Genomic DNA, 56,669 nt, shown 5'->3' with positions numbered 1-56,669 from the left:
AGTACGTCTTCCTCTGCACCAATGCGCTGCTGCTGCGCAAGAAGATCGAGAAGTTCACGCCCTCCCCGTACTTCGCCTTCGCCGTGCACATCGACGGCCTGCGCGAGCGCCACGACGAATCGGTGGCGAAGGAAGGCGTCTTCGACGAGGCGGTCGCGGCCATCAAGGAGGCCAAGAGGCGTGGATTCCGGGTGACCACGAACTCCACCTTCTTCAACACCGACACCCCGCAGACGGTCATCGAGGTCCTCAACTTCCTCAATGACGACCTGCAGGTGGACGAGATGATGATCTCGCCCGCCTATGCCTACGAAAAGGCACCGGACCAGGAGCACTTCCTGGGCGTCGACCAGACCCGCGAACTCTTCAGGAAGGCGTTCGCGGGCGGCAACCGGCGGCGCTGGCGGCTCAACCACTCCCCGCTCTTCCTGGACTTCCTGGAAGGAAAGGCCGATTTCCCCTGCACGGCCTGGGCCATTCCGAATTACTCCCTCTTCGGCTGGCAGCGCCCCTGCTATCTGATGAGCGACGGCTATGTGCCGACGTACCGGGAGCTCGTGGAAGAGACCGACTGGAGCAAGTACGGCCGCGGAAAGGACCCGCGCTGCGCGAACTGCATGGCGCACTGCGGCTACGAGCCCACCGCCGTCCTCGCCACCATGGGCTCCCTCAAGGAATCCCTGCGGGCCGCCCGGGAGACGGTCGGAGGCAACCGGGACAGGTCGGCATGAGCCCGGCGGAAGGGGGGCGGGGCGGCGGGTTCGACCTCGGCGCCCTGTTGGCCGCGCGCGGGGCGGAGCGGTACGAGCTGCACGCCCGCCACCTCAACCACCAACTGCCCCGGATGCTCCGCACCATCGGCTTCGACAAGGTCTACGAGCGGGCCGAGGGGTCCCACTTCTGGGACGCCGAGGGCAACGACTACCTCGACATGCTGGCCGGCTTCGGGGTGATGGGCCTGGGCCGCCACCACCCCGTCGTCCGGCGGGCGCTGCACGACGTGCTGGACGCCCAGCTCGCCGATCTCACCCGCTTCGACTGCCAGCCGCTGCCCGGGCTGCTGGCCGAGAAGCTCCTCTCGTACAGCCCCCACCTGGACCGGGTCTTCTTCGGCAACAGCGGCACCGAGGCGGTCGAGACGGCCCTGAAGTTCGCCCGGTACGCCACGGGGCGCCCCAGGATCCTCTACTGCGACCACGCCTTCCACGGGCTGACCACCGGCTCGCTGTCGGTGAACGGCGAGGGCGGCTTCCGGGACGGCTTCGCACCGCTGCTGCCCGACACCCGGGTGGCGCTGGGCGACCTGGCCGCCCTGGAGCGGGAGCTGAAGCGCGGCGACGTCGCCGCCTTCGTCGTCGAGCCGATCCAGGGCAAGGGGGTCCTCGCGGCCCCGCCCGGATTCCTGCTCGCCGCGCAGGAGCTGCTGCACCGCCACAAGGCGCTGCTGATCGCGGACGAGGTGCAGACCGGTCTGGGACGTACCGGGGACTTCTACGCGTACCAGCACGAGCCGGGTGTGGAGCCCGACCTGGTGTGCGTGGCCAAGGCGCTGTCGGGCGGCTACGTGCCGGTCGGCGCGACCCTGGGCAAGGACTGGATCTTCAAGAAGGTCTACTCGTCCATGGACCGGGTGCTCGTGCACTCCGCGAGCTTCGGTTCCAACGCGCAGGCGATGGCGGCCGGGCTGGCGGTGCTGTCCGTCATGGAGGACGAAGGGCTCGCGGCCCGCGCCCGGGCGACCGGCGACCTGCTGCGCGGGCGGCTCGCGGCCCTGGTGGACGAGTACGAGCTGCTGCACGAGGTGCGCGGGCGCGGCCTGATGATCGGCATCGAGTTCGGGCGGCCCTCCTCGCTGGGGCTGCGCAGCCGCTGGACCGTGCTCCAGGCGGCCCGCAAGGGCCTCTTCGCGCAGATGGTCGTGGTGCCCCTGCTGCAGAAGCACCGGATCCTGACCCAGGTCTCCGGGGACCACCTGGAGGTGATCAAGCTGATTCCGCCGCTGGTCCTGGACGAGCAGGACGTGGACCGGTTCGTCGCCGCCTTCCGCGAGGTGATGGACGAGGCGCACGGCGGGTCGGGTCTGATGTGGGACTTCGGCAGGACGCTGGTGAAGCAGGCCGTCGCGGCGCGCTGACGACCTGCGTCCCCCCGGCCCGAGGCCGGCCCCGGTCCGGGTCCCGGGCGTCGGCCCCTCGTCCCGGGGCCCTCGTCCCGGGTCCCGGGCGTCGGCCCTCGTCCCGGGTCCCTCGTCCCGGATCAGACCAACAGCCGGTCCCGGAGCCGGTCGAGGGTCTCGGGCTTCAGCCCGAGGCCCTCCGCCAGGTAGCGGTCCACCCCGCCCCAGACCTCGTCGATGGTGTCGAAGGCGGCGACCAGGTACTCGGCGCGGGCGTCGAAGAGGGGCGCGAGCAGCTCCATCACCTCGGGCGAGCGGGCCTCGGCCGACTCGGAGCTGCGGCGCACCCGGTAGCGGCGGTGCGGGGCGTTGGACTCCAGGTAGTCCGCCACGATCGCCTCGCGCTCGACGCCGACCGCGAGCAGGGTGACGGCGACGGAGAGGCCGGCCCGGTCCTTGCCGGCCGCGCAGTGCAGCAGGGCGGGGACGCTGTCCTCGGCGATGGCGTGGACGACCCGGCTGTGCTCGGCGGTGCGGGTCCGGATGATCCCGCGGTAGGAGTTCGCCATCCGGGCGGCGGCCTTGCCGTCACCGAGGATCGAGCGGAGCTGGTCGAGGTCGCCGTCGCGGACGAGCCGCCAGAACTCCCGCCCGTCCGCCGGGTCCGAGAGCGGGATGTTGACGTTCCGCACGCCGGGCAGTTCGACGTCCGGGCCCTCCAGGGCGTGATCGGCGCCGTTGCGGAAGTCGAAGATGGTGTGGAGGCCGAGCGAAGCGAGGAACTCTGCATCGGTTTCGGTGGCATGTGCGAGATGTCCGCTTCGGAAGAGTCGTCCCGTCCCGACCCTTCGTCCATCAGAAGTCGGCAATCCGCCCACATCGCGGAAATTGCGCACTCCGGTCAGCTCCGGCTCCTGTATCTGCTGGGTCACGGGAACTCCTCCGCCTTCTCTTGGGGCGTCTGTCCGAATTGAGCCGTTTGGCGCCAACTTGCCATATCCGGAGGCGAGATCGGGCACCGCCCCGTGAGCCAGATCATACGGTGACCGTGAGTGCCTGATCGTCAAAGCCGAATGGCCCGGTGGGGGCGGCTGTTGGCGGAGCGGAATGGACGGAGGGTGACCGGAATTCCGGCGGTCCCTCATGTCTGTGAATCCGTCAGGGAATTCGCGGCTTGTTCGGCGTGCCCGCAAGGGATTACCTTCGCGATCGATCCGGGTGGATCGCCGAATCCTGCCGCCGCCCGGAAACCGCAACCGAACCATTTCGCGCGGCAGGAGCGGGGGAACCAGGTAAGCCGCTGTACCGGAGATCTTTTCTCCGATATGGCTCGGGGTGAAGTCGTTCATGTCCCGTACATGTACGGCCGGACATCTCCAGTCCGAACCCGACAGCTCACCTCGCAGGCGCCGGAGAGGAATGCGTCATGCCTGCAAAGGGTAAGCACCGCCGTCCCAAGTCCCTTTCCATTTCCCGCGGATTCGCGGTCGCAGGCACCGGCGGCGCGGCCCTCGCCCTGCCGCTGATCGGCGCCGCCGGCGCCCACGCGGCCGGCGCCCCTGCGGCGGCCACCGCCGTCGCACCCGCCGTGGCCCCGCAGGTCCCCGCCGCCCTCCAGGCCGCCCCGGCGGCCGCCGTGCAGGCAGCGCCGACCGTCTACACGGTCGTCCCGGGCGACTGCCTCTCCGAGATCGCCGCCGAGCGCAACCTCTCCGGCGGCTGGGAGCGGCTGTACGAGCAGAACCGCGAGGCGGTCGGCAGCGACCCGTCGCTGATCCACCCCGGCCTGAAGCTGACCCTCGGCGGCCGCGCCGAGGCCGCCCCGGTCGACGCCGCCCCCGCCCCGCGCACCGTTCCTGCCCCGCGCACCGCCCCCGAGTCCGCTGCGAAGGCGGCCCCGAAGGCCGAGTCGAAGCGGGCCGGACAGCCCGCCGCCCCGCAGGCGCGGCAGGACTCCGCCCCCGAGGCGCCCGTCGCGCAGCCGGCCGCCTCCGGATTCGTGGCCCCGGTCAGCGGTGGCATCTCCACCCAGTACAAGGTCGCGGGCGCCATGTGGTCCTCCGGCTACCACACCGGCGTCGACTTCATCGCCCCCATGGGCACCACCGTGAAGGCCGTCGGTGCGGGCACCGTGGTCTCCGCCGGCTGGAGCGGCTCGTACGGCAACGAGGTCGTCATCCGGCACGCGGACGGCAAGTACTCCCAGTACGCCCACCTGTCCCAGCTCTCCGTCTCCTCCGGCCAGAGCGTCACCGCCGGCCAGAGCCTCGGCCTCTCCGGCTCCACCGGCAATTCGACCGGCCCGCACCTGCACTTCGAGATCCGCACGAGCCCGTCCTACGGCTCGGACATGGACCCGATCGCCTACCTCCGCTCGAAGGGCGCCAGCCTCTGACGGCAGCCGCCGACGGAGCGCGGACACGCGTGGGGCCGGGACCCGAGGGGGGTCCCGGCCCCACGTGTACTTATTCCTTATCTCCCGCGTGGTACAGATCACGGCCCGTCAACCCCTCATTACGTTGGCGTAGGTTGGTTACGGGAGTGAAGTATGGGTTCTCGTGGCAGCGACGACGACGAAACTCAAGACCATCGGCTCGTACGCGGCGATCGGGGACAGCTTCACCGAGGGCGTGGGGGACCCGGGGCCGGGGGATTCTTTTCTGGGCTGGGCGGACCGGCTCGCCGTGCTCCTGGCCGATCAGCGCGAGGAGCACGACTTCCGGTATGCGAATCTCGCGGTGCGCGGGAAGCTCCTCGACCAGATCGTGGCGGACCAGGTACCGAGAGCCAAGGCCCTCGCCCCGGACCTGGTCACCTTCTGCGCGGGCGGCAACGACATCATCCGGCCCGGCAGCGACCCGGACGACGTGGCGGAACGGTTCGAGGCGGCCGTGGCCGACCTCACCGGGGCCGTCGGCCACGTCATGATCACCACCGGCTTCGACACCCGCGGCGTGCCGGTCCTCAAACACATCCGGGGCAAGGTCGCGACGTACAGCGCGCACGTGCGCGCCATCGCCGACCGCTACGACTGCCCGGTGCTCGACCTGTGGTCGCTGAAGTCCGTACAGGACCGGCGCGCCTGGGACGCCGACCGGCTCCACCTCTCGCCCGAGGGCCACACCCGCGTCGCCCTGCGCGCCGGGCAGGTGCTCGGCCTGCAGGTGCCGACCGACCCCGACCAGCCGTGGCCGCTGCTGCGCCCGCGCGGCTCGGTGGACGTCACCCGGGACAACATCCAGTGGGCCCGCGAGTACCTGGTGCCGTGGATCGGCCGCCGGCTGCGCGGCGAGTCCTCCGGCGACCACGTCGAGGCGAAGCGGCCGGACCTGCTGCCGCTGTAGCCGCAGGACGACGAGGCGGGCGGGAGAGGCAGGCGGAATCCTTCGGGACCGGTGTGCGTTGGGATGGTCGTAGCGATACGACCGCACCGACCCCATCCTCCCTGGAGGCGCTTTGACCGGCTCCCGTCCCCTCCGTCCGCGGCTGCGCGCCCTGCGGCCCGAAGCCTTCGGCGCGGACCCGTCCGGCGCCAGGCTGGAGCGGATCCGCCGCTCGCCGAACTTCGCCGACGGCGTCTTCCAGAACCCGGTCGGAGCCCGGAACAGGCCCTCGGGGTCGATGACCGAGTTCGCGAAGATCTACTTCCACCGCGAACAGCGGCTGCGGCGCAGCCCCGCGGCGGCCATCCCGGTGCACCCGACCACCCTCGCGGACCTGGTGAAGCCGCCCGTCAGCGGTCTGCGCCTGACCTGGATGGGCCACTCCAGCGTGCTGGCGGAGATCGACGGGCACCGGGTGCTGTTCGACCCGGTGTGGGGCGAGCGCTGCTCCCCCTTCCCCTTCGCCGGCCCCAAGCGGCTGCACCCGGTGCCGGTCCCGTTGGCCGCACTGGGCGCGGTGGACGTCGTGGTCATCTCGCACGACCACTACGACCACCTCGACCTGCCGACGATCAAGGCGCTGGCCGGTACGGACACGCTGTTCGCCGTCCCGCTCGGCGTCGGCGCGCACCTGGAGCGCTGGGGCGTGTCGCCCGACCGGCTGCGCGAGCTCGACTGGAACGAGACCACCAAGATCGCCGGGCTGTCCCTCACGGCGACGCCCGCCCGGCACTTCTGCGGCCGCGGCCTGCGCAACCAGCAGCACACCCTGTGGGCCTCCTGGGTGGTCGCGGGCGACGAGCACCGGATCTACCACAGCGGCGACACCGGCTACTTCCCCGGCTTCGCGGAGATCGGCGCCGCGCACGGCCCCTTCGACGCCACGATGATCCAGATCGGCGCCTACTCGGAGTACTGGCCCGACATCCACATGACCCCCGAGGAGGGCATGCGCGCCCACCTCGACCTCCAGGGCGGCACCCCGCACGGCACGATGCTGCCCATCCACTGGGGCACCTTCAACCTGGCCCTGCACCCGTGGGACGAGCCGGGCGAGGGCACGCTGGCCGCCGCCCAGGGGGCCGGAGCGCCCGTCGCGCTGCCGATCCCGGGCCAGCCGTTCGAGCCCGGCGCCGAGGGGGCGCCCGCTGAGCCGTGGTGGCGTCCGTTCGTCGCCGGGACGACGGCGGGCGGGCCCGTGGACGGGCCTGCGGCCGTGCCCTCGCACGAGGCCGGCGGAGCAGCGGCGACAGCGGCCCGCGTGGCGTCGTCGGCAGTCGGCGGGCAGGAGAAGCCGGAGTCCGTCGGGTCGTAGCGGGCGACCTCGAGCACCAGGTACCGGCCGCCCCTCCCGGACCGGGGCGGCCGGCGTCGTACGAGCGCGCGAAGGAGGGGCGCCGCCGGGCGGCCGGAACGGCCTGACCGGCGCATTCGGGCTGCAGTACGAGCGCTCCACCGGGAGCGGGAAGCACCCCCGCGAAGTTCTCCAACTGGCAGTCCGGGGCGGGACAGCGGGGTCTAGCGTGGGTATTCGGTGATCAACACCGGGCCCCGGGAACGCTGGGGGCCGGGCCCCACGTACCGAGGACGCCGATGTCCGGACTCCGCGCCGCCCGCCACGCCCCGTCGAGACACGCCGTCACCGGTCCCGGCCGGCAGTTACGCCCCCAGCTGGTGCGGGCCGCCCTCCTGCCCACGCTGGCGGCGGCGCTCAGCGGCGCGGCAGCGGTGATCTTCACCCTCCAGCTCGGCGGCGGGGCCGGCGACCGCGACGCCCGGCTCTGGCCGGTGCTCACGGGCTGCGCCCTGCTCGCGGCCGGCGCCCTCGCCGCGGCACTGCTCGGAGCGCAGCGTGCGGCCAAGGCCGTACGGGACCGGTGCGAGGCGCTGCGCCGCTCCAGCGTGCGCGGCCGCCAGGAGCTCCGGACGGCCGCCGACCGGCTGGAGCGCGGCGAGGCCCCGCCGCGGCCGGTCCGGGGCGGGCCGAACGCACCGCTCACCGGGGGCGACCCGGCCGGCGTGGACGAGTTCTGGCTGCTCTCCCAGGAACTGCGCGGCGCCCGCGAACAGGCCCACACGACCCTGGTACGGCTGGCCGCACCGGCCGCACCGGCCGCCCCGTCCGACAGCGAGCGCAAGGTCGAGGTCTTCGTCAACCTCGCGCGCCGGCTCCAGTCCCTGGTCCACCGCGAGATCTCGCTGCTGGACGACCTGGAGGACACGGTCGAGGACCCGGACCTGCTCAGGGACCTCTTCCACGTCGACCACCTCGCCACCCGGATCCGCCGCCACGCCGAGAACCTCGCGGTGCTGGGCGGCGCGGCCTCGCGCCGCCAGTGGAGCCGGCCGATCGACCTGAGCGAGGTGCTCCGCTCCTCGGTCGCGGAGGTCGAGCAGTACACGCGGGTCAAGGTCGTGCCGCCGGCGGGCGGAAGCGTACGCGGACACGCCGTCGCCGACGTGGTGCACCTGCTGGCCGAACTCGTCGAGAACGCCACGGTGTTCTCCGCCCCCGACACCGACGTGGTGCTGCGCGCCGAGCGGGTCACCGCCGGCATCGCGGTCGAGGTGGAGGACCGGGGACTGGGCATGCCGGCCGAGGAGCAGCACCGGATGAACGCCCTGCTCGGGGACCCCGACCAGGTCAGCGTCCGGAGCCTGCTCGCGGACGGGCGGATCGGCCTGTACGTCGTCTCGGCGCTGGCCCGGCGGCACGGGATCGCCGTCGAGCTCAAGTCGAACATCTACGGCGGCGTCCTCGCGGTGCTGGTGCTTCCGCAGGAGCTGCTGGGCGCTGCCGAGGCGGCCGACGCGGCCGGGGGCTCGCGGGTGACGCCGCCGCTGGAGCCGGCCCGCATGCCGCTGCCCCGCAGGGCGGGCCCGACCGTCCCCGGCCCCCGCCCCGAACCCGCCCCGACCCCCTGGCCGGACTCCTGGAACGCAACCACCACGGTCACCGGCGGCGCACCGCCGGCCCGGCCGGGGGCTGCGCCCGGCCCCGCCCCGGACGCGTGGCCACCACCCGGCGGCGCGCCGTCGCCCGAGCCCGGGACCTGGGCCGAGCCGGCAGCCGAGGTGCAGGCGGCTGGAGGGCCGTCCGGGCCGGGGTCCGACTCTGCGGCGGATGCCTGGTCCGTGCCGTCAGGCGACCCCGGCACCGGGGCGGATGCGCAACCGGGGAGCGGGCCGTGCCCCGGGGCGGCGGCCGATGCCTGGTCCGCTCCCGGAGGAGGAGCGTCGGGCGGGCCATGGGCGGCAGCCCGGTCCGGGGCCGTGGAGGATGCCCGGCCGGGGGCTCGGGTGGGGGAGTCCGGCGGGCCCGCCGGAGGCGAGCGGCCCGTGCTGCCCCGGCGCAGCGCCCAGCAGCACCTCGCGCCCCAGCTGCGCGAGGCACCCGCCCCGCGGCGCCCTGCGGACGCCGAGCAACCCGTGCACGACCCTGGCCTCATGGCCGCCTTCCAGCGGGGCTTCGGCCTCGCGCAGTCGGAGAACCAGGTATGACCCCCAGCACCCCCAGCACGTTCAGCGACCTCGGCAAGGAGCGCACCCCCATGAGCGGCGAAATGGCAACGAAGACCGGTGGCCGGCTCTCGGATCTCGACTGGCTGCTCAGCGGCCTGGTCCAACGCGTGCCCTACACCCGCAGTGCCGTACTGCTCACCGCCGACGGGCTCGTGACCTGCGTACACGGCATGGACCCCGACAGCGCCGACCACATGGCGGCCCTCGCCTCCGGCCTCTACTCGCTGGGCCGCAGCGCCGGCGCCCGCTTCAGCGAAGGGGCGGAGGTACGGCAGGTCGTCGTCGAGCTCGACACCGCGCTCGTCTTCGTGTCCGCGGCCGGATCCGGGACCTGCCTGGCCGTCCTCGCCGACCGGGAGGCCGACGCCGGCGTCCTCGGCTATGAGATGGCGATGCTGGTCAAGAGCGTCCGCCCGTACCTCGCGGCCGCGCCCCGGCGGCCCGCCGCGAACGTGGAGCGATGAGGGCCCACGGCAGGGGGGCGTACGGGAAAGGGCGGGACACACCGTGGCTCGACGACTCGGCGGGGCGGGTGATGCGGCCGTACACCGCCAGCGGCGGTCGGACCAGACCGGGCATCGCGCTCGACCTGCTGTCGCGGATGACCGCGACCGGCGTGCGCCCGCGTGTGCCGCTCGGCGCCGAGCACACCCTCGCGCTGCGCTTGTGCGCCGGCGCGGCGGCGGTCACCGTCGCCGAGCTGGCGGGCCAGCTGCGGCTCCCCGCCGCGGTGGTCAAGGTGCTGCTGTCCGATCTCATGGATTACGGGGCCGTGATGGCGCAGTCGCCGCGGTTCCCGGGCGGAGGGTCGTTCGCCGCCGATGACCAGTCCCTCCTCCTGGCGGTGCTCGATGGCCTACGCAAACGACTGTGACGCCCCCGTGACGCTGAAGGTGCTGGTCGCGGGGGGTTTCGGGGCGGGGAAGACCACCTTCGTGGGCGCGGTGAGCGAGATCGAGCCGCTGAGCACGGAGGAACTGCTCAGCGACCTCGGCGCCGGCGCCGACCCGCTGCACGGGGTCGAGGCCAAGACCACCACGACCGTCGCGCTCGACTTCGGCCGGATCACCCTGGATGACCGCCACGTGCTCTACCTCTTCGGTACGCCCGGCCAGCACCGTTTCTGGTTCCTGTGGGAGGAGCTGTGCGCGGGCGCGCTCGGCGCCGTGGTGCTCGCGGACACCCGCCGCCTCGCGGACTGCTTCCCGGCCGTTGACTTCTTCGAGCGGCGCGGCATCGGCTTCATCGTCGCCGTCAACGAGTTCGACAGCTGCCACCGCTACACGCCCGAGGAGGTCCGGGACGCGGTGGGACTGGGGCCCGAGGTGCCCGTCGTACGGTGCGACGCGCGCCTGACCGGCTCCGGGACGGTGACGCTGGCCTCCCTGGTCCGTCACCTGCTGTGCACGTCCGCGGCGCGATCGATGTCGACGACATCAACGCCACTGTCAACAGACTCGGGGGAAACGTGATGCTCTACTACGAATCGACCGGACACCTGCTGCTCACGCCTGTGGACCGGGAGGCCCCCGCGCGAACCGTCCGGCTGCGCGAACTGGGGCTGGGGGAGCGGGTGGACACCGAACTGGACGCCTTCGCGCGGCGCGTCGCGGACGTCCTCGACGCCCCGTACACGGGGGTGAACTTCGTCGGCGAGGAACGCCAGTTCTTCGCGGGCCTGCACCGCGCGCCCGACGCTCCCGAGAGCGGCTACCCGGCGCGGGTCCTGGCCCGCGACCACGGCTACTGCCCGCACGTGGTGGTGCGCAGGCGCGCGCTGGTACTGGAGGACGTGCGGGACTTCGCCCGGTTCGCCGGCAACGCCGTAGTGGACGAGAGCGGGGTCCGTTCCTACCTGGGGGCACCGCTGACCGACCGGCGCGGGATCGTCCTGGGCACGGTGTGCGCGGTGGACGTGGTGCCGCGGCGGTGGGGGACGGAGGGGCTCGCCACCGCGAAGGAGCTGGCGGCGGAGCTGGTGGCGCTGCTGCACGAGCGGGAGGACCGGCGCGCGTGAGCACGGTTGTCGGTGGCGGGGGCTACGGTCGTCGGACGAGGATCCACCGGAGCCGGAGGCTGGAGAGGAGTCCCGGGGATGGCCACCACCGTGCAGGACGTCCGCCTGATCGCACTGTCCCTCCCGGACAGCAGCGAGAAACCGGCATGGGGCATGCCGACCTTCCGGGTGGGCGGGAAGATCTTCGCCGCCCTCGCCGACGACGACACCTCGATCGGGGTGAAATGTCCCAAGGAGGAACGGGCCGAGCTGATCGCGGCGGAGCCGGAGAAGTTCTTCATGCGTGCAGGTCACGACGACAACTACGCCTGGATCCGGGTCCGCCTTGCGGCGGTGCAGGACGAGGCCGAGCTGCGCTCGATCCTGACCGACTCCTGGCTCCAGGCGGCCCCGAAACGCCTGGTCGCGGCCCATCCGGAGCTGACGGCAGGCACCGCCTGACCTGATCGTGAACCGGTGACGGAAAGGCGCGCGCGACCACCCACGGAAATGCGGTATCGTTCTCATGCGCGTTCGGCCAGGGGAAACCCCAGGTCAGCGGGCATCGGGACGTGGCGCAGCTTGGTAGCGCACTTGACTGGGGGTCAAGGGGTCGCAGGTTCAAATCCTGTCGTCCCGACCAGCGTTTACGCAGGTCGGAGGCCGTTCTCTCACACATGGGAGGACGGCCTTTCCCATGCCCGGAATGCTGGCGGTCGCAGCACGGTCGCACGCCGGCAACGGTGCCTGGCAGGGGCCGTCCGGCCTCGGTGGAACCGGCCGCTGACCGCCGCCCGGCACCATCTCCAGTGAAGTTGCAGCTCAGGGGCCGTACCAGAGTGATCTGGTACGGCCCCTGAGCGTTGTGCGCGGTGTCAGGCCGCGTTGTGAGGCGTGTCGGGGATCCAGGAGCCGTGGAGGCCGGCGGTGACGCGGTGGGGGAGGTGGATGGTGGCGATGGTGCCCAGGCCGGTGGCGTCGAGGACGAGGAGTTGTGAGGCGTCCTGTTTGAGGTCGGAAACGACGGTGAGGAGGTAGCCGTCGTCTTCGTTGGTGGCGTTGTGGGCGGGGACGTAGACGGCTTCGCTTGGCAGGCGTGCGTCGCCGGTCTGGTGGATGCGGCGGGCGCCGGTGGTGCGGTCGTATTTGACGAGGCCGTAGCCGCCGAGGCCGTTTTCGTCGGGGAAGGCGATGGCGTACTGGTAGCGGTTCTCGGTGCCGAGGTAGTCCTCGTTGAGGGTGGGGAACTCGACGGGGAGGTCGTCGATGATGTGTTCGTCGACGGTGTGGGCGTGCATGTCGATGGTCCAGCGGCGGGTGTAGGAGCGGGAGACGGGTTCGCTGCCGCGGCCGGGGGTGCCTGTCCACCAGTTCCAGGAGAGGTGGAAGCCTTCGCGGTCGACGGTGGGGCCTTCCAGGACGATGCGGCCCTGGCCGTCTTCGTAGGCGTTGGAGACGTGGAGCATGTTGCCGGGTTCGATGGAGTACCAGCGGATGTGGTGGTGTCCGTCGGTGCCGCGGGGCATGACGCCGATGCGGGAGGGCTGTTGGTCGTTCCAGCCGTAGGGGATGCCGGAGTGTTCGGTGGGGTCGAAGGTGACGTTGCCTTCGATGAAGACGATGTGGCGGCGGGTGAGGGCGAAGTCGTGTTTGAGGGCGCCGGTGGCTCCGGGGACTTCGGCGGTGTGGACGAGGGTGCCGGTGGTGTCGGCGACGTGGTAGGTGAGGTAGGGGGGGAAGGGGGAGGAACCGAAGAAGTGGAGTTCTCCGGTGACGGGGTCTTCCTTGGGGTGGGCGGTCATGGCGGTGCGGAGTTTGCCGTCGAAGTCGTGGGGGCCGATGGTGTCGAGTTCGGGGCTGAGTTCGTAGGGGAGGTTGGCTTCGCAGAGGGCGAGGAGGCGGCCGGCGTGTTCGATGATGTGGGTGCCGGCGGTGCTGGCGGCGAGGTCGGGGCCGTGTTCGGTCATGTAGGGGGCGCCGTCGAGGGCGGGGGTGTGGACCCAGCGGTTGCGGTACCACTCGGCTCGTCCGTCTCGCACGCGGATGCCGTGGATCATGCCGCTGCCCTTGAACCAGTGGGTGGGGGTGATGCCGGGTTTGGGGTTGTGGCTGTTGCGCAGGAGCCGGCCGGACAGTTCGGGCGGGATGGTGCCCTCGACAGTGAGGCCGGTGGCGGTGACCTCCTCGGCGACGGGGGTGAAATGGCCGGTCAGGTAAGGCGGCTTCGCGGTCGTCATGACGCGATCTCCTTCATGAGGTGTGCGGGAGGGGAGGCTCCGGGCCCGGTCCCGGTCGGGCGGGTGGGGAGCGGTACGAGGAGGGACGTCGCGGCCCGGACCGCGGCGGACCTGTGCCGGGTGGTGTTCACCGGGCCGTCCGCCGGCCCCGCGTCCTGGCGCGGACGCCGTCCACGGCGAGTTCCCTGAGCCGGCCGCAGGCGATGCTCCGCCCCCGGCCGGGCGCGGAGGCCGGGTGGTTCCCGTCGGCGCCGTGCGCCGGGACACGCGGCGGGAGGGAGGGGCCCCGAGTACGCGACGAGGGTGACCGCGCAGGTGCCCAGCAGGTCGCGCCACCCGGTCCCGCGGCCGGTTGTGGCCCGGCCCGGCCGCGAGCTGGGCGCCCGCGAGCAGGGCATGGACGGCCCCGGCAAGCCTCTGCGCCGGGGCCGCGTACAGGGGTGAGGGCGCGAGCCCGACCGGAACCGGGCCGCGGCGGGTGCCGCGAGTGCCGGCCCCGGCCGGCGGGGCCGGCCCGCCGCCCGGTCCGTCCGTGTGCGTGCTGTGTCCATGGCGCACAGACTCGCGTCGACCGGTGTCCACTCTCCAGGCCCGGCGGGGACGGGGCGTGTCCACTGCTGTCCGCACCTGTCCACCCCGTCCCACCGGGCAGCCGTTCCCTACGGGCGCGGGCCCCGCAGCTCCAGTTCCCACAGGGCTTCGCAGAGCAGGTCCAGGCCCTGGCGCAGATGGCGGCGGTAGGTGCCGTACGGGAGGCCGAGGCGGCGGGCCGCGCCCTCCTGGGTCGGCACACCGGAGAAGTACCCCGTCGTCAGGGCCTCGCGGGCGCGCACCCCGCGCGGGTCACGGGCGAGGTCGTCGACGGTCCGGCGCAGCAGCGTGCGCAGCTCCTCGACGGGATCCCCGAGGTCGGCGGCGAGCCGCGTGCGCATCAGGGCGCAGGCGGCGAAGGCGCTCGGGTCGCGCCAGTGCGCCAGCGCTTCGCGCACGGCCTGGTCGAAGGCGGTGCGCGAGACGGCCGCCGGCCCGGCGGGGACCGGTACCTCGGGGGCCGATATGAAGTGGAAGAGCCACCTCTCCACGGGGACCTCGCGCCAGTCGACGCCGAACACCCCGTAGGTGTGCTCGCCGACCCGGGGGCGCTCCCCGGTGTCGCGCAGGGTGCCCTTGACCCGCTCGGCCCAGGCTTCGGCGTCCTGGAAGACGGCGAAGCCGAAGGCGCGGCCACGGGCCCTGGCCGCCTCCGCCTGGGCCCGTGAGCTGCTCAGGTCGATGACCCGCGAGGGTACCTGGTAGCGCTCGGGGTAGACCGAGAACCTGCTGATCCCGATGTGCTCGCCGGGGCTCACCGGGGCGGTGGCAGCGGTGTACCGCCACGCGGCCGCGACCACGGGATCGGCGGCGAGGTCCTCGGGGTCGGGAGGGGCCGGCAGGGCGAGCCGGGCCGTGAAGGCGACGATCCGGCCCGTGCTCACGAGACGGTAGACGCTGAAGGCCTGCGGCTGGCGCCGCGCCCAGTAGCGGACCAGTTCCGCCGAGGCGGGCCCCTCGGTCTCCTCGGCCATCCGCAGGACGACGTCCATGTCCTCCGGGTGCAGCGGACGGTCGTGCATCTCCTCGTCGCGGGACCAGGTGCGCAGCCGGGACAGGGTCTCGCCCTCCCGGAACAGGTAGAAGAGCTCGTCGGTGACGGTCCACACCCGCTCCTCGGGCGCCTCGCGCAGGATGCGCAGGTATTCGTCCGCCAGGCGCGCCCGGATCGCCTCGAACGCGTTGGGCGCGCGCCAGCGCAGGTCGGCGGCGAGCGTCTCGCGGGCGGCGTCGTGCGGGTGGAGACCCCGGTGCGTGGACTCCATGAAGGGCAGGTCCCTCAGCCAGGAGAACAGCAGGTGGGCGTCCTCTCCGGGCAGTACGGAGGACAGCAGTTCCTCGGACGTCGAGTGCGCCTGGGCCGCCACCTCCAGGGCGCGGCGGTGGGCGGCCGTGGGGACCTCGCCGACCAGCCCCGCCAGCAGGGTGCGCAGGACGTCCGCCGACGGGGCCCAGATCTCCTCCCGGGCGCAGCCCGCCGATCCCGCCGCGGCGGCGAGGGACAGGGCCAGCGGGTTGCCGCCGGCGAAGCGCAGCACCCGGTCGCGCAGTTCGGGCCGGATCTGCGCCGCCACCAGCAGGCTGCGGGCCTGGTCCTCGGAGAACGGCTCCAGTTCGGTCACGCGCAGGAGCCCGGACCAGGCCGGGTCGGCGGTCCACTGGGGCTGCGGAGCGCGCCGTCCGGCCAGCACGACCAGGGTGTCCTCCGCGGCGCGGGGCAGGAAGTGGTGCCACAGCCAGCTCTCCAGCCACTGGCAGTGGTCGAAGGAGTCCACGAACAGGACCGTGCCCGGGACGTCGAGGAACGGTCCGGCGGCATGCTCGAAATCGATCGGGTCCCGGCTGACGAACCGGCCGTCGAGTTCGACGAGCAGTCGGCCCGCCGCGCGGGCGTGGTCGGCCAGCCGCCTCAGCAGCGTGGACTTCCCGATACCGCCCGGCCCGCACACGTAGAACGCGAACGGAGCCTGCGCATCGCCGGCCAACGCCTCGCCGAAGAGCCCGAGTTCCTCCTCCCGGCCGATGAAGGCCTGCACCCGGGCCCGGCTGAGTCTTTCCCCTACGGACGCCATGACGTCTCCCATCCTCCTTGTTCCAGCACCGGCGCTGTCCGCGCCCGCAGGCTCAGAGAGCGCTCTCTTCCGCTTCGGACTCCCCCGTCGGCGCTCCTGGCGGAGCCCGGCGTTCGCGTCACTTGACGCTGCCGAGGTTCCCGTCGTCGGGGTGGCCGGTGACCAGGAGGGTGGTCTCCTCGACGCACTGGAACCGGCCGTCGGGGGCCATCTGTGCGAAGAGGTAGACCTCGGTGCGGGAGGTGCGTCCGTTGTGCTGGGTGAGGGTGACGGTGTGGCGGTCGGCGTAGCGCGGCCCGTCGCGGAGCTCGTCGTGGACCTCGATGTCCCCGCTGCGGACCAGGGAGCGCAGACGCGTCATGTGCTGGACGAAGGAGGCCCGGTCGCTCCACACGCCGTCGGTGCGCTGGCGGTAGTCGGGGGTGAAGTGCCGCTCGACGGCTTCGCCGAGGTCGAGGCCGGGGGTGAACAGCAGGTCGTTGATGGCTCTGGTGATGTCGGTCGATGTCATCGTCGTCTTCGCCTCGGGGGGTGGGGGGTGCGGTAACAGGCCTGCGCGACCGGGCAGTACGGGGTGTTGCCCGCCCCGGCCGAGGCCGCCCTGCAAGACGGCCGTCAGCCACGGCGCGTTCCACTTGGGTGGACGGGAGTGAAGTCCAGCGACAGGGAGACCGGGCCCCGTGTGTACAAGCCGGTCTCCCGGTAGCGGAACCCGGGGCTGTAGCGGACCCCGTCCAGCAGGGGCAGGAGCAGGGCGGCGACGGTCTCGATCTCGGCCCGCGCGAAGGCCGCGCCGACGCACTGGTGGAGCCCGGTACCGAACGCCAGGTGCTGGGCGGCCGCGGTGAACGAGCGGGCCGTGCCCAGGTCCGCACGGTGGATGTCGAAGGCGTCCGGATCGGCGAACGCGGCAGGATCGCGGTTGGCCGCGCCGATCATGCAGAAGACGGTCGCACCCGCCGGGACGGTGGTGCCCGCGAACACGGCGCTCTCCTGCGTCTGGCGGGGGATGAGCTGGACGGGCGGGGTGAAGCGCAGGGTCTCGGCGATCGCGGCGGCCAGCAGGTCCGGGTCCCGGCAGACCTGCGCCATCTGCCCGGGATGGTCGATCAGGTGCTTGAAGAGCAGGGCGATGGTCTTGTCCGCGGGCTCGGCGGCCGCGACCAGCACGTTGATGATCAGGGCGGTGACATCGCGGTCGCTCATGGTGACCCCGTCGAACTCGGCGGTGCACAGCTTCGATATCAGGTCCTCGCCGGGCCGGCTGCGCCGCTGCCGGATCACGGGGGCCAGATGGGCCTCCAACCGCTCCGCGCAGTCCAGGCAGTGCCGGCGGCGCTCAGGGGTGAGGGTCAGGCTGGTGACGAACTCGGCGACCCCGGCGTGCCAGTCGGCCACCTGTTGCCAGTCGGCTCTGTCCAGGCCGAGGACGTCCAGGGCCACGTGGACCGCGAACGGCTTGCCGAAGTCGTTGACCAGGTCCACCCGGCCCCGCGGGAGGAACGGGGCCATGAGTTCGGCGGCGTTGGTGTGGATGGCGCGCATCTGGTCCTGGAGGGCGGAGCCGGTGAACCCGCGTACGACGATCTTCCGCTTGGCGGTGTGCTCGGCGCCGGTCATCTGGGCGAGGACCCGCCCGCGCATCACGGGTTCGGCGCGCACCTGGAGCATCTCGGTGGTGAACGCCCCGTGGTCGGTCAGCACCCGCTTCACGTCCTGGTGGCGGGAGAGGAAGTAGCTGTCGATCGCCGGCTCGTAGTGCACCGGAGCCTGCTCCCTCAGCCGGGCGTAGAAGTGGTGGGGCGCGGCGGCGAACTCGTCGGACAGCACACTGAAGGGCGGATTTGCCAGGGGCATGGTGGTGCTACCTCTCGAAAGGTGCGCATCGCGCGAAGTGGGGGGGTGGGTGCGCTCGGCGACCCGGCCGAGGACGGTGCCGGCCGTCGACCGGTCCGTGCGGCGAGCGGACGTCCATCCGACCACGGCCCGTGCCTCACGCGGAAGTTCGACGGATATTACCGCTGTCGGACGACCCCCCGGCCGGTCCCCGCCGGCCGGTGGTCCGCCGCCACTCGTGGCACTGTGGTCCCATGACCATCGAAGTCCGCCCCGCATCGGTCATCGAGGACGTGCGTACCCTGCTCGGCCCGAAGTCCCCCGAGGCCAACGTCTGCTGGTGCCTCAGCTACCGCGTCCCCTCGAAGCTCAACAACGAACTGCGCGGTCCGGCCCGGGGCGAGTACGTCGCCGAGCTGTGCCGCAGCGCAACCCCTCCGGGAGTCATCGCCTACGAGGACGGCGAGCCCGTCGGCTGGGCGGCCGTGGCTCCGCGCGCGGACACCTCGTTCGCCCGCAGCCGCACGATCCCGCACGTCGACGACCTGCCGGTCTGGTCGCTGTGGTGCATCCGGGTACGCCCCGGCCACCGGAAGAAGGGCATCTCGCACACCCTCATCGCCGGCGCGGTCGAGTTCGCCCGCGCCCACGGCGCACCCGCGGTCGAGGCCTACCCCCTCGACAACGGGGAGGCCCGGGCCGACCTGACGATGGCGTACGCGGGTCTGCGGAAGAACTTCGAACGCGCCGGCTTCGTGCACGCCGCCGACACCACCTCCGTACTGGCCGGTCACCCCCGGGTCCTGATGCGCCTCGACCTGCGCTGAGCGGGCGCGTACGGGCGGGGGCGACGGAACACGCCACCCGCCCGAACCCCCGGCAGGATCCGGAAGAGACGGCCTAGCGCCGCCGCGCCATCACGGCGTGCCGGGCGGCCCGGTCGGCCGGGCCCTGCACCGGCTCCCACTCGCGGCGCGGGCGCGCCGCGGGCGCCGACAGCCTGGACAGGTTGGCGCTGACCATCGCCGCCGTACGGACCGCGGCCTCACCCAGCAGGGCGATCTGCTTGCCGTCCAGCGAGGTCGCCGCCACGGCGGCCACCACCTGCCCCGCCTCGGAGAACACCGGCGCCGCCACGCACGACAGCGCGCTCACGCACTGCCCGTACTGGAAGGCCATGCCCTGCTCCCTGGCCCGCGCCGCCTCCCGCGACCACGCGGCCCGCGACCACCCCTGCGCAGGGCCCGCCTCGGGAGCCGACGCCGTCAGGATCAGCTCGGCCGCGCTCCCGGCCGGCAGGACGACACCGGGATACAGCGCGAACACGTCGTCCACCTCGCTGCGCGTGCTCCCGACCACCAGGGCGTGCCCCGCCTCGGGCACCGACAGACTGACACTCAGCCTGCCACCGCCGACGGCGGCGAGTTCGCGCAACGGCCGCGCCGACGCGGCCCTCAGCGCCCGCGCGGGATGCCACGCCTGCCCCAGCCGGAACGTCCTCGGGCCCAGCCTGTAGCGGCCCGAAACGCTCTGTACCGCGCCCAGCGCGACCAGCTGCCCGAGCAGCCGGTGGGCCGTGGCCTTCGGCAGTTCGGCGTCCGCCGCCAGCCTGGTCAGGCCGACCTCGTCGCCCTGCGCGAGCACCTCCATCAGCGCGAACGCGCCCTCCAGTACTCCCCGCCCCTCAGTGCCGGATCTGGCCATGAGCGGATCCCCCTTTCGCACGGACGCCATCGGTCGGATGGTGCCCGTAACTCCCCGTTCGTCCCGGCTCATCAGCAAGAACGGTGGTGCCGCCCTCCGCTTCCGCCGGTCCGTTGAACGGACCCGATCATTGCCCGCAACACCTCGATCGCGCCAGGGTGTTGTCACCCAGGGACGAGCGGACCGGCCCCTCGCGGGGCACGGAACGCCCGTCCGCCAGGAGCGACAAAAGGAGGATCCGATGAGCGCGATCAAGACCAGCGCCAAGCAGTTCAAGTACGTCATGGGCGCCATGACGGCCGTCTTCTTCGGTTCTTGTTCTGCCAGCTGACGCAGATTCGGGGGGTGGGGGCGGCGTGCCGCCCCCACCCCTTTTCTTCACGCCTTAGGAGGCACGAGTGCTGGAGACCGGTGTCCGGCAGGTCCGGGTGGCGATGGCCATGGTGTTCGGCCGGAAGCTGAACGTACGGACCGTGGAGCGGCTGGTCGCCGACGCCCTCGCCACGCTCGAGGAGTTCGGCTCACTCGGCGACGACGTCGACGAACTGGCCGACGGACCGTTCGCCGACCCGGACGAGCGGCGCGACCTGCAGAACCGCGCGCTCCAGCGGACCGTGCGCAGACTCGCCAAGCGCTCGCCCTTCTACCGGGAGCGGCTCGCCGGCATCGACCTCGACGGCCTGACCACCGAGACGCTCACCCGGATCCCGGTGACCCGCAAGGCCGACCTGATCGCGCGCCCCGCCGACTTCCTGTGCAGCACCCCCTACCTCGCGACCCAGACGACCGGCACCACCGGCCGTCCCGTGCAGATGTGGCTCTCCCGCTACGAGATGGAGCTCTGGCCGGCACTGATCGCCCTGTCCGTGGTGCTGCGCGGCGACATCCGCCCCGGCGACCGGATGCAGATCAACCTCAGCTCCCGGGCGACGGCCGCCGTACAGGAGGACGTCGAGGTCTGCCGACTGGTCGGCGCCTCCTGCCACGTGGTCGGCCAGGTCCCGCCCGAGGAGTCGGTCGAGCACCTGCTCGGCGGCAACGGCACCCGCCCCACCCTGCTCACCGGCAACCCCAGCTACCTGGCCCGGATGCTCACCGCGGCCCGCCGGCGCGGATACGGGCCCGACGACTTCGGCCTCCGGTCGATCTACGCGGGCGGCGAGATCGTGTCGCCGGCCTTCGTCCAGGCCCTGCGCGAGACCTTCGGTGCCGAGACCGTCGGCGACAACTTCGGCATGACCGAACTGCTGCCGGTCGGCGGCCGCACCTGCAGCCGCCACCACCTCCACATCGACCCCAACATGGGCTACACCGAGGTGCTCGACCTGGACACGGGCGAGCCCGTCGCCCCCGGACAGCTCGGGGAACTGACCGTCACGCCGTACTACCCCTACCGGGAATGCATGCCGGTGCTGCGCTACAACACCGGCGACGTCGTGCGCACCCTGGAGGGCGAACCGGACTGCGAGCTGGCCGCCGTACCCGCCGTCTCGCAGATCCTCGGCAAGGCGGGCACCCTGCTGCGCACCGCCGCCTCGGTCGTCACGCCGCGCGACGTCGTGGAGGCCCTGGACGGCACTGCGGGCATGCCGTGGCCGCTGCGCCACCGGGCCGAGGTCGCGGCCGACGGCCGCCTCCACGTGGAGGTCGCCTCGCGGACCGCGACCACGGCCGGGGTGACCGAGCGGCTGCTGGCCCGCGGCATCGACGCGCGCGTCACCGTCCTGCCGCTGGACGACGAGGACGCCGCACGCCGCTTCCCCCTCCGCTGTGACCTGTTGGAGCACACCTTCACCCGGAGCCACGCATGACGGTCTTCTTCCAGCTCGCGGTCACCGCGGCCCTCGCGCTCGCGGTCGTCGGCGGCACCATCGCGTACTTCCGCGCCGTCCGCACCGCGAGGCCGCCCGTCGGCGTCTTCAACGGCCGCGACATCTTCATGATGATGGGCTTCGTCCTCGCGCTGCCGTACGTCTACCTCGCGCTGCCCGGCGTCGTCCTCCCGGTCGTGCTCGCCCTGGTCTTCGCCGGCGGACTGTCCGTCGGCTACCAGCCCCTCGTCGGCAACGGCCGGCTGCGCTGGGCGCTGATCACCGCGCTGATCGCGAGCGTGCTCGTCGCGCACCTGGCCTTCGGCGAGACCGCGCCGCCGTACTGGGTGGCGAACAGCTGCGTCGTCGGCCTGGTCGTCGTCTCCGCCACCAACCTCAACGTCCAGGGCGGCATGCGGCTGAAGAACGTGGCGTGGTTCCTGCTCGCCCTCGCCGCCTACGACGCCTTCTTCGCCTGGGTCGTCCCGCTGACCCAGGAGCTCGCCGACGCCGTCCAGGGCTACCCCTACGCACCGGCCGCGGGCCTGCGCATCGGCGAGGACCTCGGCGCCGTCGTCGGCATGGGCGACCTGCTGGCCTACGCCCTCTTCACCACCACCGCCTACAAGGCGTACGGGAAGCCGGGGCTGCGGACCGGGATCGCCCTGGTGGTGCTCTTCGGGGCCGTGGCGCCCGTGGCGGCCCTGCACCTGATCGCGGCGGCCACCGGGGACGCCCCCGGCATCATCCCCGCCCAGGTGTTCTTCGGCCCGGCGGCCTTCGTCGCCTACCAGGTCCTGCGCCGCCGCGGGCCGGAGCGCCGGATGGCCGACATCGTCTTCCGCCGGGACCGTGCGGACGTCCCGCGGCAGAGCCCGGTACGCGCCGAGGCCCGCCCGGTGGCCTGAGCGGGCACGGCCGGGGGCCCGGGACCCGGACGCTACCCGCGCCAGATCTTCTCGTACGCCTCCTGGTAGCCCCGGGGGTCCCAGGACGTGGCCCCGCCGCTGTTGTCGGCCGTGACGACGTGCACGGGGGCGACGTAGCCGCTGTCGGGCCGGCCGGCGAAGGCGCGGTTGAACTCGTCGACGATCTGCCAGCCCTGCTGGGAGAGCGGCTCCGGAACGGTGGCGGCCTGGTACTGCCTGCTGTTGATGCGCTGGAAGGCGGACGGGTCGCCGTCGCCCGCACCGATGTTGGCGGGCGGTCCGCCACCGGGCTTCCCCGCGGCCCGCAGGGCGGGGGCGGCATCGGCGAAGTAGAGGTCGTTGATGGCGACCGAGTGGGTCCACTTCTTCCCGAAGCGGGACAGGAGGGAGGAGACCTCCTGCGGAGTGCGCCGGCTCGCGTCCGGGATCGGGATGTTCTCGTACGCCAGGAGTTCCACGCCGGGGCAGGCGGCGAGCCGCTGCTTGATCAGGTCGGCCTTCGTCCGGGCGAAGGGGATCGAGTCGTCGGTGAAGAGGACGACGCCGGCTCCGCCGTCGGACCGGGCGATGACCCAGTCCGCACTGATCCTCGCCACGTCCTGCACCCTCGTGGTGACGTTGGTGAAGAGCGGCGGGTTCGTGCTCGGGCCGGGCGAGTCGACCGCGTGCCAGCCGATGAGCGGGATGCCCGCCGCCCCGGCCCGCGCCACCTGCCGGGAGGTCAGGCGGGGGTCGAAGCCGCCGATGACGATGCCCGAGGGCTTGAGGGTGACGGCCTGGCTCAGCGCTGCCTGGATGCCGGCCGGGCTGCCCTCCCCGTCGATCACCCGGACCTGCCAGCCGATGGCCTCGGCGGCCTGCCGCAGACCCTGTGCGACCCCCGCGACACCCGGATTGGTCATGGTCTGCGCGACGTAGACGATGCTCTTGCCGGGGACCGCGGCGGGGCCGGTCGTCGGGCCGGTCCACGAGCTGTCGGTGCTCTCGGCCTTGCGCACGTCGGCCCGGGCCTGTTCGAGAACGGCCGGGCAGCCGGCCGCCGACGGCCCGGTGGGGCCGGCCGTGCCGCCGCCGCATCCGGCGACGGCAGCGGCGGCCGCCGCGAGCAGGGCTGCGGCCGCGAGGGCGGTCTTGCGGTGGGGGTACACGGTGCTCCTGACGCTCTGTGCGCTGCGAGGTGGTCTCAGGGGGCATCCTGCCGACCGTGCCGGGTCCGCGCGGGCCCTCCGGTCGCGCCGGCGCGCAGCCGGCGGCGGGCGGAGTAGCCGGCCAGGCCGACCGCGATGAGCAGGGTGGCGCCGTTGAACAGCGGGGTCGCCCAGAACTGCGCGCCGAGCTGGCCGATCCCGGCGAGTCCCACGGCGAGGACGGCCACGGCGACGAGGGTGCCCAGGGCGTTGGCCCGGCCCGGTTTGATCGCGGTGGAACCGAGGAGGGCGCCGACGAAGGCGGGCAGCAGGTAGTCCAGGCCGACGCTCGGGTTGCCGATCTGCTGCTGGGCCGCGAGGAGGACCCCGGCGAAACCGACGATCATGCCCGATGCGGCGAAGGCGGCGACGGAGCAGCGGTGGGTGGGGATGCCGAGGATCGCGGCGGCCCGGGGGTTGGAGCCGATGACGTACAGGTACCGGCCGAGCGGCAGCCGTTCCAGCAGCACCCAGAGGGCGGCGGCCAGGGCGAGCACGTAGAAGGCGGGCAGCGGCAGCCCGAGGAACGTGGAGTCGTACAGGGCGGTGAAGGCGGCCGGGAGGCCTTCGGGGCCCGGGACGATCCGGCTGCCGTCGGTGATCCAGCCGGTGGCGGCGTACATGATGCTGCCGGTGCCGAGCGTCGCGATGAGGGAGTCGATGCGCGCGAACTCGACGATGATCCCGTTCACGACGCCGGCCAGCGCTCCGCCGACGACGACCGTGACGCAGGCGAGCTGCCAGGGCCAGAGTTCGTCGACGATCAGGTACATCACCATGACGTGCGCCAGCCCCAGGCCGTAGCCGATGGACAGGTCGAACCGGCCGGCCGCGATGGGGACCGTCACGCCGAGCGCGAGGATGGCGGGGATCGACTGGTTGGACAGGATCGAGGAGACGTTGTCCATCGTCGGGAAGGTGTCCGGCAGGACGAGGGAGAAGACCAGGAAGAGCAGGACCGTGAGGGTCAGCAGGCCGTAGGTGCCGATGAAGTGGGCGCGCCGGCGGGTCACCGGCCCGTACCGTTTCCGGTGATCGCGGGCAGGGCCGAGGCGGTGCGCGTGAGCTCGGTGACGTTCAGGGTCACGCCCGCCAGCTCGGCCGCCACCGTTCCCCGGCCGAAGACCAGCGCACGGTGGCAGAGGTCGGCGACCTCCTCGAAATCGGTGGAGATGAGGAGGACCGCGAGGCCGGCCCCGACCGCTTCGTCGAGGATCCGGTGGATCGCCGCCTTGGCCCCGACGTCCACGCTGGCGGTCGGCTCCTCCAGGATCAGCAGGCGCAGGTTCCCCCGCAGCCACCGGCCGACGACCACCTTCTGCTGGTTGCCGCCGGACAGGGTGGCGATGGGCACCTCGCTGTCGCGGGGGTGCACCGAGAACCGTTCGATCAGGGCGCGGACCTCGGCGCGTTCGCGCCGCGGGCCGGTCCAGCGCCACCCGGGCACACCGGCGGCCCGCGGGTTGGCCAGGAAGTTCTCCCGGACGGTCAGATCGGCGGCGCAGCCCTCCTCCTGACGGTTGCCGGCCACGAAGCCGACGCCGGAGCGGAGGGCCGCGGCGACCGTGTGCGGCCGGTACGGGCGGCCGTCCAGCAGCGCCCGGCCGCCGAGGAGCGGCAGCGCGCCCGCGAGGGCGCGGCCCAGGTGCATGTGGCCGGCGCCGGTCAGGCCCACCATGCCCAGGATCTCGCCCTCGCGCAGGTCCAGGGTGACGGGCCCGGTGCGGGCGGTCGACACGCCGTCGAGGCGCAGGACGGCCGGACGGCGGTCCGCGGAAGGCGTCGCGGACGGGGGCGCGGGCGTGGCGGCGTACGCGGGTGCGGTCCGGCGGCGGGCCGGTTCGTGCCCCACGATGTCGCGCACCAGGCGGTCGGGGGAGTACGGGGCGAGGGGGCCGTGGCTGACGAGGCGGCCGTCGCGCAGGACGGCGAAGGTGTCGGCGACCTCGTACACCTCGTCGAGCCGGTGGCTGACGTAGAGGATGCCGTGCCCGCGGTCGCGCAGGGCGTGCAGGACGTCGAAGAGCCGGGCGCAGTCGGCGGCGGGGAGGGTGGCGGTCGGCTCGTCCAGGACGAACAGCCGGGCCCGTTTCGCCAGCGCGCGGGCGATGGCCACGAGGGACCGCTCGGCGGGGGCGAGGTCGGCGATCCGGGCGTCGGCGTCCAGGTGCCCGGCGACGATCCGCAGGGCCTCGTCGCAGCGCTCGCGGGTCCGCCGCCAGGAGATCAGGCCGCGGCGCAGGGGGTAGCCGGTGCCCAGGGCGATGTTCTCGGCGACCGTCATCCACTCGACGAGGCCCAGGTCCTGGTGGATGAAGGACATGTGGCGAAGGGCGGCCTCGGAGGGAAGCGGCTGTCCGGCCACCGTCACCTCGCCCGCGTCGGCGTGGTGGACCCCGGCGAGCACCTTGATGAGGGTGGACTTGCCGGCCCCGTTGGGCCCGAGGAGGGCGAGGACGCTGCCGCCGTGGATGTCGAGGCCGACCGAGTCCAGGGCGAGGGTGCCGCCGAACCGCTTGCTGAGACCGCGTATCCGGACGAGGGGTTCTGCGTCGGGGCGCGGGGGCGGGCTCATCGAGGTGACGGGAGTGTCATGCACGGACTTCTCCGGGGCCGCCTGGGGGAGGTCTTGCTGCGATGCGGAACAGTCTGGATGCTACTTGGACTTATCTCTCAATGTCCGACATTCTCGGTCATGCCGCGTCCAGGGCGCACTCGGCCCAGATGACCTTGCCGCGGGTGGTGTACCGGGCGCCCCAGGCCTGGGAGAGCTGCGCGACGAGGAACAGGCCGCGTCCTCCCTCGTCCGTGGTGGCGGCCCGCCGCAGGTGCGGGGCGGTGTTGCTGCCGTCGGAGACCTCGCAGATCAGGGCGCGGTCGTGGTCGTGGATCAGCCGTACCTGGATGGGCTCGCTGCCGTACCGGACCGCGTTCGTGACCAGCTCGCTGAGCATCAGCTCGGCGGCGAAGGCGAGTTCGTCCAGCCCCCACTCGGCGAGCTGCCGGGTGGCGGCGCCCCGGATGTCGGAGACGAGGGACGGGTCCGGGGGCAGGTCCCACGTGGCGATCCGCTCGGCGGGCACGGTACGGGTGCGGGCGACGAGCAGCGCGATGTCGTCATCGGGGTGTTCGGGCGCCACGGCCTCGATGACGGCCCGGCAGGTGTCCTCCGGTTTCCGGTCCGGGTGGGCGAGCGCCCGGCGCAGCTGGTCGAGCGACACGTCGACGTCGCGGTGGCGGCCGTCGACGAGGCCGTCGGTGTAGAGGACCAGCGTGCTGTGCTCGGGGAGCCGGACCTCGGCGGTCTCGAAGGGCAGGCCGCCCAGGCCCAGGGGCGGCCCGGCGGGCAGGTCGGGGAAGGCCACGCTGCCGTCGGGGTGGACCAGTGCGGGCGGGGGGTGGCCGGCGCGGGCCATCGTGCACACCTGCGACGTGGGGTCGTAGACGGCGTACAGGCAGGTGGCGCCGACGATGCCGTCGCTGCCCGTGGCGCTCGCGTCCTCCTCCTCCCGGTCCAGGCGCACCAGGAGGTTGTCCAGGTGGGTGAGCAGCTCGTCCGGGGCCAGTTCCAGCTCGGCGAAGTTGCGTGCGGCGATGCGCAGCCGGCCCATCGTGGCCGCGGCGTGCAGCCCGTGCCCGACGACGTCTCCCACCAGCAGGGCGACGCGGGTGCCGGAGAGGGGGATGACGTCGAACCAGTCGCCGCCCACCCCGGACTCGGCGGGCTGGTAGTGGTGGGCGACCTCCACGGCGCCCTGCGCGGGGAGGCCGCGCGGGAGCAGGCTGCGCTGCAGGGCCAGGGCGAGGGTGTGCTCGCGGGTGTAGCGGCGGGCGTTGTCGATGCAGAGCGCGGCGCGGGCCGCGAGTTCCTGGGCCAGTCGGCTGTCGTCCTCCCCGAAGGGGGCGGGGTCCTGCGCGCGGTAGAAGGTGGCGATGCCGAGCAGTACGCCGCGGGCGAGCAGCGGGACGCAGATCATGGAGTGCACGTCGTGGGCCAGGATTCCCCGGGCGTGTTCGAGACCGGGGACCATCCAGGCCGGAGTGGTGGCCTGGAGGTCGGTCTCCAGCACGACGGGCTCGCCCTCGAGGCAGCGCATGTGGGGGGTGCCGGGGTCCAGCCGCACCCGGTGGCCGACCGGATAGAAGGGGCAGTCGTCGCGGATGCCGTGGACCACCGTGCGGTGCAGGTCGGCCTGCGGGTCGGCGGACTCCTCGCCCCGCAGCACGGCCCCGGGCAGGTCGACCGTGACGTAGTCGGCCAGGCGCGGCACGGCCGTCTCGGCGAGTTCCCAGGCGGTGCGGCTCACGTCCAGGGTGGTGCCGATCCGGGTGCTGGCCTCGGCCAGCAGCTCCAGGCGGCGGCGTGCGGCGACGGCGTACTTGCCCACCTCGGGCTCGCCCACCAGCACCAGGCCCCGGGCCGTGCCGGGGGCTCCGTCCCGGACGTCGCTCGGGCGGCCGCCGCCCGCACCGGACGCTTCGGCCGGGCCGGCGGTCGCGCGGCCCGCGGCGGAGGTGTCGGCGAGGTGCCAGGGCAGTGATTCGGCGCGCTCCGTCGCGGCGAGGGCCAGGGCGCCGAGGGCGGAGGCGGTGGGCTTCGAGGCGGCGAGGTGGTGCGCCGGAGGGGAGTCCCCGGTGAGCACGGCCTCGACGACGACGCCCTCCACGCCCGAGAGGCTCGTGACCGGGCTGCTCAGGAGGGTGACCCCCCGGCCGTGGGACAGTGACACCTCGACCGCGGCCCGCTGCGGGTTGCAGATGAGCTCGGTGGCCTTCGCCTTGAGGACCATCTGGTCCTGCAGGTCGAGCCCGCCGTCGGTGAGCTCGTCCAGGCCGATCACCTGGCCGTCGTCGGCGGCCTCCCCGGTGTGGGCGCGGAGCCTGGCGTCGAGGTAGGTCCGCAGCAGGGCGCGCTCGCGCGCCGAGCTCTGCTCCATGAGCCGCCGCTCGATGGACTCCGCCGCCCGGCGGACCAGGACGGGCAGGGCCGGGTCCTCGTAGCTGCGCGGATAGCCGAAGCAGAGGACGCCGATGACGTGGCCGCTGAACTGGTCGCGGATCGGGGTCGCGGAGCAGGCGTTCGACTGGGACCGCTCGGCGAAGTGCTCGGCGCCGTAGACCTGGCACAGCCGCCTTTCGGCGAGCGCGAGTCCGATGCCGTTGGTGCCCGCGTAGCGCTCGGCGAAGACGAATCCGGGGACGCTCTGGATGGGCGCCAGCCGGCCGGCCAGGGCGGGCTCCCCGAACCGGCGCTGCAACACCGTGCCGTTCCCGTCGGCGAGGGAGATGTTCATCTGGCTGCCCGAGAACCTGGTCTGGAGCTGGTCGAGGACGGGCACGGCCGCCCGGACGAGCCGGCTGTCGGGATCGAAGTCGTCCGTGTAGGGGAGGTCCGTCTGCTCCGGCGAGAGCCCCAGCATCCGGCTGCGCATCCACGAGTTCAGGATGGGGCCGCGGACGCTGCCCTCGACCGACTCGCCCAGCAGGAATCGCTCACGGGAGCGTACGGGGCTGATCTGGCCTCCCGTGACCCCCATCTGCACCACTTCCCCTTGCCGAGCCGCCTGCCGCGCCTGGACGTTCGCACCGCACGAGTGCTTTCCGAGTATATTCCTCCGCTTTTAAATCAATATGTCCGGAGGAATCCGTTCTTGCAGTGTTGACCTTTCCTCGCGGCCGCGCGACCTCACAGGACGGCGACCGGATTGACCGGCGAGCCCGTCCCGCCGGGCACCCTCAGGGGCGATACGACGATCATGAATTCGTGCCGCCGCGCCTCGGCGCAGGCGGCGGAGAGGGCCTCCAGGTCGAGGTTGTCCAGCAGCGGCACCCCCATCGCGGCGACGGCCAGCGCATGGACGGGGGAGTGCACGCCCTCGACCGGCGAGGGGCGTACGTCGCTGTCCCCGTCACCGCCGAGCAGCGCGATCGCCCGCTCGGCCAGCAGCGGCACGGCATCGACGTGGAGGCCGGCGCACGCCGCGTCGGCGTCCCAGGGGCCGAGCTCCCGCCGCCTGCGGAAGCGGCCGGAGCGCAGCAGCACCGCGCAGCCCTCGTCGATCGTCACCCCGAGCGCCCGCTCCGCGGCGAGGACGTCGCGCGCGCGGACCGCGTGGCCGGGTTCCAGCCAGTCCGTCCCGAGGACGGCCGGCAGGTCGAGGAGCACGCCCTTGGTGACCAGGGGGCCGAGGGCCTCCACCGAACCGAAGCGGGCGCCCCCGGCGTCGACGGACTCCCGTGCCGGGCGGCCGTCGTAGAGCCGGCCCCGGTAGGCGACGTGGCACAGCGCGTCGAGGTGGCTCACGGCCTTGCCGTGGTAGTCGGCGGCGATGAAGTCCTTGTGCGTGGCGGGCTCCGGGGCCTCCACGTCACCGAGGTCGGACATGTAGTGCAGGGCCGGCCTGCTGTTGTCCGGTCCGGCACGGGTGTTCCACGGCAGGCCCAGCTGCACCGTCGTGCCGGACCGGACCAGGGCGGCGGCCCGCCGTACGTGGTCCCCGGTGACCCGGTTCCAGGCGCCGCGGTCGGCCTCGGGCCACCGGCCCCAGGTGCTCACCGCGGCGAAGACGGAGTCGAACTCCGCACGCGACACCGCGGGCCCGCCGGGGGCCGCGTCCGCCGGGCGGCCCGGGTCGTCGTCCGCGTGACTGCCGCTCACCGGCTGCTCACCTGTCGCTCACCTGTCGCTCCTCGACTGCTCGTGCTGTTCGCCGTGTGCGCACGGGGGCACATGCCCGCAGGGCCGCCGGGCCACGCCGGGGTCGCCGCAAGGTCGGCCGTACGGGGGCGCGACCGGCCTCGACCGGCCGCGAGTGGCGGTGACGAGCCCCGACGGCGCAGGCTGTAGGCATGCGGGTGCCCAACCGCGCTCCTCCTGGACCGGGAAGCGGCGGCCACCACCAGGTCCTCTTCGTCCTCGCGAAGTGCGTGCCCTTCGCGATCGCGCTCCTGGTGCTGGCCATCGAGTTCACGCCCGCACACGTCCTGTACACCGGGCCCTTCCTGGTGGCCACGCCGGCACTGGCCGCGGTGACGATGGGCCCCGCGGGAACCCTCGCCGCGGCGGGCCTGGCCGTGGCCGTGAGCGTGACCACGGCCACGTACAACCAGGCATGGGGCAGCCAGCAGGTCTACAGCAACTTCCTCGCCCTCTTCCTGGTGTCGCTGGCCAGCGTGATGACCAGCCGCATGGCCCGCGCCCGCAGCGCGAGCGAACTGAGCCAGGTCCGGCGGATCGCCTCGGCCGCGCAGAAGGTGCTGCTGCGGCCCGTCCCCGAGCGCCTGGGCCCGCTGCGCGCGGCCAGCCTGTACGTGGCGGCCGAGAAGGGCGCGCAGATCGGCGGGGACCTGTACGAGGCCATGGAGACCCGGTATGGCATCCGCATGATCGTGGGGGACGTCCGGGGCAAGGGCCTGCCCGCCGTACGCACGGCCGCGGCCGTGCTCGGCGCCTTCCGGGAGGCCGTGTACTACGAGGACGACCTGGTGGACGTCATCAGGCACTGCGAGGAGGCCATGCGCCGGGACGCGGCCGTGCCCGGCGCGGTCGACGAGGAGGCGCTCGTGGAGGGCTTCGTCACCGCGGTGGTGGCCCAGGTGCCCGACGGGCACGTGGTCGAGGTGGTCAACCGCGGCCACCCGCCGCCGCTGCTGCTGCGCGACGGCAAGGTCCAGGCCCTGATGCCCAGCGGTCCGCTGCCGCCGCTCGGCCTGGGCGAGTTCATCGCCGGCCCGCCCGGCACCATGGACACCTACTCCTTCCTGCCCGGAGACCGCCTGCTGCTCCACACCGACGGCGTCAACGAGGCCCGCGACAGCGCGAACGCCTTCTTCGCCCTGCCGGAGGCCATGGAGGCGATGCCCGACAGCGGGCCCCGGCAGTTCCTGGACCGGCTGTGCCAGGCACTGGTCCGCCACACCGGGGACCGGCTGGCGGACGACGTGGCGATGATCCTCGCCGACCGGCGCGACGAGGCGGGAAGGCCGGTCCGATGACCCGCGTGCAGTGGCTCCTGGTGCGCGGCGAACGCGGCAACCCCGCGACGCGCCTGGACGACCGGCGCCCGGACGGCGCGACCTGGTCCTGGGGCAACGAGGCACGGCCGCTGGTCCACGGGGCCACGTACTTCGCCGAGCTCCTGGCGGCCGTCGACGCGATGCGCGCGGGCGACCTGCTCCTGTTCACCGACTGGCGCGGAGACCCCGACGAGCGGCTCGACGGCCCCGGCACCGAGATCGGCACGGTCCTGTGCCGGGCGGCCGAGCGCGGCGTCATGGTCAAGGGCCTGCTGTGGCGCTCCCACCTGGACAGCCTCCACTTCAGCCAGGAGGAGAACCTCCGCTTCGGCGAGGAGCTCGCCCGCGCCGGCGGCGAATGCCTGCTCGACATGCGGGTCCGGCCCGGCGGCTCCCACCACCAGAAGATGGTGGTGCTGCGCCACCGGGACCGTCCCGAGCGGGACGTCGCGTACGTCGGCGGCATCGACCTCTGCCACAACCGCAACGACGACGCCCGGCACCGCGGCGACCGCCAGTCGCTGCCCCTGGCCGCCGCCTACGGGCCGCACCCGCCGTGGCACGACGTCCAGCTCGCCCTGCGCGGCCCGGTCGTCGGCGACGTCGAGGCCGTCTTCCGCGAACGCTGGGAGGACCCGGCGCCGCTCAGCCGCAGCCCGCTCACCCGGCTGCGCGAGCGGATGCACCGCGAGGACGTCAGCGCGGACCGGCTGCCGCCGCAGACACCCGATCCGGCGCCCTGCGGCACCCACACCGTCCAACTGCTGCGGACCTACCCGAACCGCCTCCTGCTCGGCTACCCCTTCGCCCCGGACGGCGAGCGCAGCATCGCCCGCGGCTACCTCAAGTCGCTGCGGCGGGCCCGGGCGCTGATCTACCTGGAGGACCAGTACCTGTGGTCGCCCCGCGTGGTGGCCGGCTTCGCCGAGGCACTGCGCAGGCAGCCGGGGCTTCGGATGATCGGCGTCGTCCCGACCTTCCCGGACCAAGAGGGACGGCTCACGCTGCCGATGAACCTGATCGGGCGGATCAACGCCCTGGCCGAGCTGCGCCGGGCCGGCGGCGACCGGGTCGCCGTGTACGGCCTGGAGAACCACGTCGGAACCCCCGTCTACGTCCACGCCAAGGTGTGCGTGATCGACGACGTGTGGGCCTCCGTCGGGTCGGACAACATCAACCTCCGCTCGTGGACCCACGACTCCGAACTCGGCTGCGCGGTCCACGACGAGAGCCCGGACCCGCGCGCTCCGCTCGACCCGGGAGGCCTGGGGGACGGCGCCCGCGTCTTCGCCCGGGAGCTGCGCCTGGAACTCATGCGCGAGCACCTGGACCTCGCGGACCCGGACGGGGACGCGGACACGGGCACGGCCACGGGAACGGTCGCGGACGCTGCCGGCGCGCGGTCCGCGGAGCAGGCGCTGTGCGACCCCGTGGAGGCCTTCGAGGCCTTCCGGGCGGCCGCCGCCGCGCTCGACGCCTGGCACGAGAACGGCTGCCGGGGCCCCCGCCCGCCCGGGCGGCTGCGCGGCTACGACCCTCCGGACCTGCCCGCCCGGCAGCGGCTGCCGGCCCGGCTGCTGGCCCGGGTCCTGGTCGACCCGGACGGCCGCCCGATGGGGCTGAGGATGCGCAGGAGGTTCTGAGCAGGGCCGCCTACCGGGGTGAACCGGGTCGAACCGGGGCGGCGTCCCCATGGACGGGTACCCCTTAAGCGGTCAATGAGTAGTGGGGTTAGCATATGAGCGCCGCCTAGCTCGAAAGATAAAGCCTGTGACTGTCAACGAGGACTCGTTCACCAACTGGAACCACCGCGAGGAGATCGCGGAGGCGATGATCCCGATCATCGGGAAGCTGCACCGGGAGCGGGACGTCAACATCCTGCTCCACAGCCGCTCCCTGGTGAACAAATCGGTGGTCAGCATCCTCAAGACCCACCGCTTCGCCCGGCAGATCGACGGCGAGGAGCTGTCGGTCACCGAGACCATGCCGTTCCTGCAGGCGCTCACCGCGCTCGACCTCGGTCCCTCGCAGATCGACCTCGGCATGCTCGCCGCCACCTACAAGGCCGACGACCACGGCCTGTCGGTCGAGGAGTTCACCGCCCAGGCCGTCGCCGGCGCCACGGGCGAGAACAAGCTGGAGCGCAGCGAGGGCCGCGACGTCGTCCTGTACGGCTTCGGCCGCATCGGCCGCCTGGTCGCCCGCCTGCTCATCGAGAAGGCCGGCTCCGGCAAGGGCCTGCGCCTGCGGGCCATCGTCGTCCGGGGCGGCGGCGACCAGGACCTGGTCAAGCGCGCCTCGCTGCTGCGCCGCGACTCGATCCACGGCCAGTTCCAGGGCACGATCACCGTGGACGAGGCCAACAGCACCATCGTCGCCAACGGCAACGCGATCAAGGTGATCTACGCCAACGACCCCTCCGAGGTCGACTACACGGCGTACGGCATCAAGGACGCCATCCTCATCGACAACACGGGCAAGTGGCGCGACCGCGAGGGCCTGTCCAAGCACCTGCGCCCCGGCATCGACAAGGTCGTCCTGACCGCCCCGGGCAAGGGCGACGTCCCGAACATCGTGCACGGCGTCAACCACGACACCGTCAAGCCGGACGAGCGGATCCTGTCCTGCGCGTCCTGCACCACCAACGCGATCGTCCCGCCGCTGAAGGCCATGGACGACGAGTACGGTGTCCTGCGCGGCCACGTCGAGACCGTCCACTCGTTCACGAACGACCAGAACCTGCTGGACAACTACCACAAGGCCGACCGCCGCGGCCGCAGCGCGCCGCTGAACATGGTCATCACCGAGACCGGCGCCGCCTCCGCCGTCGCGAAGGCGCTGCCCGACCTCAAGGCGCCCATCACCGGCAGCTCGATCCGCGTTCCCGTCCCGGACGTCTCGATCGCCATCCTCAGCCTGCGCCTGGGCCGCGAGACCACCCGTGAGGAAGTCCTCGACCACCTGCGCGACGTCTCGCTGAACTCGCCGCTGAAGCGCCAGATCGACTTCACCACGGCCCCCGACGCCGTCTCCATGGACTTCGTCGGCTCGCGCCACGCGTCCATCGTCGACGCCGGCGCCACCAAGGTCGACGGCGACAACGCGATCCTCTACCTCTGGTACGACAACGAGTTCGGCTACTCGTGCCAGGTCATCCGCGTGGTCCAGCACGTCTCCGGCGTGGAGTACCCGACCTACCCGGTCCCGGCGGTCTGATCCCGCCCGACCCGTGTCGACACCGCCGCCCCGCCCCGCCGCTCCGCGCCGCGGGGCGGCGGTGTTCGTACCCCAGGGGCGTACCCCGGCCCGCGCCCCAGGACCCGCCCCGCGGGCGCCCCCGCGCCAGACCCGCGCTCACGCGTCCGCGCGCACCGGCCGCCGCAGCAGGTAGACGGCCGCGGCCCCGACCAGGGCGGCCATGCACGCGATGAAAACGAGCCCCGCGCCTTCCAGGCCGATCGGTTCCACGAGCAGTCCCACACCGATCACGGGTACGGAGATGCCCGCGTAGGCCACGACGAACAGCGTCGAGACCACCGCCGCGCGCCGGTCCGGCGGCGACGCCCCGGCCACCGCCGACAGCGCCCCGCGGAACGCCAGCCCCTGCCCGAAACCGCCGACCAGCGCGCTCGCCACCACCAGCGCCAGCAGGTCCCCCACCAGGGCGCCCGCGAGCAGCGCCAGCCCGGCCAGCAGCCCCGCGCAGCCCAGTGGCAGCGACCGCCCCACCCCGACCCGGCCCACCGCCAGCTGCCCGGCCGTCGAGGCGAAGAAGGCGAGCGCGACGACCAGCCCGCTCACGGCCCGGTCGTGCACGTCGAGGGACTCCGCGAGGAAGGCCGGGCTGACCGAGGTGAAGACCCCGAACAGGGCGAACCCCACGAACGCGGCGAGCGCCGCGGGGCCGAACACCGACCGCACCTGCGGGGGTACGCCCGGCCGCTGCGGCCGTACCGTGCTCAGCGGCCGCCGCTCCCGTACGGTCTCGTCCAGCCCCAGCAGGACGGCGGCCGACACCGCCACCAGGAACAGGTGCACGGCGAAGGGCAGGTACAGCGGCCAGGGGGCGTACTGCGCGAGCACACCGGCGAGCAGAGGACCGCAGCCCAGCCCGCACATGTTGGCGGCCGTCGCCACGAACGTGGCCCGGGAGGCCCCGCCGGGCGGCGCCAGCTCCATCACGTAGACCGTCGCGGCCCCGGTGAACAGCCCGGCGGACAGCCCCGACAGCAGCCGCCCCGCGTACAGCCAGCCCATCGCGGTGGCGCACAGGAAACAGACGGCGCTGGCCGCGGAGAAGCCCAGCCCGGCCAGCAGCACCGGCCGCCGGCCGACGGCGTCCGAGGCGTTGCCCGCCAGCAGCAGCACGCCGATGACCCCGAAGGCGTACACGGCGTACACGACGGTCACCACCAGCTCGGAGAACCCGAACTTCTCCTGGTACAGGCCGTAGAGGGGGGTCGGCAGCGTGGTGCCGGCCATGCACACGGCGAACACCGCCCCGCTGAGCAAGCACTGGCGCCACCCTCGGCGATCACCGTCCATGCCGCCGACGGTAACCCGGGCTCCGCGCCCCCGCAGGGCGGGTCAGGGGCGGCCCGCGTGGAGTTCCAGCGGGCCGGCGCCGCTGGCCCGGGCTTCGAGGCAGGCGGTGATCTGGCGCCGCAGGGCGCCCTTGACCAGGGCGGGGAGCTCCTCGCGCGGGACGGTGCGCCATTGGAGGAGCTCGGTCGGGTTCAGCCGGATCCGGGCCAGGGTGGGGGCGTCGAGCACGCCGCCGTCGTACAGGAAGCGGATGCGGGCCGGACGGCCGGGCTTGTGCGACCAGTTCACGGCGAGCAGGCGGCCCGGGGCCAGGTCGAGGCCGAGCTCCTCGCGGACCTCCCGCCGGGCGGCGGCGCGCGGGATCTCGCCGAGGTCGCTGTCGATGCCGCCGCCGGGCAGGTGCCAGCGGTCGGTGCGGCCGTACGCGGGCTGCACCAGCAGGATCCGGCCGTCGGCGGCGGTGAACAGCACGCTCGCCGCGGTCAGGGCCTTCGGCCGGCTGGCCCGGTGGCTGGCGGCGTCGAGGGTGCCCGCATGCTCCAGGGCCGCGCGCCGGGCCGGATCGAGGCCGGCGGGCGAGCCGGGCTGGGGGACGCCGTCGACCAGGTGTGCGAAGGAGCCGGTGTGCAGGGCGGCCAGCCCGGCGCGCAGCCGGGGCGCGACACGGGCGGGCAGGACCGCGCAGGCCTCCTCCGGCCGCAGCCAGCGCGCCGCCGTGATCTCCCCGTCGGCGAAGGAGATCGCCGCGGCCTCCTGCGGCGAGAGCGGCCCGACGAGGTGGACGTGCACGATCAGGGAGCGGCCGAGCGGGCCGGGCGGCCGCGAGTCCACCGCCAGCAGCCGGCCGACGGGCACGCCGAGGTCCAACTCCTCGCGCAGCTCGCGGGCCAGCCCCTGCTCCGGCGTCTCGGTGTCCTCGACCGTGCCGCCCGGCAGCTCCAGATCGCTCTTGTACGAAGTGGTCAGTACGAGGACCCGCCCGCGGGTGTCCAGGACGATCCCGGTGGCGGCCACGAGCGGCGCCGGCCGGTCGGCGTAGTACGCGCGCACCGCGTCGGGGGAGGGACGGTCGGGCACGGCGGGCTCCTGGGGCTCGGGTCGTCGGCAGGAGCACTATGCCGGGCCCGCGGCCGGCGGCCGCCGCCGACATGCGGGCCCCCCGAGGGACGGGCGGACCGGTCCCCGACCCCCGGCCTGCCGCCGTGCGGTCTGCTGAGCCTGCGGCCTTGCCGGGCGCCGGAGCGGCCCGGGCGGTCCTTGCGGGGCTTCGGGCGCGCGGTCGTCCGTCTGCGGTCCCTCCGGCAGGGCTACGCGCGGGCCAGGAGGAGGCCGCCCATCGTGACCATGGTCGCCGCGACCAGCCCGTCCATGACCCGCCAGGCCGAGGGGCGGGCCAGCAGGCCGCTCAGCAGCCGGGCCCCGTAGCCCAGGCTGGTGAACCAGGCCAGGCTGGCCAGGCCCGCACCGATGCCGAAGGCCCAGCGCAGGTCCCCGCGGTCCGCGGCCAGCGAGCCGACGAGCAGCACGGTGTCCAGGTAGACGTGCGGGTTGAGCCAGGTCATGGCCAGGCAGGTCAGCACGGCCCGGCGGGCGGATCCGGAGGCGGCTCCCTCCGCGGTGAGGGCCGCGCCGGGGGTGGGCCGCAGCACCCGGCGGGCGGCGAGGACTCCGTAGCCGACGAGGAAGGCGCCACCGGCCAGTCCCACGACGGTCAGGGCGGCAGGCCAGGCGGTGACGAAGGCCCCCACGCCGGCGACGCCGAGGGCGATGAGGAGCGCGTCCGAGAGCGCGCAGATGGCGACCACGGCGAGGACCGCGTGGCGGCGCGCGCCCTGACGGAGGACGAAGGCGTTCTGCGCGCCGATGGCGACGATGAGGGAGAGTCCGGTGCCGAAGCCGGCCAGGGCCGCGGTGATGGTGCCGTGTGTCATGGCTCCGACCGTAGGCAGCCGACACCTTTCAGTACAGCTAAAGATTTTTACGTACCATTAGCGCTCGTGATGGACGAGCTTCCCCTGGACCAGGTGCGCACGCTGCTCGCGGTGCTGGACGAGGGCACCTTCGACGCGGCGGCCGCCGCCCTGCACGTGACGCCCTCGGCGGTCAGCCAGCGGGTCAAGGCCCTCGAACAGCGCACCGGGCGGGTGCTGCTGATGCGGACGAAGCCGGTGCGGGCCACGGAATCCGGGGAGGTGGTGGTCCGCTTCGCCCGGCAGCTGGCCCGGCTGGAGCGGGACGCGCGCGCCGAGCTGGGCATGGCCGACGGCAGGGGCCCGGTAAGGCTGCCGATCGCGGTGAACGCGGACTCCCTCGCGACGTGGTTCCTGCCCGCGCTGACACGGGTGCCGCAGGATCCGCCGGTCTGCATCGAGCTGCGCCGCGAGGACGAGGCGCACACGACGGCGCTGCTGCGCGAGGGGCAGGTGATGGCCGCGGTGACCTCCTCCCCGGACCCGGTGGCCGGGTGCAGCGTACGGATGCTGGGCCTGGCCCGGTACCTGCCGACGGCCAGCCCGGCGTTCGCCGCCCGGTACCTGACGGGCGCGCCGGAGCGGGACCTGCGGGGGGCGCCGACGATCGTCTTCGACCGCAAGGACGACCTCCAGGACGTCTTCGTCCGGTCGCTGACCGGGGACGCGGCGGCCGGGGCGGGGCAGGTGCGGCACCACGTGCCGACGTCGGAGGGCTTCCGCGACGCGGTCGTAGCCGGGCTGGGGTGGGGGCTGGTGCCCGAGCAGCAGGCGGGTCCGCTGGTGCGCACGGGGGAGCTGGTGCTGGTGGTGCCCCGGCGGCCGATGGACGTACCGCTGTACTGGCAGCAGTGGAAGCTGGACTCGCCGGCCCTGTCGATGGTGGCGGACGTGGTCGCGGCGGCGGCCGCGGAGGCACTGCGCAGCCCTTCGCCGTGAACGCCGGGCCACCGCATAGGCTTGCCGGCCATGGAGTCCTACACGATCGGCCAGGCGGCCCGGCTGCTCGGCGTCAGCGTCGACACGGCCCGCCGCTGGGCGGACGCCGAACGTTTTCCCACCCGCCGCGAGGGCACGCGCAGGATGGTGGACGGGCCGGACCTGGCCGCGTTCTGCGTCGAGGCCGCACAGGAGGGTGCCGAGGGCGAGGAGGCCGCGTACACCTCGGCGCGCAACGCCTTCCCGGGCATCGTCACCGGGGTGAAGCTCGGAACGGTCGACGCGCAGGTGGAGATCCAGGCGGGCCCGCACCGCATCGTGTCGCTGCTGACGCGGGAGGCGGTGGAGGAGCTCGGCCTGGAGGTGGGAGCGCGGGCCACGGCACGCGTGAAGTCGACCAGCGTCTTCATCGACCGGGTCTGAAGCGCCACCCGAGGAGGCCGCGGGCGCCGGCCGGGCGGTGACCCGGGCGGGGGGCCGCACGGCGGATGGCAGACTGTCCGCTGATCCGCCGAAGGGGAGTCACACCGTTGTCCATGTTCAGCAACCTGCGCCGGGCCGTGCGCCGCGGCTACCGACGGGCCGTCGACCTCAGCCACCCCGCCCGCTCCCCGCTCGGCAGCTCGGTGGTCAACTGCCTGGTGTACCGGGACGGCGTACGGCAGGACGATTGCGCGGAGGTCGAGGAGGCGCTGCGCCGGGTCCGCAAGACGGGCGACGGCTTCGTCTGGATCGGCCTGCACGAGCCTGCGCAGTCGGAGCTCGCCGGCCTCGCGGAGCTGTTCGGCCTGCACCCGCTCGCCGTCGAGGACGCCGTGAACGCGCACCAGCGGCCCAAGGTGGAGCGCTACGGCGACACGCTGTTCTCCGTCTTCAAGACCGTGCGCTACGTGGAGCACGAGGAGCTGACCGCGACCAGCGAGGTGGTGGAGACCGGCGAGCTGATGGCCTTCACCGGCACGGACTTCGTCATCACCATCCGGCACGGCGGCCGCGGCACCCTCGGGCCGGTGCGCGAGGAGCTGGAAGCCGCCCCCGACCAGCTGCTCAGGGGGCCCGCGGCGGTCCTGCACGCGATGGCCGACCACGTGGTCGACGACTACGTGGCCGTCACGGACGCCGTGCAGAACGACATCGACGCCGTGGAGACCGCGGTGTTCAGCGAGAACGGCGGCCGCGGCGACGCCGGCCGGATCTACCAGCTCAAGCGCGAACTCCTGGAGCTGCGGCGGGCTGTGGCCCCGCTGAGCCGGCCGCTCCAGCAGCTGGCCACGCAGCCGATACCGGTCATCCCGCCGGAGATCCGCGCGTACTTCCGGGACGTGGCCGACCACGTGACCCGGGCCACCGAGCAGATCGGCGCCTACGACAACCTCCTGGACTCCATCCTCCAGGCCCACCTCGCGCAGGTGACCGTCGCCCAGAACGAGGACATGCGCAAGATCACGGCGTGGGCCGCCATCGTGGCCGTCCCCACGATGGTCTGCGGCGTCTACGGCATGAACTTCGACCACATGCCGGAACTCCACTGGACGTACGGCTACCCCCTCGTCCTCGGCGTCATGGCGCTCGCCTGCTTCGCCATCCACCGCGGCTTCCGCCGCAACGGCTGGCTCTGACGCGCCCCGAGGCGCGCAGGAGGATCGGGGAGCGCATAGGGTCCGGCCGTGACGGGTGAGCAACGGGCGACGGACGGGGCGGACATGGCATCGGCATCGGCGGAGTGGGCGGCCGGCGGGCCGCAGGACGTGCTCGTCGGAGAGCGCGTCCTGCTGGAGCCGCTCGCGCACCGGCACCACGACGGTCTGTGCGAGGCGATCCGGGACGGGAAGCTGTGGGAGCTCCCGGTGACGACGGTCCCGCACCCGGACGAGGTGCACGGCTTCATCGACGACGCGTTGGCAGCCCGGGCCGCGGGCACGCAGATCCCGTACGCGACGGTCGACGCCGCGACGGGCCGGATCGCCGGATCGACCCGGCTGATGGCCATCAACACCCCCTGCCGGAGGCTGGAGATCGGCTTCACCTTCCTCGGCGCGTCCTGGCAGGGCACCGGCGTGAACGCCGAGGCCAAACTGCTCATGCTCCAGCACGCCTTCGAGGCGATGGGGATGAACCGGGTCGAGCTCCTCACCGACGTGCGCAACGCGAGGTCGCGGGCGGCGATAGCAGCTCTGGGCGCCACGCACGAGGGGGTCCTGCGCCACCACATGGTCATGCGGGACGGCTGGATCCGCGACACCGCCGCCTACAGCATCACGCGTCCCGAATGGCCGGACGCGAAGCGACAACTGACGGCTCGTATCGCAGCACGCGGTTGACCGGTCGGAGGAATTCCCGCGTGACGCACGGGTCTTGAGGCGCCCTCAGCTCTGGTAGTAAAGTTTCCTAACGAAGCCAGGACGCCTCAACTCCCCCATGGAGGCCTTGTGTTCGCCCCCCACCGCACGATGCTGGCCGCCGGAGCCCTGCTCGGCAGCGCACTCCTCGCCGTACCCGTCGCCGCCCATGCGACCGCCGCTCCCGACCCTGCGGCGCGGTCCGCGGCGACGGTGGCGGCGGCCGCCGCAGGGCTCGACGATCCGGCGAAGAAGGAGATCGCCATGAAGATCGTCTCCAGTGCGGAGAACTCCTCGCTGGACTGGAAGGCGCAGTACAAGTACATAGAAGACATAGGCGACGGCCGCGGCTACACCGCCGGCATCATCGGCTTCTGCTCCGGCACGGGCGACATGCTCGACCTCGTCGAGTACTACACACGGGTCAAGCCGGGCAACGTCCTCGCCAAGTACCTGCCCGCCCTGCGCAACGTCGACGGCAGCGACTCGCACGCCGGACTCGACCCGAACTTCACCAGGGACTGGGCGAAGGCCGCCCGGGACGCCGAGTTCCGCAAGGCCCAGGACCACGAGCGCGACCGGGTCTACTTCAACCCGTCCGTCAAGCAGGGCAAGTCGGACGGGGTCGGCGTACTCGGCCAGTTCATCTACTACGACGCCATCGTCATGCACGGCGACGGCACCGACTCCACCAGCTTCCGCAACATCCGGGGGCGCGCCCTGTCGAAGGCCAGGCCCCCGTCCCAGGGCGGCAACGAGACCACCTGGCTGAACGCCTTCCTCGACGCCCGGGTCTGGGCCATGAAGCAGGAGGAGGCTCACAGCGACACCAGCCGGGTCGACACCGCCCAGCGGGTCTTCCTCAGGAAGGGCAACCTGAACCTCGACCCGCCGCTCGACTGGAAGGTCTACGGCGACTCCTTCCGCATCGGCTGACGGCCGCCGCGGCCCGGGGCGCCGGACCTCCTCCCGGCGCCCCGGGCCGTGGTGTCGCAGTGCGGTAACGATGTGGGTAACGATCGGGGCGGGTGTCGGGGTGTCAAGTAGGCCTGCGAGCGGGACGTTTCGGACTTCCCCGGACACGACGTCACTCCTGTGTCGCCCAGTCGCATCTTCGATGCCGGAAATCCTGCGGTCCGGCCGATTTGGCATCACGACAACTGGCTTGACCGCGACGTAAGGGGGGCATAAGTTCTGCCCCGGCTTGCTCCAGCAGGACGGGCCCGAACGACTGTCCTCTGGGGGGACCCTCATGAACCACTACACCGACGTCCTGAAGAAGTACGCCGTCTTCTCCGGCCGCGCCCGCCGCCAGGAGTACTGGATGTTCACCCTCTTCCACGTGGCCGTCGCGGTCGTCCTGATGATCCTCGACGCCGTGCTGGGCACCTACCCGCTGCTCGTCGGCCTGTACATCCTCGGCACCTTCGTGCCGTCCCTGGCGGTCACCGTCCGTCGTCTGCACGACCTCGGCAAGTCCGGCGCCTGGTACTTCATCGCCTTCGTCCCGTTCGTCGGTGGCATCTGGCTGCTCGTCCTGACCGCCACCGCCGGTCAGCCGCAGCCGAACCAGTACGGCCCGGACCCGAAGGTCCTCGCCGCCTGATCAGGCGTGCAGGCCTGATCAAGGCCTGACTGCCAGAGCGTCGCCACGGCCGGAAACGGCCGTGGCGGCGCTCTCGGCTTTTCCGGGGGTCATCGGAGCCCGCGTGACGTGCGTCTCGCGGACTGGCGGCCGGGGGCTGTGCTGACCGGCCCGATCACGAGATATCTTGATGTCGAGCAATGTTGCAGACGAGAGACGCAGACTGTGGAGCGGAGCATCCGGTGACTGACTCGACCATCATCTACACGCACACTGACGAGGCCCCGGCCCTCGCGACGTATTCCTTCCTGCCTGTGATCCAGGCGTACGCGTCGACGGCCGGTGTGAATGTCGAGACCCGTGACATCTCCCTGGCCGGTCGGATCATCGCCCTGTTCCCCGAGTACCTCGAGGAGAGCCAGCGGATCGCCGACGCCCTCGCCGAGCTCGGCGAGCTGGCGAAGACCCCGGAAGCCAACATCATCAAGCTTCCGAACATCTCGGCTTCGATCCCGCAGCTGAAGGCCGCGATCGCCGAGCTCCAGGGCCAGGGCTACGCCCTCCCGGACTACCCGGACGACCCGAAGACCGACGAGGAGCGCGACGTCCGCGCCCGCTACGACAAGGTCAAGGGCAGCGCCGTCAACCCGGTCCTGCGCGAGGGCAACTCCGACCGCCGCGCCCCCGGCTCGGTCAAGAACTACGCCAAGACGCACCCGCACCGCATGGGCGCCTGGGTCCCCGAGTCGAAGACGAACGTCGCCACCATGGGCGAGAACGACTTCCGCTCCACCGAGAAGTCCGCCGTCATGGCCGAGGCCGGCACCCTGCGCATCGAGCACGTCGCCGCCGACGGCGCCGTCACCGTGCTGCGCGAGTCCGTACCGGTCCTCGCCGGCGAGGTCGTCGACGCGTCCGTCCTGCACGTCGACGCGCTGCGCACCTTCCTCAACGACCAGATCGAGCGTGCCAAGGCCGAGGGCGTCCTGTTCTCCGTGCACCTCAAGGCCACGATGATGAAGGTCTCCGACCCGATCATCTTCGGCCACGTGGTCCGCGCCTTCCTGCCGAAGACCTTCGCCCGCTACGGCGAGACCCTCGCCGCCGCCGGCCTGTCGCCCAACGACGGCCTCGGCGCCATCCTGAACGGCCTGGGCGCCCTGCCCGACGGCGACGCGATCAAGGCCTCCATCGATGCCGAGATCGCCGAGGGCCCGGCCCTCGCCATGGTCGACTCCGACAAGGGCATCACCAACCTGCACGTGCCGTCCGACGTCATCGTCGACGCCTCCATGCCGGCCATGATCCGCACCTCGGGCCACATGTGGGGCCCCGACGGCAACGAGGCCGACACCCTCGCCGTCCTCCCGGACAGCAGCTACGCCGGTGTCTACCAGGTCGTCGTCGACGACTGCCGCGCCAACGGCGCCTTCGACCCGGCCACCATGGGCTCGGTGCCGAACGTCGGCCTCATGGCCCAGAAGGCCGAGGAGTACGGCAGCCACGACAAGACCTTCGAGATCGCCGCCGCGGGCACCGTCCGCGTCGTCGACGCCGCGGGCAACGCGATCATCGAGCAGGAGGTCGCCGCCGGCGACATCTTCCGCGCCTGCCAGACCAAGGACCTGCCGATCCAGGACTGGGTCAAGCTCGCCGTCACCCGCGCCCGCGCCACCGGCGCCCCGGCCGTCTTCTGGCTCGACGAGACCCGCGCCCACGACGCGCAGCTGATCGCCAAGGTCAAGACGTACCTCGCGGAGCACGACACCGAGGGCCTGACCATCGAGATCCTCTCCCCGGTCGAGGCCACGAAGTTCTCCCTGGAGCGCATCCGCCGCGGCGAGGACACCATCTCGGTGACCGGCAACGTGCTGCGCGACTACCTGACCGACCTCTTCCCGATCCTGGAGCTGGGCACCAGCGCCAAGATGCTGTCGGTCGTCCCGCTCATGAACGGCGGCGGTCTCTTCGAGACGGGCGCCGGCGGCTCCGCCCCGAAGCACGTCCAGCAGCTGGTGAAGGAGAACTACCTGCGCTGGGACAGCCTGGGCGAGTTCTTCGCGCTGGCGGCCAGCTTCGAGCACCTCGCCACGACCACCGGCAACGCCCGCGCCCAGGTGCTGGCCGACACCCTGGACCGCGCGACCGGCACCTTCCTCAACGAGGACAAGTCGCCGAGCCGCAAGCTGGGCGGCATCGACAACCGCGGCAGCCACTTCTACCTCGCCCTGTACTGGGCGCAGGAGCTGTCCCGCCAGATCGACGACCCGAAGCTGGCCGCGGCGTTCGAGCCGCTCGCCAAGACCCTCGCCGAGCGTGAGGAGGCCATCGTCGCCGAGCTCATCGCGGTGCAGGGATCCCCGGCGGAGATCGGCGGGTACTACCAGCCCGACGTGAAGAAGGCCGCGGCGATCATGCGCCCGTCCGCGACCTTCAACGAGGCGCTCGGCCTCCTCGGCTGACACCCGTTGACGCGCTCCGCCCCGGCCGGCCCCGTGCCCGGCCGGGGCGGAGCGCGTCTCCGGTACCCGTTTCCGCGTCCACGGACCTGCCCGGACCTGTACCGGACGGGGGAAACCCGATTGCGGCCCGCCCCCGGCAGCGGTTAGGAAGAGCCGGTGATCAGCGGACAGCTGGCCGGCCTGCGCGCCCGCCTCCCCGAGGACGTACCCGTCCTGCACGCCGAGCTCCACGACGACGTCGTGACCCGCTCCGCCGCGGACTCCAGGCCCTGGAGTCCGCGCCCGCCTGCGGGCGGCCACTCCCCGTACGAACCCGGGCCGCCCTCCGCGGACGCGGCGGTGTTCTCCGTGGTCGAGCTCGCCACCGGCGAGCTGGCCGGCGAGGCCCTCCTCTGGGGCATCGACACCCACAACCGCTGCGCCCACCTCGGCATCTCGCTGCGGCCGGGCCTGCGCGGGCGGGGGCTGGGCCGGGAGGTCGTCGGGCTGCTGTGCCGCTACGGCTTCACCGTGCGCGGCCTGGCCCGCCTCCAGGTCGAGACGCTCGCCGGCAACACGGCGATGATCGGCGCCGCGACCGCCGCCGGGTTCGTCCGCGAGGGCGTCCTGCGCCGTTCGGCCTGGGTGTACGGCCGGTTCGAGGACGAGGTGGTCCTCGGACTGCTCGCCGACGAGTGGGCCGACGCCCTCTGAAGGCGTCGGGGCGGCCGTCGGCGTCGGTCAGAGCCGGTGGATGCGCTCCTGGTCGAACGCCAGCGGGGACCGCCCGGCGGCCAGGATCCGCAGCCCCGGGGCCACGGCCAGCAGTTTGCGCAGCCAGGCCAGGGCGTCCTGGCCGAGCTGCTCGGTACCGTCCAGGACCAGCAGCATGTCCCGCTCGGCCAGCCAGGACGCGGCGTACGTCGTCGTCCCGCAGGGCGGTGCGGGCACGCCGGGTACGGAGCCCAGTTCGGCCGTGAGTTCGCGGACGCCGTAGCCGCCCTCGAGCGGGTCGAGGTCGACGACGGCGACCCCGTCGTAGAAGTTGGACGCCAGCCGCCGCGCGATCTCCCGCACCAGCAGGCTCCGCGGCTCGCGGAACCCGCCCGCCACGGTCAGCACCCGCCCCCGCCGGACGGCGGTGAGCAGCCTGGACATCTCGGCGGACGTCGCCGGGAGCCTTCCGGTCGACCCTGATTCCCTCATCGGCACGATGCCCCCCATCGCATGCGTGACCAGGTGCGGCCGTGTCCACAGGGATCTTTCGGTCGCGTGAGGTCGATTATGCGCCACTTGCGCCGTATCGCTAGGGGAATGTCGCATTCCGATCCGTGGGTCCGCTGCCGCCCAGGTCAGGCCCACCCCGCCCCGCGCCCCGGCGGGTCGTCCCCGGGTGAGTAGGGTCTGACCGACCGTACGAAGGGGGGAGCGCCGTGGGGACCTACCGGCAGACCGTGGTGGACCTGGAGGCCTCCGGGGACGAGGCGGCCGCACTGGGCGAGCGCGGCAGGGCGTGGCTGGTGGCCGAGGGCGTCATCCGCCCGGTGCCCTGGCGGGGCGACGTGGTGCACCTGGCCGGCCCGCGCTGGCGGGAGGCCGTCGAGCTCGTCTCCTGGGACTGGCGTGCCCGGATCAAGGATCTGGAGGAAGAGCCCGGCGGGGAGGTGGGCGTCGTCGCGCGCCCTGCGGTCTTCCACTCCGACCTGAGCGAGGCCCCCGCCGCGATCTGCCCGCACTGCCGGAGCGCCGACCCCGCCGTGCCGCGCGAGGCCTTCGACACCTGGCACGCCACGGGCGCCGCCGATCTCGACTGCCCGGCCTGCGCCCGCCGCTCGCCGCTCCCGCACTGGGACTGGACCGACGACAGCCTCGCCTTCGCCCACCTCGGCTTCGAGTTCGACGACTGGCCGCCCATGCTCCCCGAGTTCACCGCCGCCCTCGGCCGTGAACTCGGCCACCGGATCCGGCAGTTCGCCTGCAAGATCTGACGGCGGGTGGAGGCCGGAGGCGCCCGTGCGCCGGACGCGCCCTCGGGGCCGGCGGACGCCGGCATCGCCGCGCGGCTCCGACTGACCCCGCGGTCTGCGTAGTTCCCTTCGCCCGTGTGACGTACGTGCCCGGGCCGCGACCCGGGGAACGGTTGTCCGGAAGCCGGTAATGGGCTCTACTGCTGTCCAGCCCCCACCGGGGTGCATTCGCGGGAGGGACCACGATGACAGCGGACCGGCGCACGGACCGGCGAGCACGACGAAGACCGCGCGGCGCGGACCGGGCGGCACGACCCGTGTCGCACCGGCGCCGGCCGGCCGTCCGGGGCGGCAGGCCGCTCCTGGCCCTGCTGCTCTCCGGCTTCCTCCTCGTCGGCGTCTGCGCGGCCACCGGCATCGCCTGGGACCCGCTCAGCGGGACCCCCGCTCAGAACGCCACGGCCCAGGGCGCCGCCGCCCCGCAGCCCACCGGGCCCGGCTCCGACCCCGGAGCGGGCGGCCCGACCGACCCGCAGCCGGAACAGAGCCCGGCGCCCACCAAGGGCGCGGCGGCCAAGGGCAATCCCGAGGGAGCGGTGGACTCCGGGGCCGCGCGCCCCGCCGGCGCCCTGCCCTTCGACATGCCCCAGCCGGCCGCCCTGCGCTCCGGCGAAGCGGGCAGGAAGCTGGTGTTCGCCCACTACTTCACCCCGTACCCGCTCTCCCTCGACAACGCGGACGCGGACCGGGACTACTACACCCGCAACTACCTGGACCCCGACGGGGAGAGCGGCAAGCACGGCAGGTACGGCGGCCTGCTGCGCGACCGCCCGCTGCCCGTCACGCCCAAGAGCGGCGACTGGGAGTACGCCAACCTCCAGCAGGAGGTGCGCACGGCCCGGGCCGCCGGCATCGACGGTTTCACCCTCGACTTGCTCTCCCTCTCCGGCAAGAACTGGGACCGCTCGAACCTGCTGATGGCGGCGGCCCGTTCGGTGGACCCCGCCTTCAAGATCATGCTCATGCCGGACATGACCTCGCTCAAGACCGACGACCCCCGCGTCCTCGCCGAGGCGCTGGCCACGCTCGCCGACGCCTCCGCCGCGCACCGGCTTCCCGACGGCCGGCTCGTCGTCTCCCCGTTCAAGGCGGAGGCGAAGAACGTGGCCTGGTGGACGGAGGTCATCCGGATCCTCAAGGCCGACCACGGCATCCGCACCGCCTTCGTCCCGCTCTTCCTTGACTTCGGCGCCCACAGCGGCGATTTCGCCCCGATCAGCCACGGCTTCTCCGAGTGGGGCAGTCGCAGCTACGTCGGCCAGGAGAGCTCCACGCGCGACGTCCAGCGGGCCCACGGCATGGGCAAGATCTGGATGCAGCCCGTGTCGGTCCAGGACGCCCGCCCCAATCAGGGCATCTACGACGAGGCCGGCAACACGGCGACCCTGCGCGCCACATGGACGCGCGCCATCGAGGACGGCGCCGACTGGGTGCAGCTCACCACCTGGAACGACTACTCCGAGGGCAGCCAGTTCGCGCCGTCCCTGCACAACGGCCACGCCTACCTCGACCTGACCTCGTACTACCTGACCCGGTTCAAGACGGGCGGCTGGCCGAAGATCGTCCGGGACACCCTGTACCTCACCGCGCGCACGCAGTTCGCGGCCGCCGACCCGACCGGCGACCAGTCGCTGGTGATGTCGCTGCGCAAGGGGAGCGCACCCTCCCGCGACACGGTGGAGGTGCTCAGCTTCCTCACCGGACCCGCGGCCGTGCGCACGACCGTCGGCACGGCCCGGAGCAGCCACGACGCCCCCGCCGGGATCCACTCCAAGCTGCTGCCGCTGAAGACGGGCACCAGCGAGGCCCACGTCGTCCGGGACGGGAAGGCGACGGCCGAGGTCGACCTGCCGTACCGCGTGGACCACACGGTGGACGTGCAGGACCTCCAGTACTACGCGGCGACCAGCGGCCGCGAACCGTAGGACACGGCCCGGCCGCCGCGCCGGGCGGAGCCGTACGGTTCCGGCCGGGGCGGCGGTGAGGGTGTTCCCGGCGCCGGTGGCCACGGGGGATGATCCGGGCGACAGCCGCGCCGCACCCCGGAGGTCCCGTGACCGAGACGACACGCCCCGCCGACCGCCCCGCCGAGCCGCCAGCAGGGCGCCCGCAGCCGGGCGAGTTCCCCGGCGGGCCCGCCCTCTTCCGCCTCGACCCGCGCGTCGCCCACCTCAACCACGGCTCCTTCGGCGCGGTCCCCGTGCCCGTCCAGGAGGCCCAGGCCGCGCTCCGCGCCGAGGTCCACGCCGATCCCGACGCCTTCTTCACCGCCCTGCCGGACCGCCTCGAACGGGCCCGCACCCGGATCGCCGCGCACCTCGCCGCCGACCCCGACGGGCTGGCCTTCATCGCCAACGCCACCGAAGGCGCCAACCTCGCCCTCGACGCCGTCCCGCTCGCCGACGGCGACGAGATCCTGGTGACCGACCACGGCTACGGCACCGTCACCGCGGCCGCCGCCCGCCGGGCCCCGGTCACCACCGTCGCCCTGGACCCCGCCCTGCCCGACGAGGACGCCGTACGGGAGACCGTGCTGGCCGCGCTGACGCCCCGCACCCGGGTCGCCGTACTCGACCACGTCAGCTCGCCCACCGCCCGGATCATCGCCTCGCCCCGGCTGATCGCCGAGCTGCGCGAGCGCGGCGTCACCACCGTCGTCGACGGCGCCCACGCCCCGGGCATGCTCGCGGACCCGCTCGCCGGAGGCGCCGACTTCTGGTTCGGCAACCTCCACAAATGGGGCTACGCCCCCTCCGGCACCGCGCTGCTCGCCGTCGCCCCGCAGCACCGCCACCGGGTCCGGGCGCTCGTACCCTCCTGGGAGGACGGGCACGGCTTCCCGCGCTCCGTCGAGAACCGCGCCACCGCCGACTACACCGGCTGGCTCGCCGCCCCCGAGGGACTCGACCTCATCGAGGCCCTCGACGCGGCCAAGGTCCGGGCCCACAACAGCACCCTCGCCGCGCACGGCGCCGCGCTGCTCGCCGAGATCCCCGGGCTCACACCGCTCCCGCACACCGCCGGCCTCGCCATGCGCACCCTGCGTCTGCCGCCCGGCGTCGCCGAGACCCCGGACAGCGCCCGCGCACTGCGCGAGGAGATCGCCGCGCGGCTGCGCATCCGGGTGCTGATCTGGCCCTGGCCGGGCGGCGGCGGCATCCGGATCTGCGGACAGATCTACAACCGGCCCGAGGAGTACGCACGCCTCGCCGCCGCGCTGCCCGACCAGCTGCTCAGGAACGCCTGAGCAGGTAGGTGTCCATGATCCAGCCCTTGCGGGCGCGGGCCTCGGTCCGCAGCTCCTCGATCCGCCCCGCGACCTCCGCCAGCTTGCCCTGCACCAGGATCTCGTCCGGGGTGCCCACGTAGGCCCCCCAGTAGATGTACAGGTCCTGGTCGAGATGGGCGGTGAAGGCGTGCCGCGCGTCCAGCATCACCACCACGTCGTCCACGTCGGCCGGCCAGCCCTCGGCCAGCCGCCGCCCGGTGGTGATCTGGACCGGCCGGCCGACCCGGTTCAGATTGGTCCGGTGCCGCGCCAGCAGCGCGGAGATGCTGCTGATGCCCGGCACGACCTCGTGCTCGAAGGCCACCCGGCCGCGCTCCAGCACCTCGTCGAGGATCGCGAGGGTGGAATCGTAGAGCGACGGGTCGCCCCACACCAGGAACGCACCGGTCTCCCCGTCCGCCAGCTCCTCGGCGACGAACCGCTCGAAGAGCTCGGCCCGCGCGCTGCGCCAGCCGTCCACCGTCGGGGCGTACTCGGCGGGAGTCCGGTCCCGGTCCGGGTCGCGGCCCTCCACCAGCCGGTGGCCGGGCCGGGCGTGCGCGTCGAGCATCGCGCGCCGCAGCCCGGTCAGGTCCGCCTTCTCCTCGCCCTTCTCCAGGATGAGGAATGCGTCCGCCGCGCCGATCGCCCTGACCGCCTGGAGGGTCAGATGGTCCGGGTCGCCCGCGCCTATGCCGATCACTGAGAACTTCTTCACCCGGCTATTGTGCCCACCATGCGTGTCGCCCTGTTCGTCACCTGCGTCACTGACGCGCTGTACCCGCAGACCGGCATCGCCGTGGTCCGCCTCCTGGAGCGGCTCGGCGTCCACGTGGACTTCCCCGCCGGCCAGAGCTGCTGCGGGCAGCCGCAGTACAACACGGGCTACCGGCACGAGACCGAACCGCTGGTGCGGCGCACCGCCGCGGCCTTCGCCGGCCACGCGTACGTGGTCACCCCGTCCGGCTCCTGCGCCGCGATGATCCGCGAGCACTACCCGCGGATCGGCCGGAAGGCGGAGCGGGAGGGGCGGGGCACGGAGCTGACGGAAGCCGCCCGCTCGCTCGCGCCGCGCGTGTACGAGCTCACCGAGTTCCTGGTCGACGTGCTCGGGGTGACCGACGTCGGCGCGTACTTCCCGCACACCGTCACCTACCACCCCTCCTGCCACGGCCTGCGCGGCCTGGGACTCGGGGACCGGCCCCGGCGGCTGCTCGCCGCCGTGAAGGGCCTGGACCTGGTCGAGCTGCCGGGCGCGCAGGAGTGCTGCGGGTTCGGGGGCACCTTCGCCGTCAAGAACCCGGACGTCTCCGCGGCCATGGGCACCGACAAGCTCACCTCCGCCGCCGGCACCGGAGCCGAGGTGCTGTGCGGCACCGACAACTCCTGCCTCGCCCACCTCGACGGCCTCCTGCGCCGCGCGGACAGCCCCCTGCGGACCCTGCACCTCGCCGAGATCCTGGCCGCGACCGAGGAGGAGCCCCTGACATGACGCGCACGGACCTCGGCATGCCCGCCTTCCCCGACGCCGCCCGCGAAGCCGTACGGGACGGCGTGCTGCGCGCCAACCTCCGGCACGCCACGCACACCATCCGCGACAAACGGGCGCGGGCCGTCGCCGAGCTGGAGGACTGGGACCGGCTGCGCGCCGCGGGCAAGGCCGTCAAGGACCACACCCTGCGCCATCTCGACCGCTACCTGCTCCAGTTGGAGGCGGCGGTGACCGCCGCGGGAGGCACCGTCCACTGGGCCGTCGACGCGGACGAGGCCAATCGGATCGTCACGGAACTCGTCCGCGCGACCGGCGAGCGCGAGGTCGTCAAGGTCAAGTCGATGGCCACCCAGGAGATCGGCCTCAACGAGGCCCTGGAAGCCGCCGGGATCACCGCCTACGAGACCGACCTCGCCGAGCTCATCGTGCAGCTCGGCCACGACCGCCCCTCCCACATCCTGGTCCCCGCCATCCACCGCAACCGGGCCGAGATCCGCGACATCTTCCGCGCCGAGATGGGCCGCTGGGGCCGCCCCGCGCCCGACCCGCTCGGCGACGACCCGCGGGAACTCGCCGAGGCGGCGCGCCTGCACCTGCGCGAGAAGTTCCTGCGCGCCAAGGTCGCCGTCTGCGGAGCCAACTTCATGGTCGCCGAGACCGGCACCATGGTCGTCTTCGAGTCCGAGGGCAACGGCCGGATGTGCCTGACCCTCCCCGAGACCCTGATCTCGGTCGTGGGCATCGAGAAGGTCGTCCCCACCTTCCGCGACCTGGAGATCTTCCTCCAGACCCTGCCGCGCTCCTCGACGGCCGAGCGGATGAACCCGTACACGACGATGTGGACCGGGCTCGGCCCTTCGAGAGGGGCGGACGGCGACGGGCCCTCCGCCTTCCACCTCGTCCTCCTCGACAACGGCCGCACCGACACCCTCGCCGACGAGACCGGGCGCCAGGCCCTGCGCTGCATCCGCTGCTCCGCCTGCCTCAACGTCTGCCCGGTCTACGAGCGGGCCGGCGGCCACGCCTACGGATCCGTCTACCCCGGCCCCATCGGCGCCGTCCTCAGCCCTCAACTGCGCGGCACCGACAGCGAGATCGACGCCTCGCTGCCCTACGCCTCCACCCTGTGCGGGGCCTGCTACGACGTCTGCCCGGTCGCCATCGACATCCCCGAGATCCTCGTCCACCTGCGCGAACGGGTCGCCCAGGGCGGACCGGTGACCCGGCACGGCATCCGCGTACGGATCCGCCCCGCCCACGGGCACACCGCCGAACGCGCCGCCATGCGCGCCGCCCGGCTGCTCCTGGACCGCCCCGGGGCCCTGCGTGCGGGGGAGCGGCTGCTGGCCCGCGCCCGCAGGCTGGCGCCGCGCCGGCTGCCCGGCCCCGGCGCCGCCTGGACCGACACCCGCGACCTGCCCTCCGTACCCGCCGAGCCGTTCCGCGACTGGTGGACCCGAGAACGGGGAACCCCGCAGTGACCAGCAAGGACCGGATCCTGGCCCGCATCCGCCGGGCCGTCCCGCAGCCGGGGCCGCAGGCCGCGCCCGGCCCCGATGCCGACATCCCGCGGGACTACCTGCGCGTACACGGCGCGCGCACCCCGCAGGAGCGCGTGGACCTGCTCGCGGCGCATCTCGCCGAGTACCGGGCACGGGTCCACCGCACCGACGAGGACGGCCTGCCGGACCTCCTCGGCCGCCTGCTGGCGGACGCCGCGACGGTGCAGCTCCCGCCCGACCTCGGCTTCGGCCTGCCGTCCCATCCGTCGCTCGCCTTCGTGCCCGACCGCGCGGCGCAGACGCCCCGGGAGCTGGACCGGGTCGACGCCGTCGTGACCGGCTGCGCCCTCGCGATCGCCGAGACCGGCACGATCGTCCTCGACGGCGGCCCGGACCAGGGCCGCCGCCGCATCACCCTCGTCCCCGACCACCACGTCTGCCTCGTACGCGTCCCCGAGCAGGTGGTGGACTCCGTCCCGCAGGCGCTGCCGCTGCTGGACCCGGGCCGCCCGCTGACCTGGATCTCCGGCCCCTCGGCGACCAGCGACATCGAACTGGACCGGGTCGAGGGCGTCCACGGCCCCCGCAGACTGGACGTGATCCTCGTGGGGGCCCGTGGCCCGCGGCCCGGCCCCGGGACCCGGCCCCCGGAGACGGGGTCACAATGAGGCCATGTCATCCCACATCGCCCTGACCGCCCTCGTGGTCCACGACTACGACGAGGCCATCGACTTCTACACCCGTGCCCTCGGCTTCGACCTGGCCGAGGACACGGCTCGCCCGGACGGCTCCCGCTGGGTGGTCGTCCGCCCGCCCGGCGCCACCGAATCCGCCCTGCTGCTGGCCCGCGCCAAGGACGACGCCCAGCGCTCCCGCGTCGGCGACCAGACCGGCGGCCGCGTCGGCTTCTTCCTCTACACGGATGACTTCGCCCGCGACCACGCCCGGATGACCGCCGAGGGCGTCCGCTTCCTGGAGGCCCCGCGCCACGAGCCGTACGGCTCCGTCGCCGTCTTCGAAGACCTCTACGGCAACCGCTGGGACCTCCTCCAGCCGGCCCTCCGCTAGCTGCCGCTGCGGCTGCCGCTGCCGCCGCTCAGCCGCGGAGCCTCCCGTGCGGCGTCGACGGCCGGGCCGGCCTCCTCCACCCGGCCCGCGAGTTCCCGGGCCCACCGGACCAGGCCCGGCACGTCGATCCCGTACGGGTCCCCGCGCAGCCCCTCGATCCCGTACGGGTCCCCGCGCAGCCCCTCGATCGCGTCGGCCCCGCGCCGCAGCAGCCGCGCCCCGCCCACCGCGTTGCCGCGGGCGGAGTGCGTCAGCCCGACCGCGAGCTGCGCCAGCCCCCGCCACAGCGGGGCCGAGGCCTCGGGCCCGGACTTCCAGGCGTCCTCGAAGACCTCGTGCGCGTGGAAGGGCATCCCCGCGTCCAGCAGCCGCTGCGCCTCCCGCACCGTCTCCGCGGGCGAGCGCACGACCCCCTCGGGCTGCCGCTCCACCCCGGCCGCTCCGTAGGCCAGCGGCCGCCCCAGCCCATCCCTCGGACGGGCGCTCCTCGCCCGGCCTTCACCGTCCCGGTCCCGTGTGTTCACCACCCCATCCTCCCCCGCGCCGATTACCCGTGCATGCACACCCCTCGGCGTGGGGTAATGTTCTGCATGTGCCGCCGAGCACGGGGAAACCCGCAGGTCGAAGGTACATCGGGACGTGGCGCAGCTTGGTAGCGCACTTGACTGGGGGTCAAGGGGTCGCAGGTTCAAATCCTGTCGTCCCGACTTTTCGAAGTCGTAGATCAGGGATCGCTTCAGAATCAATCCGAAGCGGTCCCTTGATCGTTTTTGGGGCCGCGGCGTCGGGTGGTCCGGCGATCCCGTGACGCGGTCGGCGGCCGGGCGCTCCGCCCGTGGGCGGCCCGTGGGAGTTCGTGCCGTACCGTCTGGTGTCGGTCCGCCTGGCATGTTTTACGATCCGTCCCATGACTGACGGTACGGATCGCCCGAGCACACCCCAGCCGGACCCCGCTGGGGGGCAGGCGGGCTATGGCTACCCCCAAGGGACGCCCGGCGGTTACGGATTTCCGCAGGCTTGGCAGCCCAATCCGTACCAGCAGCCGTCCCAGCCGGGCGCTGCCGGTGAGGCGCCGCACCACCCTCAGGCGCCCCAGACGCAAGCGCCGCCCCTGGAGCCCCAGCCGGAGCCGCAGTTGGCCGGGTTCACGCCTCCTCCTCAGCCCGACTGGCAGGCGATGGCGGACCGTTCGGAGTCGCAGCAGCGCAGACGCAAGCGGATGTGGCTGGCCGCCATCACGGTTGCGGCGTGCACCCTCGGCGTCGGCGCCGGGCTCTTCATCCTGGACAGGGGCGACGAGGGGGGGAAGGCCCCGGGTCCCGGCGAAGCCTCGCAGTCGGCGACGGCCGCGCCGGGCCAGGACCCCAACGCGCCCACCGTCCCCGGCGAGCCGAACCTGTTGCGCGACCGTTCCGGCCAGGTCAACATCGCGCTCAGCCCCGACGCGGTTCTCGGCAAAGTGGACAACGGCAACGTGCTGCGCCTGCGCAGCAACGGCAACTCGTACGCGCAGGCCGCCGAGCCGGTCGTCGACGCGTCCAAGAGCTTCACCGTCTCCGCCTGGGTCTACAACGAGGCCGAAGGCGGTTCGCGGTTCGCCATCAGCCAGGGCGACGGCACCTCGTACTCATTCGAGTTGGGCCGCGAGGACGGCAACGGCAAGAAGTCCTGGGTGTTCCGGATGCAGACCGACGAGAAGGGCGCGGCCTCCACCGCCGTGGCCGCCACCTCGGACGGCCTCAACACGGTTCGCACCTGGGCTCTGCTGACCGGCGTGTACGACGCCCAGGGCAAGACGTTGACGCTGTACGTCGACGGCAAGGAGGCCGGCCGTGCCCCGGTGGCGGCCACCTGGTCGGGCCAGGGGCCGCTGCAGCTGGGCCGCTCCCGCCACCACGGGATCTGGAGCGGGCCCTGGGCGGGCGTCATCGGACACGTGCTGGTGTGGGACAAGCCGCTGACTGCGGATCAGGTTCTGGCCCTGAAGGGCGGCAAGCTCGACAAGGAGATCAAGCCTGTCGGTTCGTGGCTGGTCGGTTGACCCCTTTCTGCCCGAATTCGCTGTGATTCGATCAGTACGGGCAGGTAACCCT

General features: G+C 73.0%; 50 protein-coding genes, 2 tRNA genes and 1 riboswitch (1 of these 53 cut by a window edge). Of the genes, 35 read left to right on the top strand and 17 right to left on the bottom strand.

Annotated elements, in window-relative coordinates; genetic code table 11:
* Positions 1-731, top strand: partial view of an adenosyl-hopene transferase HpnH gene (gene hpnH, locus OHA91_RS07420; protein WP_031157795.1) — the 3' portion only. Its footprint begins 301 nt before the window's first position; only the last 731 of its 1,032 coding nucleotides appear in the window; the start codon falls outside the window, past its left edge; its stop codon occupies positions 729-731.
* The gene (locus OHA91_RS07415; RefSeq protein ID WP_328738889.1) at positions 728-2,134 is read left to right on the top strand and encodes an aspartate aminotransferase family protein; all 1,407 of its coding nucleotides are present in this window, start codon (positions 728-730) and stop codon (positions 2,132-2,134) included. The genes hpnH and OHA91_RS07415 overlap by 4 nt, the downstream gene beginning before the upstream one ends.
* A gap of 122 nt (positions 2,135-2,256) precedes the next feature.
* Here the strand turns inward: OHA91_RS07415 and OHA91_RS07410 are convergent, their stop codons facing one another.
* Entirely contained in the window at positions 2,257-3,048 is a 792-nt protein-coding gene (locus tag OHA91_RS07410) for a tyrosine-protein phosphatase (protein WP_031157790.1), read from the bottom strand.
* A 312-nt stretch (positions 3,049-3,360) separates the two neighbouring features.
* A riboswitch (cyclic di-AMP (ydaO/yuaA leader) is annotated at positions 3,361-3,540 on the top strand.
* Positions 3,541-3,542: 2 nt separating this feature from the next.
* Between OHA91_RS07410 and OHA91_RS07405 the strand changes: the two genes are divergently transcribed.
* The 10 genes from OHA91_RS07405 to OHA91_RS07360 all read left to right on the top strand — a co-directional run bounded on the left by OHA91_RS07405 (position 3,543) and on the right by OHA91_RS07360 (position 11,660).
* Positions 3,543-4,511, top strand: a complete 969-nt coding sequence (locus OHA91_RS07405) for a LysM peptidoglycan-binding domain-containing M23 family metallopeptidase (RefSeq protein ID WP_328738888.1) — start codon at positions 3,543-3,545, stop codon at positions 4,509-4,511.
* 163 nt (positions 4,512-4,674) lie between these two features.
* Positions 4,675-5,460, top strand: coding sequence for an SGNH/GDSL hydrolase family protein (locus tag OHA91_RS07400; protein ID WP_031157786.1), 786 nt, complete (start codon positions 4,675-4,677; stop codon positions 5,458-5,460).
* A 112-nt stretch (positions 5,461-5,572) separates the two neighbouring features.
* Entirely contained in the window at positions 5,573-6,814 is a 1,242-nt protein-coding gene (locus OHA91_RS07395) for an MBL fold metallo-hydrolase (RefSeq protein ID WP_328738887.1), read from the top strand.
* A 278-nt stretch (positions 6,815-7,092) separates the two neighbouring features.
* A complete protein-coding gene (locus OHA91_RS07390; protein WP_328738886.1) occupies positions 7,093-9,000 on the top strand; it encodes an ATP-binding protein in 1,908 nt (635 codons plus the stop codon).
* 50 nt (positions 9,001-9,050) lie between these two features.
* A complete protein-coding gene (locus tag OHA91_RS07385; RefSeq protein WP_031157778.1) occupies positions 9,051-9,485 on the top strand; it encodes a roadblock/LC7 domain-containing protein in 435 nt (144 codons plus the stop codon).
* Positions 9,486-9,556: 71 nt separating this feature from the next.
* Positions 9,557-9,895: a DUF742 domain-containing protein gene (locus OHA91_RS07380; RefSeq protein WP_328738885.1), complete on the top strand. Its 339-nt coding sequence runs from the start codon at positions 9,557-9,559 to the stop codon at positions 9,893-9,895.
* Entirely contained in the window at positions 9,873-10,493 is a 621-nt protein-coding gene (locus OHA91_RS07375) for a GTP-binding protein (protein ID WP_328738884.1), read from the top strand. Before OHA91_RS07380 ends, OHA91_RS07375 begins: the two co-directional genes overlap by 23 nt.
* Entirely contained in the window at positions 10,493-11,038 is a 546-nt protein-coding gene (locus tag OHA91_RS07370; RefSeq protein WP_031157770.1) for a GAF domain-containing protein, read from the top strand. Before OHA91_RS07375 ends, OHA91_RS07370 begins: the two co-directional genes overlap by 1 nt.
* Positions 11,039-11,116: 78 nt before the next feature.
* A complete protein-coding gene (locus OHA91_RS07365; RefSeq protein ID WP_031157768.1) occupies positions 11,117-11,479 on the top strand; it encodes an MmcQ/YjbR family DNA-binding protein in 363 nt (120 codons plus the stop codon).
* Positions 11,480-11,583: 104 nt separating this feature from the next.
* Positions 11,584-11,660 (top strand) — tRNA-Pro (locus OHA91_RS07360).
* Positions 11,661-11,892: 232 nt separating this feature from the next.
* Here OHA91_RS07360 and OHA91_RS07355 read toward each other — a convergent pair.
* From OHA91_RS07355 to OHA91_RS07340, 4 genes are all read right to left on the bottom strand, one after another.
* A complete protein-coding gene (locus OHA91_RS07355; RefSeq protein WP_328738883.1) occupies positions 11,893-13,254 on the bottom strand; it encodes a carotenoid oxygenase family protein in 1,362 nt (453 codons plus the stop codon).
* A gap of 659 nt (positions 13,255-13,913) precedes the next feature.
* Positions 13,914-15,917 carry a P-loop NTPase family protein gene (locus OHA91_RS07350; RefSeq protein ID WP_328738882.1) on the bottom strand — a complete coding sequence of 668 codons (2,004 nt, stop codon included), beginning with the start codon at positions 15,915-15,917 and terminating at the stop codon, positions 13,914-13,916.
* A gap of 118 nt (positions 15,918-16,035) precedes the next feature.
* Positions 16,036-16,428, bottom strand: coding sequence for a nuclear transport factor 2 family protein (locus OHA91_RS07345; protein WP_266493663.1), 393 nt, complete (start codon positions 16,426-16,428; stop codon positions 16,036-16,038).
* 104 nt (positions 16,429-16,532) lie between these two features.
* Positions 16,533-17,774, bottom strand: a complete 1,242-nt coding sequence (locus tag OHA91_RS07340; protein ID WP_328738881.1) for a cytochrome P450, cyclodipeptide synthase-associated — start codon at positions 17,772-17,774, stop codon at positions 16,533-16,535.
* Between the two features lie 233 nt (positions 17,775-18,007).
* On the opposite strand from OHA91_RS07340, the gene OHA91_RS07335 reads away from it, so the two are divergent.
* Entirely contained in the window at positions 18,008-18,580 is a 573-nt protein-coding gene (locus OHA91_RS07335) for a GNAT family N-acetyltransferase (protein ID WP_031157757.1), read from the top strand.
* Positions 18,581-18,653: 73 nt separating this feature from the next.
* On the opposite strand, the gene OHA91_RS07330 is transcribed toward OHA91_RS07335, so the two are convergent.
* Positions 18,654-19,457, bottom strand: coding sequence for a helix-turn-helix domain-containing protein (locus OHA91_RS07330; protein ID WP_037634190.1), 804 nt, complete (start codon positions 19,455-19,457; stop codon positions 18,654-18,656).
* Positions 19,458-19,855: 398 nt separating this feature from the next.
* Between OHA91_RS07330 and OHA91_RS07325 the strand changes: the two genes are divergently transcribed.
* Positions 19,856-21,268 (top strand): phenylacetate--CoA ligase family protein, encoded by a 1,413-nt coding sequence (locus OHA91_RS07325; protein WP_031157752.1) that lies wholly within the window; start codon positions 19,856-19,858, stop codon positions 21,266-21,268.
* Positions 21,265-22,176 carry a hypothetical protein gene (locus OHA91_RS07320; protein ID WP_031157750.1) on the top strand — a complete coding sequence of 304 codons (912 nt, stop codon included), beginning with the start codon at positions 21,265-21,267 and terminating at the stop codon, positions 22,174-22,176. The genes OHA91_RS07325 and OHA91_RS07320 overlap by 4 nt, the downstream gene beginning before the upstream one ends.
* A 32-nt stretch (positions 22,177-22,208) precedes the next feature.
* Here the strand turns inward: OHA91_RS07320 and OHA91_RS07315 are convergent, their stop codons facing one another.
* From OHA91_RS07315 to OHA91_RS07295, 5 genes are all read right to left on the bottom strand, one after another.
* Positions 22,209-23,345, bottom strand: coding sequence for a substrate-binding domain-containing protein (locus tag OHA91_RS07315; RefSeq protein ID WP_031157749.1), 1,137 nt, complete (start codon positions 23,343-23,345; stop codon positions 22,209-22,211).
* Between the two features lie 35 nt (positions 23,346-23,380).
* A complete protein-coding gene (locus OHA91_RS07310; protein ID WP_328738880.1) occupies positions 23,381-24,397 on the bottom strand; it encodes an ABC transporter permease in 1,017 nt (338 codons plus the stop codon).
* Positions 24,394-25,983, bottom strand: a complete 1,590-nt coding sequence (locus tag OHA91_RS07305; RefSeq protein WP_408059156.1) for a sugar ABC transporter ATP-binding protein — start codon at positions 25,981-25,983, stop codon at positions 24,394-24,396. The genes OHA91_RS07310 and OHA91_RS07305 overlap by 4 nt, the downstream gene beginning before the upstream one ends.
* Before the next feature lie 94 nt (positions 25,984-26,077).
* Positions 26,078-28,921 carry a SpoIIE family protein phosphatase gene (locus tag OHA91_RS07300; protein ID WP_031157743.1) on the bottom strand — a complete coding sequence of 948 codons (2,844 nt, stop codon included), beginning with the start codon at positions 28,919-28,921 and terminating at the stop codon, positions 26,078-26,080.
* Between the two features lie 149 nt (positions 28,922-29,070).
* A complete protein-coding gene (locus OHA91_RS07295; RefSeq protein ID WP_051893888.1) occupies positions 29,071-30,042 on the bottom strand; it encodes a cyclase family protein in 972 nt (323 codons plus the stop codon).
* A gap of 191 nt (positions 30,043-30,233) precedes the next feature.
* Between OHA91_RS07295 and OHA91_RS07290 the strand changes: the two genes are divergently transcribed.
* The 3 genes from OHA91_RS07290 (at position 30,234) to OHA91_RS07280 (ending at position 34,616) form a co-directional block, all read left to right on the top strand.
* Complete coding sequence (locus tag OHA91_RS07290; RefSeq protein WP_328738878.1) at positions 30,234-31,379, top strand: PP2C family protein-serine/threonine phosphatase; 1,146 nt, start codon at positions 30,234-30,236, stop codon at positions 31,377-31,379.
* The gene (locus tag OHA91_RS07285) at positions 31,376-33,043 is read left to right on the top strand and encodes a phospholipase D family protein (RefSeq protein ID WP_328738877.1); all 1,668 of its coding nucleotides are present in this window, start codon (positions 31,376-31,378) and stop codon (positions 33,041-33,043) included. Before OHA91_RS07290 ends, OHA91_RS07285 begins: the two co-directional genes overlap by 4 nt.
* A gap of 127 nt (positions 33,044-33,170) precedes the next feature.
* Positions 33,171-34,616, top strand: coding sequence for a glyceraldehyde-3-phosphate dehydrogenase (locus OHA91_RS07280; RefSeq protein WP_030828277.1), 1,446 nt, complete (start codon positions 33,171-33,173; stop codon positions 34,614-34,616).
* Between the two features lie 138 nt (positions 34,617-34,754).
* Here the strand turns inward: OHA91_RS07280 and OHA91_RS07275 are convergent, their stop codons facing one another.
* From OHA91_RS07275 to OHA91_RS07265, 3 genes are all read right to left on the bottom strand, one after another.
* Complete coding sequence (locus OHA91_RS07275; protein ID WP_266493688.1) at positions 34,755-35,945, bottom strand: MFS transporter; 1,191 nt, start codon at positions 35,943-35,945, stop codon at positions 34,755-34,757.
* Positions 35,946-35,987: 42 nt separating this feature from the next.
* Positions 35,988-37,022, bottom strand: coding sequence for an NUDIX hydrolase (locus OHA91_RS07270; RefSeq protein ID WP_328738876.1), 1,035 nt, complete (start codon positions 37,020-37,022; stop codon positions 35,988-35,990).
* 230 nt (positions 37,023-37,252) lie between these two features.
* A complete protein-coding gene (locus tag OHA91_RS07265) occupies positions 37,253-37,876 on the bottom strand; it encodes a LysE/ArgO family amino acid transporter (protein ID WP_031157728.1) in 624 nt (207 codons plus the stop codon).
* 69 nt (positions 37,877-37,945) lie between these two features.
* Here OHA91_RS07265 and OHA91_RS07260 point away from each other — a divergent pair, with 69 nt between their 5' ends.
* From OHA91_RS07260 to OHA91_RS07225, 8 genes are all read left to right on the top strand, one after another.
* Positions 37,946-38,854: a LysR family transcriptional regulator ArgP gene (locus OHA91_RS07260; protein ID WP_031157726.1), complete on the top strand. Its 909-nt coding sequence runs from the start codon at positions 37,946-37,948 to the stop codon at positions 38,852-38,854.
* Between the two features lie 30 nt (positions 38,855-38,884).
* Complete coding sequence (locus OHA91_RS07255; protein WP_031157723.1) at positions 38,885-39,277, top strand: TOBE domain-containing protein; 393 nt, start codon at positions 38,885-38,887, stop codon at positions 39,275-39,277.
* A 113-nt stretch (positions 39,278-39,390) separates the two neighbouring features.
* Positions 39,391-40,473, top strand: coding sequence for a magnesium/cobalt transporter CorA (corA, locus tag OHA91_RS07250; RefSeq protein ID WP_266493693.1), 1,083 nt, complete (start codon positions 39,391-39,393; stop codon positions 40,471-40,473).
* A 48-nt stretch (positions 40,474-40,521) separates the two neighbouring features.
* Entirely contained in the window at positions 40,522-41,175 is a 654-nt protein-coding gene (locus tag OHA91_RS07245) for a GNAT family N-acetyltransferase (protein WP_266493696.1), read from the top strand.
* A 129-nt stretch (positions 41,176-41,304) separates the two neighbouring features.
* Positions 41,305-42,129, top strand: a complete 825-nt coding sequence (locus OHA91_RS07240) for a chitosanase (RefSeq protein ID WP_266496828.1) — start codon at positions 41,305-41,307, stop codon at positions 42,127-42,129.
* A gap of 316 nt (positions 42,130-42,445) precedes the next feature.
* Positions 42,446-42,799 carry a DUF805 domain-containing protein gene (locus OHA91_RS07235; RefSeq protein WP_031157713.1) on the top strand — a complete coding sequence of 118 codons (354 nt, stop codon included), beginning with the start codon at positions 42,446-42,448 and terminating at the stop codon, positions 42,797-42,799.
* Between the two features lie 221 nt (positions 42,800-43,020).
* Entirely contained in the window at positions 43,021-45,240 is a 2,220-nt protein-coding gene (locus OHA91_RS07230) for an NADP-dependent isocitrate dehydrogenase (RefSeq protein WP_266493699.1), read from the top strand.
* Between the two features lie 156 nt (positions 45,241-45,396).
* Entirely contained in the window at positions 45,397-45,933 is a 537-nt protein-coding gene (locus OHA91_RS07225) for a GNAT family N-acetyltransferase (protein ID WP_266493701.1), read from the top strand.
* 27 nt (positions 45,934-45,960) lie between these two features.
* Here OHA91_RS07225 and OHA91_RS07220 read toward each other — a convergent pair whose 3' ends face one another.
* Positions 45,961-46,377 carry a hypothetical protein gene (locus OHA91_RS07220; protein WP_030652466.1) on the bottom strand — a complete coding sequence of 139 codons (417 nt, stop codon included), beginning with the start codon at positions 46,375-46,377 and terminating at the stop codon, positions 45,961-45,963.
* Positions 46,378-46,652: 275 nt separating this feature from the next.
* On the opposite strand from OHA91_RS07220, the gene OHA91_RS07215 reads away from it, so the two are divergent.
* The 3 genes from OHA91_RS07215 to OHA91_RS07205 all read left to right on the top strand — a co-directional run bounded on the left by OHA91_RS07215 (position 46,653) and on the right by OHA91_RS07205 (position 50,493).
* A complete protein-coding gene (locus OHA91_RS07215) occupies positions 46,653-47,207 on the top strand; it encodes a hypothetical protein (RefSeq protein WP_328738874.1) in 555 nt (184 codons plus the stop codon).
* A gap of 296 nt (positions 47,208-47,503) precedes the next feature.
* Positions 47,504-49,171 carry a glycoside hydrolase family 71 protein gene (locus tag OHA91_RS07210; RefSeq protein WP_328738873.1) on the top strand — a complete coding sequence of 556 codons (1,668 nt, stop codon included), beginning with the start codon at positions 47,504-47,506 and terminating at the stop codon, positions 49,169-49,171.
* Between the two features lie 128 nt (positions 49,172-49,299).
* On the top strand, positions 49,300-50,493 hold the full coding sequence (locus OHA91_RS07205; protein ID WP_051893885.1) for an aminotransferase class V-fold PLP-dependent enzyme: 1,194 nt from the start codon (positions 49,300-49,302) through the stop codon (positions 50,491-50,493).
* Here the strand turns inward: OHA91_RS07205 and cobF are convergent.
* Complete coding sequence (cobF, locus tag OHA91_RS07200; protein WP_328738872.1) at positions 50,480-51,232, bottom strand: precorrin-6A synthase (deacetylating); 753 nt, start codon at positions 51,230-51,232, stop codon at positions 50,480-50,482. The genes OHA91_RS07205 and cobF overlap by 14 nt on opposite strands.
* Before the next feature lie 18 nt (positions 51,233-51,250).
* Here cobF and OHA91_RS07195 point away from each other — a divergent pair, with 18 nt between their 5' ends.
* Genes OHA91_RS07195 through OHA91_RS07180 form a run of 4 tightly spaced genes read left to right on the top strand, consistent with a single transcriptional unit; the run spans position 51,251 to position 54,576 of the window.
* Positions 51,251-52,006: a (Fe-S)-binding protein gene (locus OHA91_RS07195; RefSeq protein WP_031157696.1), complete on the top strand. Its 756-nt coding sequence runs from the start codon at positions 51,251-51,253 to the stop codon at positions 52,004-52,006.
* Positions 52,003-53,487: a lactate utilization protein B gene (locus OHA91_RS07190; protein WP_031157694.1), complete on the top strand. Its 1,485-nt coding sequence runs from the start codon at positions 52,003-52,005 to the stop codon at positions 53,485-53,487. Before OHA91_RS07195 ends, OHA91_RS07190 begins: the two co-directional genes overlap by 4 nt.
* Complete coding sequence (locus OHA91_RS07185) at positions 53,484-54,176, top strand: LutC/YkgG family protein (protein ID WP_328738871.1); 693 nt, start codon at positions 53,484-53,486, stop codon at positions 54,174-54,176. Before OHA91_RS07190 ends, OHA91_RS07185 begins: the two co-directional genes overlap by 4 nt.
* A gap of 4 nt (positions 54,177-54,180) precedes the next feature.
* Entirely contained in the window at positions 54,181-54,576 is a 396-nt protein-coding gene (locus OHA91_RS07180; RefSeq protein ID WP_031157689.1) for a VOC family protein, read from the top strand.
* Here OHA91_RS07180 and OHA91_RS07175 read toward each other — a convergent pair.
* Positions 54,573-55,007, bottom strand: coding sequence for a DUF309 domain-containing protein (locus OHA91_RS07175; protein WP_328738870.1), 435 nt, complete (start codon positions 55,005-55,007; stop codon positions 54,573-54,575). The genes OHA91_RS07180 and OHA91_RS07175 overlap by 4 nt on opposite strands.
* A 202-nt stretch (positions 55,008-55,209) precedes the next feature.
* On the opposite strand from OHA91_RS07175, the gene OHA91_RS07170 reads away from it, so the two are divergent.
* Positions 55,210-55,283 (top strand) — tRNA-Pro (locus OHA91_RS07170).
* A gap of 470 nt (positions 55,284-55,753) precedes the next feature.
* Positions 55,754-56,617: a LamG domain-containing protein gene (locus OHA91_RS07165; RefSeq protein WP_158714914.1), complete on the top strand. Its 864-nt coding sequence runs from the start codon at positions 55,754-55,756 to the stop codon at positions 56,615-56,617.
* Positions 56,618-56,669 lie beyond the last annotated feature (52 nt).

The organism is Streptomyces erythrochromogenes, from assembly GCF_036170895.1.
Lineage (GTDB): Bacteria > Actinomycetota > Actinomycetes > Streptomycetales > Streptomycetaceae > Streptomyces > Streptomyces erythrochromogenes.
This window is presented reverse-complemented; position numbering and strand designations above follow the sequence as displayed.

Bases quoted from the DNA above. Each gene is read 5' to 3' on its own strand.
- OHA91_RS07255 (WP_031157723.1), top strand. From the start codon at position 38,885: ATGGAGTCCTACACGATCGGCCAGGCGGCCCGGCTGCTCGGCGTCAGC.
- OHA91_RS07345 (WP_266493663.1), bottom strand. From the start codon at position 16,428: ATGACATCGACCGACATCACCAGAGCCATCAACGACCTGCTGTTCACC.
- OHA91_RS07240 (WP_266496828.1), top strand. From the start codon at position 41,305: ATGCTGGCCGCCGGAGCCCTGCTCGGCAGCGCACTCCTCGCCGTACCC.
- OHA91_RS07415 (WP_328738889.1), top strand. From the start codon at position 728: ATGAGCCCGGCGGAAGGGGGGCGGGGCGGCGGGTTCGACCTCGGCGCC.
- OHA91_RS07300 (WP_031157743.1), bottom strand. From the start codon at position 28,921: ATGGGGGTCACGGGAGGCCAGATCAGCCCCGTACGCTCCCGTGAGCGA.
- OHA91_RS07340 (WP_328738881.1), bottom strand. From the start codon at position 17,774: ATGCCCCTGGCAAATCCGCCCTTCAGTGTGCTGTCCGACGAGTTCGCC.
- OHA91_RS07335 (WP_031157757.1), top strand. From the start codon at position 18,008: ATGACCATCGAAGTCCGCCCCGCATCGGTCATCGAGGACGTGCGTACC.
- OHA91_RS07260 (WP_031157726.1), top strand. From the start codon at position 37,946: ATGGACGAGCTTCCCCTGGACCAGGTGCGCACGCTGCTCGCGGTGCTG.
- OHA91_RS07390 (WP_328738886.1), top strand. From the start codon at position 7,093: ATGTCCGGACTCCGCGCCGCCCGCCACGCCCCGTCGAGACACGCCGTC.
- OHA91_RS07380 (WP_328738885.1), top strand. From the start codon at position 9,557: ATGCGGCCGTACACCGCCAGCGGCGGTCGGACCAGACCGGGCATCGCG.
- OHA91_RS07190 (WP_031157694.1), top strand. From the start codon at position 52,003: ATGACGCGCACGGACCTCGGCATGCCCGCCTTCCCCGACGCCGCCCGC.
- OHA91_RS07235 (WP_031157713.1), top strand. From the start codon at position 42,446: ATGAACCACTACACCGACGTCCTGAAGAAGTACGCCGTCTTCTCCGGC.
- OHA91_RS07220 (WP_030652466.1), bottom strand. From the start codon at position 46,377: ATGTCCAGGCTGCTCACCGCCGTCCGGCGGGGGCGGGTGCTGACCGTG.
- OHA91_RS07180 (WP_031157689.1), top strand. From the start codon at position 54,181: ATGTCATCCCACATCGCCCTGACCGCCCTCGTGGTCCACGACTACGAC.
- OHA91_RS07320 (WP_031157750.1), top strand. From the start codon at position 21,265: ATGACGGTCTTCTTCCAGCTCGCGGTCACCGCGGCCCTCGCGCTCGCG.
- OHA91_RS07370 (WP_031157770.1), top strand. From the start codon at position 10,493: ATGCTCTACTACGAATCGACCGGACACCTGCTGCTCACGCCTGTGGAC.
- corA (WP_266493693.1), top strand. From the start codon at position 39,391: ATGTTCAGCAACCTGCGCCGGGCCGTGCGCCGCGGCTACCGACGGGCC.
- OHA91_RS07275 (WP_266493688.1), bottom strand. From the start codon at position 35,945: ATGGACGGTGATCGCCGAGGGTGGCGCCAGTGCTTGCTCAGCGGGGCG.
- OHA91_RS07285 (WP_328738877.1), top strand. From the start codon at position 31,376: ATGACCCGCGTGCAGTGGCTCCTGGTGCGCGGCGAACGCGGCAACCCC.
- OHA91_RS07355 (WP_328738883.1), bottom strand. From the start codon at position 13,254: ATGACGACCGCGAAGCCGCCTTACCTGACCGGCCATTTCACCCCCGTC.
- OHA91_RS07350 (WP_328738882.1), bottom strand. From the start codon at position 15,917: ATGGCGTCCGTAGGGGAAAGACTCAGCCGGGCCCGGGTGCAGGCCTTC.
- OHA91_RS07330 (WP_037634190.1), bottom strand. From the start codon at position 19,457: ATGGCCAGATCCGGCACTGAGGGGCGGGGAGTACTGGAGGGCGCGTTC.
- OHA91_RS07365 (WP_031157768.1), top strand. From the start codon at position 11,117: ATGGCCACCACCGTGCAGGACGTCCGCCTGATCGCACTGTCCCTCCCG.
- OHA91_RS07265 (WP_031157728.1), bottom strand. From the start codon at position 37,876: ATGACACACGGCACCATCACCGCGGCCCTGGCCGGCTTCGGCACCGGA.
- OHA91_RS07405 (WP_328738888.1), top strand. From the start codon at position 3,543: ATGCCTGCAAAGGGTAAGCACCGCCGTCCCAAGTCCCTTTCCATTTCC.
- OHA91_RS07195 (WP_031157696.1), top strand. From the start codon at position 51,251: ATGCGTGTCGCCCTGTTCGTCACCTGCGTCACTGACGCGCTGTACCCG.
- OHA91_RS07385 (WP_031157778.1), top strand. From the start codon at position 9,051: ATGAGCGGCGAAATGGCAACGAAGACCGGTGGCCGGCTCTCGGATCTC.
- OHA91_RS07375 (WP_328738884.1), top strand. From the start codon at position 9,873: ATGGCCTACGCAAACGACTGTGACGCCCCCGTGACGCTGAAGGTGCTG.
- OHA91_RS07290 (WP_328738878.1), top strand. From the start codon at position 30,234: ATGCGGGTGCCCAACCGCGCTCCTCCTGGACCGGGAAGCGGCGGCCAC.
- OHA91_RS07165 (WP_158714914.1), top strand. From the start codon at position 55,754: ATGGCGGACCGTTCGGAGTCGCAGCAGCGCAGACGCAAGCGGATGTGG.